We start from the raw sequence: 57,671 nt of genomic DNA, 5'->3' as shown, positions 1-57,671 counted from the left end.
TGGGCGGAGCCCCTTGATGAAAGGGTCTGCGTTCACTCGATTCGACACGCGAAGCGTGGGTAAAGTTTCATAGAGTTACGGCGGCCATAGCGACAGGGAAACGCCCGGTCCCATTCCGAACCCGGAAGCTAAGCCTGTCTGCGCCGATGGTACTGCACTCGACAGGGTGTGGGAGAGTAGGACACCGCCGAACACCCGTTACCGAAAGGGGACCCACTCACTGGGTCCCCTTTCGTGTTTTTTCGTGAAAGGATTTTTCTGTGTCCGACAACAGCGGTGAGCGTCGATCCTTCCGGGGCGGAGGATCCACCCCGCGGTCGGGACGCGACGACAATCAGGACCGGCGCCGGGACGAGAACCGTTCCGGCCGCAGCGACGATCGCCGGCAGAGCTCGTCGTTCGGCGACCGCCGGCGGGGTCCTTCTTCCGGCGACCGCCGGCAGGGTGAGGGCGAGCGCGGACGGTACGGCCGCAGCGGTGAGGGCCGCCCCTCCTATCGAGGAGACGATGCACGTCAGGGCGGAGACCGTCGTCGCGACGACCGGGGTGATCGCCGTCAGGGCGGAGCCGGAGACAACCGTCAGGGCCGAGGTGGCGACCGTCCGAACCGCTACGGCGACGAGCGTCGTGACGATCGGCGCGGTGGCTTCGGCGACCGGCCCCGGGGTGAACGTTCCGAACAGGGTCGTGGCGACCGGGGTCGCGACGACCGCCGGGGCGGCTACGGCGACCGGCCCCGCGGTGAGCGGCCCGAGCACGCCCGTGGCGATCGCGGACGTGACGAGCGTCGGGGTGGTTACGGCGACGAGCGTCGTGACGACCGGCGCGGCGGCTTCGGTGACCGGCCCCGCGGTGAGCGGCCCGAGCACGCCCGTGGTGAGCGCGGACGCGACGACCGCCGCGGAGGCGACGGACGCGACCGCGGACCCCGCGACGATCGTGGTGCCCGCGACAGCCGAGGTCACGGCCCGGATCGACGCGACGGCGGCGCCCGTCGTCGTGGCGGCGAGGGTGGTTTCGGACCCGGCCGCGGTCGCGAAGGCGTGCCCCCGCAGCGTCGCGATGCCCGACCGGACGAGCCGGATCTGCCGGACGATGTCGAAGCCTCGGAGCTGGATCCGACGATCCGTCGCGACCTGCTGAGCCTGGACAAGTCGAACGCGAACACCGTGGCCCGGCACCTGGTGATGGCAGGCAAGCTCATCGACGACGATCCGCGGCTCGCGCTCGCACATGCCCGGGCGGCACGGCAGCGTGCCGGTCGCATCGCCGTGGTCCGCGAGGCCGCGGGCATCACCGCCTACCACGCCGGTGAATGGGCCGAGGCCCTGTCCGAGCTGCGCGCTGCCCGCCGCATGTCGGGCGGTCCCGGCCTGCTGGCGGTGATGGCCGACTGCGAACGCGGACTCGGCCGGCCGGAGCGTGCCATCGAACTCGGCCGCAGCGAGGAAGCCCGTGCCCTGACCGGGGACGAGGCCAGCGAGCTGCGCATCGTCGTGGCCGGTGCCCGCATGGACCTCGGCCAATACGATCAGGCCGTTGTCACCTTGCAGACTCCGGATCTCGACGAGTCCCGGACCGGGACCGCCGCCGCACGCCTGTTCTACGCCTACGCGGACGCGCTGGTGGCAGCCGGCCGCACGAAGGACGGCGTCAAGTGGTTCCTCAACGCGGCCGCCGCCGACCTCGACGGCGAAACCGACGCCGAGGAGCGGGTGGCGGAACTGACCGGCGAGGATCTGTGACCGATCGAGCATCTGCACCCGCGGACGCCCGGACCGCGGCGGGCTCGTCGACGCTGCGGTCGGCGTACGACGTGCTGCTGCTCGATCTCGACGGCACCGTCTACCGCGGCGCCGATCCCGTCCCCGGGGCTGTGGAGGCGCTGACCGGTGGTGACGACCGGCTGTTCTACGTCACCAACAACGCCAGCCGCCGACCCGCTGACGTCGCCGCACACCTGCGCGACCTGGGCTTTTCCGCCGACGAGTCGACGGTGGTGACCAGTTCGCAGTCCGCCGCACGTCTGCTCGCCGAACGTGTCCCCGCCGGTGCCGCGGTCCTCGTCGTGGGGACCGAGGCGCTGTCCGAGGAGATCACCCACGTCGGCCTGAGACCGGTGCGGTCCGCGGACGAGCGGCCGGTCGCCGTCGTGCAGGGGCATTCCCCGGACACCGGCTGGCCGATCCTCGCCGAGGCGACCCTCGCGATCCGGGCCGGCGCGCTGTGGGTGGCGACGAACGTCGACTCCACGCTGCCGACCGAACGGGGCCTGGTGCTGGGCAACGGGTCGATGGTCGCCGCGGTGCGGTCGGCCACCGGCGCGGAACCGGTGGTGGCGGGCAAGCCCGCCGCGCCGCTGCTCGAGCATGCCATCGCCCGCAGCGCCGCGGGCCGTCCGCTCGTCGTCGGTGACCGGCTGGACACCGACATCGAAGGTGCGGTCGCCGTCGGCGCCGATTCGCTGCTGGTGCTCACCGGGGTGAGCACCGTCGCGGAGCTGCTGCGGGCTCCGGCGCGGCAGCGGCCCACCTATGTCGCGGACTCGCTGAGCTGCCTCGACGTTGAGACCGGGGCGTTGCGCGTCGGCGCCGTCGGGGCGTGGACCGCGACCGTCGACGGCCGAGACCTGCGGCTCGAGGCGGCCGGGCCGGTCGACCCGATGGCGGCGCTGCGGACCGTGCTTCCGGTGGCGTGGGCGAACCCGGACTTCGAACGTGTGGTCGGGGTGAACGACGCGGCCCGCTCCTCGATCGAGGCGTGGAGCGCGGGTGCCTGATCCGGTCGTGCCGCGTGTCCGGTGGGTCGGTGATGCACTAGCGTGGTCAGCGATGAGCACGTCGATTCCACGCCCAGGCCAGCATCTCCCCGGCGCCCAGCCGGGTATCGAACCGGACCGGATCCACGCCGAGGTGGACGGGCTGCTGACCCGTGCCCGGGACGCGGCCGCCGGGGACGGCCACGACCGGGCCGTCGCGATCTCGCGCCAGGCCCAGCTGCTCGAGCAGGCCCACGACGTGCTGGTGCAGGCCCTCGCGACCGTGGACAAGGTCTGACGTGGCACGCCGGGCACGGGTCGATGCGGAACTGGTGCGGCGCGGGCTGGCCCGCTCACGCGAACACGCCAGCGAACTGATCGCGGCGGGCCGGGTGCTGATCGCCGGCACCGTTGCCACCAAACCGGCGACCGCCGTCGAGCCGGGCACACCGCTGCTGGTCACCGAGGTCACCGACGAGGTGTCCTGGGCCTCACGCGGGGCACACAAACTGCTCGGGGCGCTGGAGGCGTTCGCGCCGCAGGGGCTGAAGGTCACCGGACGCCGCTGCCTCGACGCGGGCGCATCCACCGGCGGATTCACCGATGTGCTGCTGCACGAGGGTGCCCGGGAGGTCGCCGCGGTGGACGTCGGATACGGCCAGCTCGTGTGGCGGCTGCAGTCCGACGACCGCGTCCACGTGTTCGATCGAACAAACGTGCGTAATATCGACGCCGAGCAGATCGGCGGCCCGGTCGAGCTGGTGGTGGCGGACCTGTCGTTCATCTCGCTGAAGCTGGTGCTGCCGGCGTTCGTGCGCTGCGTCGCCCCGGGAGCCGACCTGTTGCCGATGGTCAAACCGCAGTTCGAGGTGGGGAAGGAACGCGTGGGCAGTGGCGGTGTCGTACGGGATCCGGCGTTGCGGACCGAAGCGGTGCTCGACGTCGCCCGTGAAGCCCAGATCCTCGGTCTGCGCACGATCGGCGCGGTGGCGAGCCCGCTGCCCGGTCCCTCCGGCAACGTCGAGTACTTCCTGTGGTTGCGGGCCGGTGAGCCCGGCCCCGCGGAACTCGAGCCGTCGGTGATCGAACTCGTCGAACGTGCGGTGCAGGAAGGACCCCAGTGACCACAGCAACCGGTGACACGGCCACCTCGCCGCGCCGGGACATCCTGCTCGTGTCGCATTCCGGGCGCGGCGAGATCGCCGAGACCGCGCAACGCGTCGCGGCGATCTTCGGCGAGGCGGGGATCGGGCTGCGGGTCCTCGCGGAGGAAGCCGACAGCACCGGCCTCGGGGCGCTCGCCGCCCCGGACGGGCAGATCCGCATCGTCGAATCCGGACCGGACGCGGCGGTCGGCTGCGAGATGGTGATCGTGCTCGGCGGGGACGGCAGCTTCCTGCGGGCCGCGGAACTGGCGCAGTGCGCGGCGGTCCCGGTGCTCGGCATCAATCTGGGCCGGATCGGGTTCCTCGCCGAAGCCGAGGCCGAGCACCTCGAGGAGGCGCTCGCGCAGGTTGTGCGCCGCGAGTACCGGATCGAGCACCGCATGACGCTCGACGTGATGATCCGGGTGGACGACGAGATCGTCGATCGTGGGTGGGCGCTGAACGAGGCGAGCGTCGAGAACAAGTCGCGGCTCGGGGTGCTGGAAGTGGTGCTCGAGGTCGACGGACGGCCGGTGTCGTCGTTCGGGTGCGACGGTGTTCTCGTCGCCAGCCCGACCGGTTCGACCGCCTACGCGTTCTCGGCCGGCGGACCGATCGTGTGGCCGGAACTCGAAGCGCTGCTGGTGATTCCGAGCAACGCGCACGCCCTGTTCGCGCGCCCGCTGGTGACGAGCCCCGAGTCGCTCATCGCGGTGGAGACGTTGCGCGGCAGCCACGACGGTCTCGTGTTCTGCGACGGTCGCCGCACCCTGGAACTGCCGGCCGGGGGCCGCGTCGAGGTGGTGCGCGGCAAGCATCCGGTTCGCTGGGTGCGTTTGGACTCGGCGCCGTTCGCGGACCGGATGGTCCGCAAGTTCGAACTTCCGGTGAAGGGCTGGCGAGGAAGGAAACTCTGACGTGCTCGCTGAGATTCGGATCGACAACCTGGGTGTCATCTCCGAGGCGAGCGCCCAGTTCCACGACGGTTTCACGGTGCTGACCGGCGAGACGGGCGCGGGCAAGACGATGGTGGTCACCAGCCTGCACCTGCTGTCCGGCTCCCGCGCCGACCCGGCCCGGGTGCGGGTCGGGGCCGAGCGCGCCGTCGTCGAGGGCCGCTTCGCCGTGGACACCGACGAGACCGCGGGCGCGCTGCCCAGTCACGTCGAACGGGAGATCGCCCGGCTGCTCGAGGCGGCCGGAGCCGAACGGGACGAGGACGGCAGCATCATCGCGGTGCGCACGGTCGGCCGGGACGGGCGTTCCCGCGCCCATCTGGGCGGCCGCAGTGTCCCGGTCGGGGTGCTCGCCGAGTTCACCGACCCGCTGTTGACGGTGCACGGCCAGAACGACCAGCTCCGGCTGCTGCGCCCGGACCAGCAGCGCGCCGCCCTCGACCGATTCGCCGGCAAGGCGGTGCTGCCGCTGCTCGCCGCCTATCAGCAGCACCGGAGCAAGTGGCTGGCCGCGCGCGCCGAGCTGCTCGAGCGCACCGAACGGTCGCGGGAACTCGCGCAGGAGGCGGACCGGCTGCAGTTCGGTCTGGACGAGATCGAGCGGGTCGACCCGCAACCCGGCGAGGACGTCCGGATCGTGGCGGAGGTGCGCCGCCTCGGCGACCTGGATTCGCTGCGGGAGGCCGCGGAGGCCGCACACGCCGTCCTGACCGGCGGCGACGCCGGCGACGGGGACGGGGCGGCGGCCGCCCTGGATCTGCTCGGCGAGGCGCGTGCCCGCGTCGAAGGCGCGGACGATCCGGCCCTGCGCGAGCTGGGTCCGCGCCTGGCCGAGGCGATGGCGGTGGTCACCGACGTCGCCGGCGACCTGTCCGGCTACCTCGCCGACCTGCCGTCGGATCCCGGCGCCCTCGACACCCTGCTCAACCGCCAATCCGAACTCAAGGCCCTGACCCGCAAGTACGCCGCCGACACCGACGGGGTGCTCGCCTGGGCCGAGGAGGCCCGCGCCCGGCTGTCCAAGATCGACGTGTCCGCCGACGCGCTGGCCGAACTCGCCGCGACCGTGGAGTCCGCCGCCGCCGCGACCGCCGAGGCCGCGCAGGCCCTGTCCGCGGCCCGGCACAAGGCCGCGGCCCGGCTCGCGAAGGCCGTCAGCAAGGAACTGTCCGGCCTCGCCATGGGCCGGGCGACCCTGGACGTGCAGGTCCGCGACCGGGAAGCCGCCGAGAAGGACGCGGCGCCGCTGACGATCGGCGACCGGGTTCTGCACGCCGGGGAATCGGGGACCGACGAGGTCGAATTCCGGCTCGCCGCGCACAGCGGCGCCCAGTCGCTGCCGTTGGCGCGCAGCGCATCCGGCGGCGAACTGTCCCGGGTGATGCTCGCGCTCGAGGTGGTGCTCGCCGCCTCCGAACGCGGCGCCACCATGGTGTTCGACGAGGTGGACGCCGGGGTCGGGGGCCGGGCCGCGGTCGAGATCGGGCGGCGGCTGGCCCGGCTGTCGCGCACCCACCAGGTCATCGTCGTCACCCACCTGCCGCAGGTCGCGGCGTTCGCCGACACGCACCTGGTCGTCGACAAGGTCGACGACGCCGGCGGGGTGGTCAGCAGCGGGGTGCGCACCCTCGACGAGACCGAACGGGTCGCCGAGCTGGCGCGGATGCTGGCGGGTCTGGACGACACCGAGACCGGGCGCGCGCACGCCGAGGAACTGCTGGCGATGGCCCACGCCGAACGGCAGAGCTGACCCCGCCACCCCCGGAACGTGCCGAGCGGTCCGTAACCGCGGCTCGCGGGTCCGTTCGGCGCGCCTCCGTTACCGTGCCGCGACCCGGGTTCATCATCGATGCCATGAAGATGCCGGCTCTGCTGTCACGCAATAACGAAACGTTGCCCGGAGTGAGCGGCATTGCCCGGGTCGACAAGAACACCGCGAAGCTGCTGCGCCGGGTCGGTCCCGGCGACATCGTCGTCCTCGACGCGGTCGATCTGGACCGCGTCACCGCCGACGCCCTCGTCGAGGCGGGGGTCACGGCCGTGGTCAACGCGTCGCCGTCGATCACCGGCCGTTACCCGAACCTCGGCCCGGAGGTGCTCGTCGCCAGCGGGGTCGCGCTGGTGGACAACACCGGCACCGAGCTGTTCAAGAAGGTCAAGGACGGCGCGAAGATCCGGCTGTACGAGGGCGGGGTCTACGCCGGGGAACGGCTGCTCATCCAGGGGGAGGAGCAGACCGAGGCGGAGATCTCCGATCGCATGATCGAGGCGAAGACCGGACTCGTCGACCATCTCGAAGCCTTCTCCGGCAACACCATCGAATTCATCCGGTCGGAGAGCCCGCTGCTCATCGACGGCGTCGGGGTGCCCGACATCGACGTGGACCTGCAGGACCGGCACGTCGTGGTCGTCGCGGACGGGCCCGATCACGTGCAGGACCTCAAGGACCTCAAGCCGTTCATCAAGGAGTACTCACCGATCCTCATCGGTGTCGGTGCCGGCGCGGACACCCTCACCAAGGCCGGCTACCGGCCCGATCTCATCGTCGGCGATCCCGAGCAGATCGGCACCGAGACCCTCAAGTCCGGCGCCGAGGTGGTGCTGCCCGCCGACCCGGACGGGCACGCCCCCGGCCTCGAACGCATCCAGGACCTCGGGATCGGCGCGATGACGTTCCCGGCGGCCGGCGCCCCGGCCGATCTGGCGCTGCTGCTCGCCGACCACCACGGTGCCGCGCTGATCGTCACCGTCGGCAGCACCGTCTCTCTCGACGAGTTCTTCGACCAGGGACGCCGCGACACCAACCCGTCGGCGTTCATGACCCGCCTGAAGGTCGGGCCGAAACTGGTCGACGCGAAGGCCGTCGCCACCCTCTACCGCAGCCGGGTCTCCGGCGGCGTGATCGCCCTGCTCGTGTTCGCCGCGCTGATCGCCGTGATCGCCGCGCTCATCGTCTCCAACCTCGGCGGTGAGGTCGTCGACTGGGCGGTGCAGCTGTGGGACGACCTCGTCGAGTGGGTGCGGGGGCTGCGCGCGTGATCTCTCTGCGCCAGCACGCCGTGTCCATCGCGGCGATCTTCCTGGCACTGGCGGTGGGGATCGTGCTCGGCTCCGGGCTGCTGTCGAGCAGCCTGGTGTCCGGGCTGCGCGACGACAAGGCCCGGATGCGCGACGAGTTGCAGGCCGAACAGGACCGCAACAGTGTGCTCACCGAGCGGCTCAACGCCGCGGACGGCTTCGACGCCGCGGTCGCCGGGCGGGTCGTGCGCGACACGCTCGCCGGCCGCACGGTGCTGATGGTCGCCGGGCCGGACGCCGACCCGGCCGATCTCGACGCCGTCGTCGCCACCGTGGAGGCCGCCGGGGCGGCCGTCACCGGGAGGGTGTCGCTGACCGAGTCGTTCGTCGACGCGGCCGGTGCGGACCTGCTGCGCACCACCGTCACCAACGTCGTGCCCGCCGGGGTGCAGCTGCAGACCGGCGCCGTGGACCAGGGCAGCCTCGCCGGGGACCTGCTCGGCGCGGTGCTGCTCGTGGACCCGGGCACCGGGCAGCCGCGCAGCACCCCCGAGGAACGGACGCTGGCGCTGACCACGCTGCGCAGCGCCGGCTTCGTGTCCTTCGAGGACGGCACGGTCGAACCGGCCCAGGCGGCGATCGTCGTCACCGGCGACGGCAGCGGCGGGGAAGAGGGCAGCGGCAACCGCGGGGCGCTGCTCGCGCGGTTCGCCGCGATCTTCGACACCCGCGGCGCCGGCACCGTGCTCGCCGGCCGGCCCGGCGCGGCCACCGGCAACGGCCCGCTGGCGGTGGTCCGGGCCGACACGGCGCTGTCGGCGGGCCTGTCCACCGTCGACAACCTCGACCGGGAAGCCGGCCGGATCACCACCGTGCTGGCGTTGCAGGAACAGCTCGCCGGGGGCGCCGGACGCTACGGCACCGGACCCGGCGCGGGTGCTGTCACGGTCGGGTCGGCGGCCCGCTGACCGCGGGCAACCGCCCGGCCGCGGCCCTCGAAATGTGACGTCGGCACGGATGCGTGCGAGTCGTGCACGGTATCGCGCCGGCAGGTGTTACGGTGGGGTTCCGTGGGTCCGCAGGCCCCAGCAGTACCGCCATCAGTCCGAAGTCCTGCACCAGACGTCACGGGAGCTTCTTTGCCACAGTCACGCCACTCGCGTACCGCTACCAAGCACATCTTCGTCAGCGGGGGCGTCGCATCCTCGCTCGGCAAGGGGCTGACCGCATCGAGTCTGGGTGCTCTGCTCACCGCGCGCGGTATGCGCGTGACCATGCAGAAGCTGGACCCGTACCTCAACGTCGACCCCGGCACCATGAACCCGTTCCAGCACGGCGAGGTGTTCGTCACCGAGGACGGCGCCGAAACCGACCTGGACGTCGGGCACTACGAGCGGTTCCTCGACCGCGACCTGTCCGCCGACGCGAACGTCACCACCGGCCAGGTGTACTCGACGGTCATCGCCAAGGAGCGGCGCGGCGAATACCTCGGCGACACCGTGCAGGTGATCCCGCACATCACCGACGAGATCAAGAACCGCATCAAGGCGATGGCGGCCCCCGACGCCGAGGGCAACGTCCCGGACGTGGTGATCACCGAGATCGGCGGCACCGTCGGCGACATCGAATCCCAGCCCTTCCTCGAGGCGGCCCGCCAGGTGCGCCACGACATCGGCCGCGACAACTGCTTCTTCCTGCACGTGAGCCTCGTGCCGTACCTGGGCCCGTCCGGGGAACTGAAGACCAAGCCCACGCAGCATTCGGTGGCGGCGCTGCGCAACATCGGTATCCAGCCCGATGCGCTGATCCTGCGCTGCGACCGGGACGTGCCCGACGCGCTCAAGGCGAAGATCGCCCTGATGTGCGACGTCGACGTCGACGGCTGCATCTCCACCCCGGACGCCCCCTCCATCTACGACATCCCGAAGGTGCTGCACAGCGAGGGCCTCGACGCCTACGTGGTGCGTCAGCTCGGCCTGCCGTTCCGGGACGTGGACTGGACCGTGTGGGGCGACCTGCTCGACCGGGTCCACAACCCCCGCGAAACCGTGAAGGTGGCGCTGGTCGGCAAGTACATCGACCTGCCCGACGCCTACCTGTCGGTCACCGAGGCGCTGCGCGCCGGTGGTTTCGCGCACCGCGCGAAGGTCGAGATCAGCTGGGTCGCCTCGGACGAGTGCGAGACCGAGGCCGGCGCGGAACGTCATCTCGGTGACGTCGACGCCGTGCTGATCCCCGGCGGCTTCGGTATCCGCGGCATCGAGGGCAAGCTCGGCGCGATCCGGTTCGCCCGGACCCGCAAGATCCCGCTGCTCGGCCTGTGCCTGGGCCTGCAGTGCGTCGTGATCGAGGCGGCCCGGTCGGTGGGCATCACCGATGCCTCCAGCACCGAATTCGACCCGGACACCACCCACCCGGTGATCTCCACGATGGCCGACCAGGAACAGATCGTCGCCGGTGAGGCCGACCTGGGCGGCACCATGCGGCTCGGCGCCTACCCCGCGGTGCTCACCAAGGGGTCGGTCGTCGCGAAGGCCTACGGCACCGAGCAGGTCTCCGAACGGCACCGGCACCGCTACGAGGTCAACAACGCCTACCGCGACCGCGTCGCCAAGTCCGGTCTGCAGTTCTCCGGCACCTCCCCGGACGGACGGCTCGTCGAGTTCGTCGAGTACCCCGCCGACGTGCACCCGTACTTCGTTGCGACCCAGGCGCATCCGGAGCTCAAGAGCCGCCCGACCCGCCCGCACCCGCTGTTCTCGGGCCTGATCGCCGCGGCGCTGCGGTACAAGGCCGCCGAACGGCTGCCGGTGGACGTGCACGGCGACGAGAACACCGAGGCTCCCGAGGCCACCGAACCGGCCGCCGCCGAGGTCGACTAGTCCGTGGCGCAGCGACACGAATTCGAGACCCTGTCGTCACGGCGCGTCTACACCGGCGCGATCGTGTCGCTGCGCGTGGACGAGGTGCGGATGCCGGACGGGCACGCCGTGCAGCGGGAAGTCGTCGAACACCACGGGGCCGTCGCGGTCGCCGCGGTCGACGACCGGGACCGCCTCGCGCTGGTGCACCAGTACCGGCATCCGCTCGGCCACCGGCTGTGGGAACTGCCCGCCGGTCTCCTCGACGCCCCCGGTGAATCCCCGCTCGACGCGGCCCGCCGGGAACTGGCCGAGGAGACCGGGTTCGCCGCCCACCGCTGGGACCTGCTCGTCGACATCGCCCTGTCGCCGGGATTCACCGACGAAGCGGTCCGGGTGTTCGCCGCCCGCGACCTGTATCCCGTCGACCGGCCCGATCCCGAACACGAGGAAGCGGACCTCGAACTGCATTTCGTCCCGGTCGACGAGGCCGTGGCGATGGTGCTGCGCGGGGACATCGTCAACGCCACCGCTGTGTCCGGCATCCTCGCGCTGGCCGCGACCCGCAGCGCCGGCCTGCCGCCGCGCTCCCCGGACACCGCATGGCCGGACCGGCCGCAGGCCTTCGCGCGGACCCGCGCCGAGCTCGGGAACTGACCCGGTGCTGTCCCGCCACATCGACGCGTACCTGAACCACCTCACCGTCGAACGCGGCGCCGCAGCGAACACGATCGCCTCCTACCGCCGGGACCTGGCCCGCTACCAGGAGTACCTCACCGACCGCGGCGTCGACGACCTCACCGAGGTCCGCGAGGACCACATCGGCGACTTCGTGATCGTGCTGCAGCGCGGCGACCCGGACCGCAACCGGCCCGCCCTCGCCGCCGGCTCCGCGGCCCGCGCGCTCATCGCGGTCCGCGGGCTGCACCGGTTCACGACCGCCGAGGGGCACACCCCCGTCGACGTGGCGCGGGCCGTGAAACCACCCCCGCCGGGCCGGCGGCTGCCGAAATCGCTGACCGTCGACGAGGTGCTGGCGATCCTCGACGCGACCGGCACCGAATCCGACGGGCCCCGCGGCCTGCGCGACCGGGCGCTGCTCGAACTGCTGTACTCGACCGGCGCCCGCATCTCCGAAGCCGTCGGCCTCGACGTCGACGACATCGACACCGAGGCCCGCTCGGTGCTGCTGCGCGGCAAGGGCGGCCGGCAACGCGTGGTCCCGGTCGGCCGGCCCGCCCTCGCCGCGCTCGACGCCTACCTGGTGCGCGGCCGGCCCGGCCTGTCCCAGGGGCGCACCCCGGCGCTGTTCCTCAACGCCCGCGGCGGCCGCCTGTCCCGGCAGAGCGCCTGGCAGGTCCTGCAGACCGCCGCCGAACGCGCCGGGATCACCGCCGCCGTCTCCCCGCACACCCTGCGGCACTCGTTCGCCACCCACCTGCTCGACGGCGGCGCCGACGTGCGCGTCGTGCAGGAACTGCTCGGTCACGCCTCGGTCACCACCACCCAGATCTACACGCTCGTCACCGTCGGGGCGCTGCGGGAGGTGTGGGCCGGTGCGCATCCGCGGGCCCGCTGAGCACCACGCCCGGGACGCGTGTCCGTCCACGGAACCCGGGGCCGAAGCGGTAGCGTTTGGGCAACAGATCAGTGACGCCGAACAGGGGGAGGACCGGACCGTGGGGACACCACACTCACCCGCAACGGACACGACCTACCCGGCTCCGCCCGCGTCGACCTCGCACGACGCGCGGCCGGTGGCCTCTGCAGCCGACATGGATCTCGGACCGACCGGCCGCCCGCGCCGGCACATCCCGGAACCGCCGCCGCTGGCCGTCCACGGGCCCGCCAAGATCATCGCGATGTGCAACCAGAAGGGCGGGGTCGGCAAGACCACCTCGACCATCAACCTCGGGGCGTCCCTCGCCGAATACGGGCGCCGGGTACTGCTCGTCGACCTGGACCCGCAGGGTGCGCTGTCCGCCGGACTCGGCGTCGCCCACCACGACCTGGACCTGACCGTCCACAACCTGCTCGTCGAACCGCGCGTCGGCGTCGACGAGGTGCTCATGCGCACCCGCGTCGAGGGACTGGACCTGCTGCCCAGCAACATCGACCTGTCCGCCGCCGAGATCCAGCTCGTCTCCGAGGTCGGCCGCGAACAGGCCCTCGGCCGCGCCCTCTACCCGGTGCTCGACCGCTACGACTACGTGCTCGTCGACTGCCAGCCGTCGCTCGGGCTGCTCACCGTCAACGCCCTGGCCTGCGCCGATTCGGTGATCATCCCGATGGAATGCGAGTTCTTCAGCCTGCGCGGGCTGGCCCTGCTCAACGACACCGTCGCCAAGGTCCGCGACCGGCTCAACCCGCGGCTGACCGTGGGTGGCATCGTGGTCACCATGTTCGACGCCCGCACCCTGCACGCGCGGGAGGTGATGTCCCGCGTCGTGGAGGTCTTCGGCGACCTCGTCTACGACAGCGTCGTCAACCGCACCGTCAAGTTCCCCGAGACCAGCGTCGCCGGCGAACCGATCACCACCTGGGCCCCGAAATCCGGTGGCGCCGAGTCCTACCGGGCGCTCGCCCGCGAAGTCATTCACCGCTCCGGCCGCTGATCCGTGCCCGACGACATCCTGCTGCCCGACGCCACCCCCGTCGACGAACCCGACACCGGCGGATTCCGGGTCCGGCTCCGCAACTTCGAGGGCCCCTTCGATCTGCTGCTCAACCTCATCTCGCAACGCCGCCTCGACGTCACCGAGGTCGCGTTGCACGAGGTCACCGACGAATTCATCGCCTACACCCGCACCCTCGGCCCGGAGGCGGGACTCGACCAGACCACCGAATTCCTCGTCGTCGCCGCGACCCTGCTCGACCTGAAGGCCGCGCGGCTGCTGCCGTCCGGGGAGGTCGAGGACCCCGAGGACCTGGCGCTGCTCGAGGCCCGCGACCTGCTGTTCGCGCGGCTGCTGCAATACCGCGCCTACAAGCAGGTCGCGGAACTGTTCGCCGCCCTCGAATCCGCCGCGCTGCGCCGCTACCCGCGGGCGGTGTCCCTCGAGGAACGCTACGAGGGACTGCTGCCGGAGGTCACCCTCGGCGTCGATGCCCACATGTTCGCGGAGATCGCCGCCGCCGCGTTCCGCCCCAAACCCCCACCGACGGTCGGGCTCGATCACCTGCACGTGCCGAAGGTGTCGGTGCCCGAGCAGGCCGCGCGGCTGCTCGAGCTGCTGCGCGCCCGCGGCGCCGGCACCTGGACCGGATTCGGGGAGCTGACCGCCGAATGCGAGAGCGGACTGCAGATCGTCGCCCGGTTCCTCGCGCTGCTCGAGCTGTACCGCGAACGCGCCGTCCAGTTCGACCAGCCGGAACCGCTCGGGGAGCTGCTCATCACCTGGACCGGCGAGAACGACGACGCCGCTGTGAATTTCGACGAGGATTACGGATGACCGAGAACCCCGACACGGATATCACCGCCGAACCGAATCTCGATGCGGGACCGAATCTCGACGCCGAACTGCTCGACATGTCCGACGAGGAACTCGCCGCCGCCCTCGAGGCGCTGCTGCTCGTCGTCGACACCCCCGCCTCGAACGAGCAGCTCGCCGCCGCGATCGGTGTCACCGCCACCCGCGTCGAAACCGCGCTGCTGGAGATGGCTGCGCAGCTGACCGCGCGCGGCTCCGGTATCGACCTGCGCTACGCCGGGGACGGCTGGCGGTTCTACACCCGCCGGGACTACGCGCCGTACGTGGAGAAGCTCCTGCAGGGCGGGGCCCGCACCAAACTGACCCGGGCCGCGCTGGAAACCCTCGCCGTCGTCGCCTACCGGCAGCCGGTGACCCGCAGCCGCGTCAGCGCGGTGCGCGGCGTCAACGTCGACGGGGTGATGCGCACCCTGCTCGCCCGCGACCTGATCGCCGAGGCCGGCACCGACCCGGAGACCGGCGGCACCCTCTACGTCACCACCGAGCTGTTCCTGGAGCGCCTCGGGGTGGCGTCCCTGCAGGATCTGCCGCCCGTCGCGCCGCTGCTCCCGGACGTGGATGTGATCGATGACATCTCCGAGAGCCTCGAGTCGGACCCGCGATTTGCGAGAATGGGAGGGAACTCGCGCACCGAGGACGTCTCGATCGCGGAGTTCGAGCCAGACAACTGACAGGAAAATCTTGAATACACCCGCTCGCCGTGATGGCACACCGGACCGCAAGAAGAACACCTCCCGCTCGGGCAAGACCCCGGCTTCGTCCAGGGCACAGGCCTCGGGCCGGTCGGAGGCCCCGAAGAAGGCGCACCGCAAGGGCAGCACCCCGCAGACCAAGCTGAACAAGCGAGGCCGGCCCGCCGCCCCGAAACCGACCGCCAAGCGTCCCGACCCGATCCCCACCATCAGCAACGCCAAGCCCGCCCGGCACCAGCACAGCTCCGCCGCGCCCACCCAGCTTCCCGCCGGTGAGGGCGTGCGCCTGCAGAAGGTGCTCGCCCAGGCCGGGGTCGCCTCCCGCCGCGCCGCCGAGGAACTCATCGCCGCCGGCCGCGTCGAGGTCGACGGCAACATCGTCACCTCGCAGGGGCTGCGCGTCGACCCCGAGAACACCGTCATCCGCGTCGACGGCATCCGCGTCGTCGTCAAGAAGGACCTCGTGCACCTGGTCCTGAACAAGCCCCGCGGCTGGCAGTCCACCATGTCCGACGACCTGGGCCGCCCCTGCGTCGGCGACATCGTCTCCGAACGCGTCGCCGCCGGTCAGCGCCTGTTCCACGTCGGCCGGCTCGACGCCGACACCGAGGGCCTGCTGCTGCTCACCAACGACGGCGAACTCGCCCACCGGCTGATGCACCCCTCCTTCGAGGTCACCAAGACCTACCTCGCCACCGTCAAGGGCGTGCTCGCCCGCGGCGTCGGCAAGCAGCTGCGCGCCGGTGTCGAACTCGAGGACGGTCCCGCCAAGGTCGACAGCTTCGCGCTGCTCCAGGTCAACGAGGGCCAGTCCCTGGTCCGGCTGGAGCTGCACGAGGGCCGCAAGCACATCGTGCGCCGCCTGCTCGACGCCGTCGGGCACCCGGTGGTGCGGCTCGTACGCACCGACATCGGCCCCGTCGCGCTCGGCGACCAGCGGCCCGGCACCCTCCGCGTCCTCGGCCGCAAGGAAGTCGGCGGCCTGTACCAGGCGGTGGGCCTGTGACCGCGCTGATCGTCGCGATGGACGGGCCCTCCGGCACCGGCAAGTCCACCGTCTCCAAACGGCTCGCCGAGCACTTGGGCGCCGCCTATCTCGACACCGGCGCGATGTACCGGCTCGCGACGCTGCACGCGCTGCGCCGCGGCACCGACCTGATCGACCCGGACGCCATCGCCGCCGCCACCGCCGATCTGCCCTGGTCGATCGGGACCGACCCGACGGTCGAGGACATCCGTCTCGACGGCCAGGACGTGCGCGACGAGATCCGCGGCGCCGAGGTCACCGCCGCCGTGTCCGCCGTGTCCGCGGTGCCGCAGGTGCGGGAGATGCTCGTGGCCGCGCAACGGCAGATCGGCCGCGCCGCCGAGCGCATCGTCGTCGAAGGCCGCGACATCGGCACCGTCGTGTTCCCGGAAGCGGACGTCAAGATCTATCTGACCGCCTCCGCCGAGGCACGCGCGCACCGGCGCAACGCCCAGAACATCGCGGAAGGTCGCGGCGACGACTACGACGCGGTGCTGGCCGCCGTGCAACGCCGCGACCATCTCGACTCCACCCGGGCGGTGTCCCCGCTGCGCGCGGCCGACGACGCCGTGCACGTGGACACGAGCGACATGAACATCGACGAGGTGATCGCCGCGCTGGTCGCGGTGGTCGCCGAACAGACGGGAGCGGCGCTGTGAGCGACGACACGACCATCGAATTCGCCGGCGACGGCACCTGGTCCGAGGAATCCGACTGGGACATCGAGTTCGGGGAGGGCGGCGACCTCGAGGAGTTCGTGCCGGTTCCCACCGTCGCGGTCGTCGGACGCCCCAACGTCGGCAAGTCCACCCTGGTCAACCGCATCATCGGCCGCCGCGAAGCGGTCGTCGAGGACGTGCCGGGCGTGACCCGCGACCGCGTCTCCTACGAGGCCAGCTGGAACGGCCGGCGGTTCATGGTGCAGGACACCGGCGGGTGGGAACCCGACGCCAAGGGACTGCAACAGTCCGTGGCCCGGCAGGCCGAGGTCGCGATGCGCACCGCCGACGCGATCCTCGTGGTCGTCGACGCCACCGTCGGCGCGACCTCCGTCGACGAGGCCGTCGCGAAGGTGCTGCGCCGCTCCAAGACCCCGGTCATCCTCGTCGCCAACAAGGTCGACGACGACCGCGTCGAAGCCGAGGCGGCCGCGTTGTGGTCGCTCGGCCTCGGCGAGCCGCACACCGTCTCGGCCACCCACGGCCGCGGCACCGGTGACCTGCTCGACGTGCTGCTCGAGGCGCTGCCGGAAACCCCGCGGGAAGGCACCGGCGGCGGCGGGCCGCGGCGCGTCGCGCTGGTCGGCAAGCCGAACGTCGGCAAGTCCAGCCTGATCAACAAGCTGTCCGGGGACGAACGGTCCGTCGTGCACGACGTCGCCGGCACCACCGTCGACCCGGTGGACTCGATCGTCGAACTCGGCGGCAAGCCGTGGCGGTTCGTCGACACCGCCGGCCTGCGCAAGCGCGTCAACAGCGCGTCCGGCGCCGAGTTCTACGCGTCGCTGCGCACGCGCGGCGCGATCGACGCCGCCGAAGTCGCGGTGCTGCTGATCGACGCCTCGCAGCCGATCACCGAGCAGGATCAGCGGGTCATCACGATGGTCGTCGAATCCGGTCGCGCCCTGGTGATCGCGTTCAACAAGTGGGACCTCGTCGACGAGGACCGCCGCTACGAACTGGGCCGCGAGATCGAACGGGACCTGCTGCGGGTGCCGTGGGCGGCGCGGGTGAACATCTCCGCCAAGACCGGCCGGGCCGTGCAGAAGCTGGTGCCGGCGATGGAGACGGCGCTCGAGTCGTGGGACAAGCGCATCTCCACGGGTCGGCTCAACACCTGGCTCAAGGAGGTCGTCGCCGCGACGCCGCCGCCGATGCGCGGCGGCCGGTTGCCGCGGGTGCTGTTCGCCACCCAGGCGGCCACCCGGCCCCCGACGTTCGTGCTGTTCACCACCGGGTTCCTCGAGGCCGGCTACCGCCGGTTCCTCGAGCGCCGGTTGCGGGAGGAGTTCGGCTTCGACGGCAGCCCGGTGCGGATCTCGGTGCGGGTGCGGGAAAAGCGCGTCCGCAAGTAGCTCTCCGCGGCCGAAAAGCCTTTCTGACCAGGCGATTGGTGCTTCGGTCCGTCACTGTTGTAATCTCAACGAGCGCTCGACGAGAGCGCGGACGGGCTGTGGCGCAGCTTGGTAGCGCACTTGACTGGGGGTCAAGTGGTCGCAGGTTCAAATCCTGTCAGCCCGACAGGCAGTAGGGGCAGGCCCCGGATTCTTCCGAGAATCCGGGGCCTGACTCGTTTCCGGGCCCCCGGTTTCTCCGAGCGAATGTACCGCTCGTCTCCTTGGATCGACCGAATGTACCGTTCGCTCGGAAAAAGGGGCGGGACGACCCGGAAAGGGCCGGGGGGAGAGAAGCGCGACCGCTGGACGTCGCACCCGGCCTCGTCGATCATGGGGTGATGTCGACCGTGGGCAGCGATGCCGAAGTGTTCGAGCGTTCCCGGGGACGGCTGGAGGCGATCGCCTACCGGCTGCTGGGATCGGCCGGTGACGCCGAGGACGCGGTCCAGGACACGTATCTGCGCTGGCACGCCGTCGACCACGACCACATCGAGAGCCCCGAGGCGTGGCTGACGAAGGTGCTCACCAACATCTGCCTCAACCAGCTCACCTCCGCGCGGGCCCGGCGGGAAACCTATGTCGGACAGTGGCTTCCGGAGCCGCTGCTCGCCGGCGACCGGATGCTCGGCCCCGCCGACAGTACCGAGCAGAAGGACACCGTGTCCATGGCGATGCTCACGCTGCTCGAACGGCTCTCCCCGAACGAACGCGTCGTGTACGTGCTGCGCGAGGCGTTCGGGTTCCCGCACCGCGAGATCGCCGGCATCCTCGGGCTCACCGAATCGAACTGCCAGCAGATCCATCGTCGCGCCCGGCAGCACATCGCCGCCGACCGGGTCCGCGCCGACGTGGACGCGGCCGCTGCCTCGAAGCTCACCGAACAGTTCGTCGCCGCGGCCCTGAGCGGCGACACCCAGCCGCTGGTCGCGATGCTCACCGCCGATGCCGTCAGCGTCGCCGACGGCGGCGGCCGCGTTCCGGCCCGCCGGGGCCCGGTCACCGGTGCGGTCGCGATCGCCAAGTACCTGCGCGGGCTGTTCCACCCGACCGAAGCCAAACGCGCCGTCATCGGCGGCAGCCCGGCGGTGTACGCCGCCGCCGTCAACGGCGGGCCCGCCGTGCTCGTCGAGGTGGACGGCCGCGTGGTCGGGGTCTTCTGCCTCGACGTGACCGACGGGCAGGTCGCCGGCCTGACCATCCAGGTCAATCCCGACAAGCTCGACCGGATCACCCGGAGCTGGGCGGAGACCGGCCCGCACGAGCCGCTCATCGCTCGATGGTGATGCAGATCACACTTCGATCTGTCAGGGATCGTGCCCCTATCCGGTTCAGGAGGTGAACCCCATCGGAAGGAGCACGTCATGAAGCACCGCATCGTCGTCCTCGGAGCCGGATACGCCGGAGCCAACGCCGCCGGCCGCCTCGCCCGGCGGCTCGACCACGACGACGTCGACATCACCCTGGTCAACGCCGACCCCGACTTCGTCGAACGCGTGCGCATGCACCAGCTCGCCAGCGGACAGGACCTGCCGCGGCGAGTACTCGACGACATCGTCGGGCGCCACGGCGTCCGCGTCCTGACCGCGCGCGTCACCGCCCTCGACGTGGACCGCCGCACCGTCGACCTGACCGGCCCCGACGGAGCCGCGACCCTCACCTACGACAGCCTCGTCTACGCCCTCGGCAGCGCGGTCGCCGATCACGGCGTCCCCGGCGCCGCCGAGCATTCCCACAACGTCGCGGGCAAGGGGGCGGCACTGCGCCTGCGGGCACGACTTGCCGACCTGCACCCCGGCGCGCGGGTCCTCGTCGTCGGCGGCGGCCTGACCGCCATCGAAACCGCCACCGAGATCGCCGAATCCCACCGCGACCTCGCCGTCGCACTCGTCGCCCGCGAGCGTGTCGGAGGCTGGCTGAGCGACAAGGCGCAACGCCACCTGCGCGCGGCTCTCGACCGGCTCGGCATCACCGTCCACGAGCGCACCGACGTCACCCGCGTCGACGCACACGAAATCGCCGTCCGCACAGCGGATTCCGGGGCAGAAGACACGATCCCGGCCGACGTGACGGTGTGGACGGCGGGATTCGCGGTCCACCCGATCGCCGCCGCCACCACCCTGACGGTGTCCGACACGGGCCGGATCGTGGTGGACCGCACGATGCGCTCGGTGTCGCATCCGGACGTCTGTGCCATCGGTGACGCAGCGCTCGCCGAGGGGGCCGGGGGCAAGCCCCTGCGCATGTCCTGCGCGTCGGGAATCCCGATGGCGTGGGCGGCCGCGGACGCACTGGCCGCCCGCCTGACCGGCCGCGTGGTCCCCGAAACCACCATCGGCTACACGGTGCAGTGCATCAGCCTGGGCCGGCGCGACGGAATCATCCAGCGGGTGACCCCGGACGACCGAGCGACGTCCACCGCCGTCACCGGCCGGGCCGGAGCCTGGATCAAGGAGTTCGTGTGCGCGGGCGCCGCCTGGAGCGTGGCGCACCCGCTCGTGCTGCCGCGCCACCGTCGCCTCGTTCCTGCCCGCTCGACCGCGGAGATCGCCGCCGGCTGAGGGGATTCCCGCCCGCGAGCCGGTGACGGCGAGAACAATCGGATGACGTCACGAACCGACGCACGTCGATCAGGAGGTCGTTCGATGGGTACCCAGCTCAATCCGTATCTCAGCTTCCGCGACAACGCCAGGCAGGCGATGGAGTTCTACCGAGACGTCTTCGGTGGCGAACTGACCGTGAGCACGTTCGGCGACTTCCACGCCAGTGACCTGCCGGAGGAGCAGGAGAAGGTGATGCACGCGCAGCTGGTCGCCCCCCACGGCCTGGTGCTGATGGGGGCCGACACCCCGAACGCGATGGAACTGAAGGAGGGGAGCAACTTCTCGATCTCCCTCAGCGGAGACGACGAGGGAGAACTGCGCGGCTACTGGGACAAGTTGTCCGACGGCGGCACCGTCGCGATGCCCCTGGCCAAGGCGCCGTGGGGGGACACCTTCGGCATGTGCACGGACCGGTTCGGTATTCCGTGGATGGTGAACATCGCCGGGAACCCCCAGTAGCGCACGCTACTTCACGGGCACCGCGCGAGCGTTATTTCTCGAGTTCCGCGAGCGCGGCGATCACGTACGACTCGATGGCCTCGGTGGTGATCCCGAGGCCACCGAGCAGTTCGGAGGTCGGGCTCTCGGGAGCGAGCAGGGCGAGCAGCAGATGCTCGGTGCCGACGTAGTTGTGACCCAGGCGCAGCGCCTCCCGCACGGTGAGCTCGAGAATCTTCTTCGATGCCCCGTCGTAGGGGATCAGGGTGGGGGGCTCGGTGTCGGGATCGCCGGCGGGCACCGTCGCCTCGGCAGCGGCCCTGATCGCCGCGGCGTCGGCGCCCTGCTCGGCGAGGGCGCGCATCGCGAGGCTGTCGGGGTCCGTGGTCAGACCGAGCAGCAGGTGCGCGGCCCCGATCTCCGTCAGGTGTGCGGCGCGCGCCTCCTCCTGGGACCGCACGATCGCCGTGCGGGCACGCGGGGTGAACCGGGCGAACATGTTCGCATCGGCCTTGGGGGTGAAGCGCTGCTGCGCGGCCTGCTTGGTCACGCCCATGCAACGTCCGATCTCGGTCCAGGAGGCGCCGCTGCGGCGGGCCTGGTCCACGAAGTGGCCGATCAGATGGTCGGCGATCTCGCTCATGTGTTCCGCGGCCAGCACGGCGGCGGTGAGTTGATCCAGGGGCTGATCCGGGTAGCCGGTGCGGATGCCGTCGATGAGGTCGTCCAGTCGAGGTGTCGTCATGCGTCAACGATAGGTTGACGCCACAGACTGGTCAAGGACTCGTTGACGCCAGTCGAATGCCACGACGATCGGGCCGAACCCATCGGATCCCTGCCCCGCGCGCGGCACAATCGTCCAGTGGCCCACCGAAAACCGCCCCTCGATCCCGTCGTTCGTCGCCTCCCGCCACCCCCGCCGCGCGCGGCGCAGCGCACCGGACCCGAGCCCTTCCCGCGGCACCGGCTGCTCCCGCTGAGCGGCCACGCGCCGGAGGACGTCGTCGTCGACGCGCAGGGCCGACTGCTGTGCGGCGTCGACGACGGACGCATCCTGCGCATCGACCCCGAGACCGGCGCCGTGAAGACGCTGGCGACCACCGGTGGCCGGCCGCTCGGCCTCGAGGCCTGCGCCGACGGCACCGTGCTGGTCTGCGACGCCTACCGGGGCCTGCTCCGGCTCGACCCCGAAGCCGGTGTGCTCACCACGGTCGTGGACTCCGTCGGCGGCGAGCCCCTGCGCTTCTGCTCGAACGCCACCGCCGCCCGCGACGGCACCGTCTGGTTCACGCAGTCGAGCACCCGCCACGATCTCGACCGCTACGTCGGCGCCGTGCTCGAGCACCGCGGCAGTGGCCGGGTGCTGCGCCGCGACCCCGACGGCACCCTCCACGTCGTGCTCGACGGCCTGCACTTCCCGAACGGCATCACCCTCACCGAGGACGAGACCGCGGTGCTGTTCGTCGAGACCGACGGATATCGCCTCACCCGCGTCCCGGTCGAGGACCCGCACGTGCCCGAGGTTCTGCTCGACAACCTGCCGGGCATGCCGGACAACGTCTCCCGAGCGCGCGGCGGCCGGCTGTGGATCGCGATGGTCACGCCCCGGAATCGGCTGCTGGACCGTCTCGGGGCCACCCCGCCGTGGCTGCGGAAACTGCTCTGGCGCTTGCCGACCCGGCTGCTGACCATGCCCGGCCGCACCACCTGGGTGCTGTGCGTGGGGGAGGACGGGCGCATCCTGCACGACCTGCAGGCCGACGACGTCGACTTCCACATGGTCACCGGGGTCGCCGAACACGACGGGCGGCTGTATCTGGGCAGCCTGGAGCAACCCGGGATCCTCGTCCTCGACCTGCCCTGACCGCCGCCGCGCGCGGGTCCGGGAGGGGGCCGGCCGAGGATGAATCCGGACGCTACGGAACCGAAGAATAAACCGAATCCGTGGGAGTGCCCCCGTGTTCGATGCCGACCCGTCGGGGGAGACCGACGGGTCAGCCGGTGTTCTTCGTGGCCGTCAGATAGGCCTCCGTGCTGGTCAGCTCCGACAGCTCGTCCGGGAGCGACGGCATCCGAATGCGATAGGCCGCGACGAGGTCCGCGATGCTCGACGTCCGCACGTCCCACGCGTGGGCGCCGAGCCATTGCGCCGGATCGACCCGGGCATCGTCGTAGAACAGCCGTGTCACGTCGAAGTTGCCGAAGAACGACTTGCCTCCGAAGTACTTGTCCCGCACGGCGGCGAACCGCGCGAAACCGTGGCTCGTGCCGAATCCGTCGAGAGCGAGTCGGCTACCGGCAGTGGACAACGCATCGATGCGCTCGAAGAGAGCGTCGTGCGCGGGCCCCGGCAGATACGGCAGCAACCCCTCCGCCGACCACGCGGTCGGGTGCTCCCGGACGAAGCCGGCCTCGGCGAGGGCGGCAGGCCAGTCGTCGCGGAGATCGACCGCGACCGACCGCCGATCCGAAGTCGGTTGCGCGCCCTGCGAATCGAGCACGCCGGACTTGAACTCGAGCACCGACGCCTGGTCGATCTCGAACACGACCGTCCCGGACGGCCACGCGAGGCGGTAGGCGCGGTCGTCGAGTCCGGCGGCCACGATGACCACCTGCCGCACCCCGTCCGCGGTCGCCGTCGTGAAGAAGTCGTCGAAGAACTTCGTGCGCAGACCCATGAAACGCGGGAAGAAGAACGGGAGCTTCTCCAGCGCGGAAGGGTCACTCAGCAAGGCGACGAACTGAGGATCGTTCGCAGCCTCGACGAACCAGCGGGCGAACGGATCGGAGATCAACGCGTCGGGACGTTCGGATTCGAGCGCCCGGAAGGTCGCCACCGCAAGCGCTGTGCGGCCCACGCTGCTCACGATGTCCCAGGTGTCCCTGTCTTCTCGCATCTGTATCACCCCTCGATCCGGGCAGTCCGGGTGTTGCGCGCGGCGCCGGTTCAGAAGTCGTCGAACCGCGGGACCTGCGGTGACATGTCACGGTCGCGATCCGACTGCCCCTGGTCGTGCGAGCGCTGTCGTTCCCTGTCATCGTCGCGGTCGCAGTCGCCCAAGCCCAACTGCAAATCCAACTGTCCGGGATTCTGCTCCCCCAGGCAGGGGTCGCTGGGGTCGCAGTCGCAGGCTTGCCACACGCTCTCGATCGTCCTGTCCGGGACTGCGGTGGCGACAGCGGGCGTTGCGGCGAGGCCGAGGGGAAGTGCCACCGACATCGTGGCTACGGCGGCCCAGCGAAGAATGCGACGTGAATGTGTGGGCGGTGTCGATTTCATTGGTGAAACTCCGATCTGCACTCGGCCATGGACTCGCGCGGCGAGGACCCGTGCAGGCGGCCGTGACCGATACGGTGTGCGGCTCGGGCCCGCGACTGCGGGCCGGGCCGGATCGACCATCGATCCGATTTCGAGAGTTGCAACTTGTATCCACAACAGGCCGAGAGCGATCGGCATTCCCGCTGTCGGCCTGCAAAATTCACTCGTGATGCCTCGCGCGGGTCGGTGAGATTTCGGAGCGTACGGAACACAAGAATTGACAGAATTTCCTGGCGTTACGACGGTCTACTCACCCGACATCGACACAACGACCACGCGGCGCGGTCCGATCCGGCAACCTGGACGGGACGGTCCCGGACGGGGACCGTGGAAGACATCGCACCTCGAGCGCAGGACGGTGACCGCCGTGCCGATCGACAACGACGTCTACGACCGGATCGGTGTGGGTTGGTGGGACGAATCCAACCCGCTCAATCTGCTGCAGGGCAGCCTCACCCCGGCGCGGTACGACTACTTCCGCAGCGTCCTCCGCGAACGCGGCTACGCGACCCTCGACGGGCTGCGGGCCCTCGACATCGGAAGCGGCGGAGGATTCCTCGCCGAACGCTTCGCGAAAGCCGGCTGCGCGGTCGTCGGCATCGACCCTTCCACCGTGTCGCTCGAGACCGCACAGCGGCACGCCGCGGCGAACGGCCTCACCATCGACTACCGCAGGGGAGTGGGCGAACGCCTGCCCGTACCCGACGCGTCGTTCGACCTCGCCTACTGCTGCGACGTCCTCGAACACGTCGACGACCTCGACGCCGTCCTCGCCGAAACCGCACGCGCGCTCGCGCCCGGCGGTCTGTACTTCTTCGACACCATCAACCGCACGTGGCTCGGCAAACTGGTGGTCATCAAGATCATGCAGGAATGGCGATGGACCCGGATGTTCGACACCCCCATCCACGACTGGTCCATGTTCATCACCCCCGCCGAACTGACCGCCGCGCTCGAGCGCCACGGCCTGCGCCCGGCCGAACTCACCGGCCTCGGGCTGCGCACCCTCGACCCCCGCCGCCTCGTCGACATGCACCGCGCGCGGCAGGGACGCATCACCTACGGCGAATTCAGCCGCCGTCTCAACTTCGGGCGCGTGCCCTACACCGGCGCCAACTACATGGGGTACGCCGTCAAGACCGGCGCGCGCGGCTGACCGGGGGAGGGGAGCGGGGCGGACCCCGGCCTCACTTCGAGGATGCGTCCAGTTCGCGGATCAGCGATGTCGGCGCGGTCACCCGGAACGACATGTCCAGCAGTTCGCCGATCTCGTCCCAGTCCACGTCGTCCCGGTCCAGGTCGTAGCCCACCCAGCCCGACGGCCCGAAGTAGGCGGGCAGGTAGGTGTGCGGTTCCTCGAGCAGTGCGAGGCGTTCCTCGGGTTCCGGCTTGATGATCACCGACCGGGGGAAGGGGGTGCCGCTGGGCTTGTCGGAGCCGCCGTAGACCGCGAACGCCGTCTTCGTGTGGAAGAACGGGCGTCCGTGCGAGATCCTCTCGCCGGCACCGGGAAACGCGAGGGCCAGCGACCGGATGCGCGCCAGCAGGGGATCGGCCTCGTCGAACATGATCGGATGCGGCATGCGGGCAGCGTACCCGCGTGCCGGCATGTCCTTCTGTCTCCCAGAGAAAAATTTCGGACCATACGGAACATATAAATATTCCGAACTACACAGTCGATCGGTCCACCGCGATCCCACCTCCACCACGACCGCGGAAACCTCCGGATCGCGTGCCGACGTCGTACTGTCGAGGGCATGCCGGTGCCCGAACCCCTCGCTCGCGATGCCCTCTCAGAGACCTTCGCCGCATTCGAATCGCGACGTCTCCCTCTCGACGGCCGACGCCACGCCGCCGTGGTCGTCGCCATCCTCGACGACGGAGCAGGCAACGGCGTCATGCCCCTCACCCGCCGGCCGACGCGACTGCGCGCCCACCCCGGACAGTTCGCGCTCCCGGGGGGACGCCTCGACCCCGGCGAAACACCGGAAGAAGCGGCCCTGCGCGAACTGCACGAAGAACTCGGACTGCGGGCCGACCACACCCAGATCGTCGGCCGCCTCGACGACTACATCACCCGATCCGGCTACGTCATGTCCCCGTTCGTCGTGTGGTCGGACGTCCCCGTCGCCGACCTGCAGCCCAGCCCCGACGAGGTCGCCGAACTCTTCGCCGTTACCGCCACCGAGATCGACAGCGAACCCCGGTTCGTCCCCATCCCCGAATCCGACAAGCCCGTCATCCAGTGGCCGTTCCGTGGTCACCTGGTCCACGCACCCACCGCCGCCGTCGTGTACCAGTTCCGGGAGGTCGCGCTGCACGGCCGGCACACCCGCATCGACGATCTGGAACAACCGGTCTTCGCCTGGCGCTGACCCGCCGGACCGGACCCGGAACGTGACTATGGGAGGCTGTCGGAACCCGACCGTCACCACGAACACGAGGCAGGTTCGACGATGAACGACGCCGCGACGACCGCCGGCTCCGCACCGGCCGCGTCCGATCGCATCCTCACCGTCCCGAATCTGCTCAGCTTCGTCCGACTCGTCGGCATCCCGCTGTTCCTCTGGCTGATGCTCGTCCCGCACGCCGACGGGTGGGCACTGGCCGTACTGGCCCTCAGCGGCGCCACCGACTGGGCAGACGGCAAACTCGCCCGGCTGCTCGACCAGACCTCGAGGCTCGGTGCCCTGCTCGACCCGCTCGTCGACCGCCTCTACATCGTCACCACACTCGTCGCCCTGGTCGCCCGGGACATCCTCCCGTGGTGGATCGCCGCGATCCTCATCGGGCGCGAACTGGTCCTCGCCCCGACCCTCGCGGTGTACCGCAGACGCGGTCTGCCCCCGCCCGACGTCCTCTACCTCGGCAAAGGCGCGACCTTCCTGCTGATGTGCGCTCTGCCGCTGCTGCTCCTGGCGCTCGCCGTCCCCGCGACCGCCGACATCGCCGAGCCGCTCGGCTGGGCCGCGCTGATCTGGGGAACGGTCCTGTACGTCTGGACCGGCGCCCTCTACCTGTACCGCGCCGTCGAAACCGCGCGCGTCACACCACCGATCGGCGGCCACCGGGAACCCCGATGAACCAGCACTGGGAACAGATCCGCCGCAACCCGACACCGTCGCTGCTCACCGCCCTGCTCGAGGACCACCTCGATCCCGGATACGCCGCGGCCGCCGAGGACCGCACCACGAAACACACCCGGCCCGCCCGCAAGGGCGTCCTCGCCTGGCTCACCGTCGGTGCCCTCCTCACCGGCCTCACCATCGGCATCGCCTACTCGAACACCACCGAACCCGGGCCCGGCTCCGACCGGACGCAGGCGGAGATCCTCGCCGGCGTCCGCGCAGCCTCCGAACGCGTCGACACCCTCACCGCAACCCGCGACGACCTCACCGCCGACATCGACCGGCGCCGCGAGGAACTGTTCACCGACAACGGCGCCGGAACCGACATCCTCGACGAACTCCGGCGCACCGAGGACGCCGCCGCAGCCACCGAGGTCCACGGTCCCGGCGTGACCGTCACGCTCAGCGACCCGGCGGCGAAACCGAACCTGTCGGACTCCGGGCAACGCGGCAACCCCCGCACCGCCGTCCTGCTCGACCGCGACCTGCAAGCGGTGATCAACGCCCTGTGGGCCGGCGGCGCCGAAGCCGTCGCGGTCGACGACGTGCGCATCGGTCCCGGAGTCACCGTCCGGCAGGCGGGCGGGGCCATGCTGGTCGACAACCGGCCGGTGTTCTCCCCGTACGTCGTGTCGGCCATCGGATCGCCGAGCCGCCTGCAGACCGCGTTCGTCGTCAGCGACGCCTACCTGCGGATGTCCGGCGTCCAGCAGTTGTACGGGGTAGGTTTCACCGTCGCCGAGGCCGACGACCTCACCATGCCGGCCGCGGCCGTGCGCGACATCGAATCTGCACTGGAGGGAGATCGTTGAAACAGAACGGGCTCAGGCACGGCCACGCGCTCTACGCGGTACTGGCCCTCGCGATCGGCATCGCCGCGGGGGTGATCTTCAGCCCACAGGTACCCGACGTCATCCAGCCGTACCTTCCGATCGCGGTCGTCGCCGCCCTGGACACCGTGTTCGGCGGCCTGCGCGCGTACCTCGACGACATCTTCGACGCCCAGACCTTCGTCGTGTCCTTCGTGTTCAACGTGCTCGTCGCGGCCCTGATCGTCTGGCTCGGCGACCAACTCGGCGTCGGCACCCAGCTGTCGACCGCCGTCATCGTCGTCCTCGGCATCCGCATCTTCGGCAACGCGTCCGCGTTGCGCCGCCGCCTGTTCGGAGCGTGATCCGTGGCCGAAGGACGACACGAACTGCACGACCCACCGGAATCGGCCCCGCGCCGCGGCCGCCTGCTCTTCCCGGCCCTGGCCGGGCTGCTGATCGTGCTGCTCGGCGTCGCGATCGCCACCCAGGTCCGCAACACCGAATCCGGTGATGCCCTCGACTCGGCCCGCCCGGCCGACCTGCTCGTGCTGCTCGACAACCTGAACCGCACCGAGGCCGAGCTGCGTCAGGAGATCACCGCGCTCGAATCGACGCTGACCAGCCTGGAGCAGAACGGATCGGAGGCCGCTCTCGACGAGGCCCGCGCGCGGCTCTCGGACCTGGCCATCCAGGTCGGCACGGTCCCGGCCACCGGCCCGGGTGTCGTACTGACCGTGACCGATCCGGTGCGCGGCATCGGCTCGGAGGTCGTCCTCGACATGATCCAGGAGTTGCGTGCGGCCGGAGCGGAAGCCATCCAGATCGCCGGGGCCGGCGGCCCGCCCGTCCGGATCGGCGTGGACTCGTGGGTGACCGGTCCCGGCGGTGCCGTGGTCGTCGACGACGTCCCGCTCGTCGCCCCGTACACGGTCACCGCGATCGGGGACGGACCGACCCTCGCGGCCGCGCTGAACATCCCCGGCGGAGTTGTGGACACTGTCGCGCGGACCGGAGGAACATTGGTGATCGAACAGTCTCCGCAGGTCGACGTGTCCGCCTTGCGGCAGGTCGAAGCCCGCCAATACTCTCAGCCCGGAAACTGAATCAGACGTTCGTGACGAATGTCGTCGCCGAAAGGACCCTGTCGTGAGTGAGTTCGAAACCCCCGCCGATCTGCGTTACACGGCGGAACACGAGTGGGTGCAGCGGACGAGCGCGACCACCGCGCGGATCGGTATCACCGCGTACGCGCAGTCGCAGCTCGGCGACGTCGTGTTCGTGCAGTTGCCGGAGACCGGGACCGAGGTGACCGCCGGTGAATCCTTCGGCGAGGTCGAATCGACGAAGAGCGTCTCGGACGTGTACGCGCCGATCAGCGCGAAAGTGGTTGCGGTCAACACGGATCTGGAGGCGAACCCCGAGCTGGTGAACTCGGCTCCCTACGGCGAAGGGTGGCTCGTCGACGTCGAGGTCGGTAGCGAGGGTGAGCTGGACGCGGCGCTCGGCGAGACGCTGGACGCCGACGCCTACCGCGCTCTCATCGAAAACTGACGGTTCCCGTGCGCGACAACCGCGTCCGCCTACGCCGAGGAGCCGGCTCAGGGTACGGTCGTGTCAGGCGTGTGCCGTTGTCGGGGGCGCGGGTCCGTAGTCGAAAGTGATCGTGGCTGAACGAAACAACGACCGGTCGGGGTGGTTTGCCCGATCGGTCGAACGGATAAGGAGTAACGGTGAGCGAGAACGGCAACGCGGGATACGAGGAAACCCCTGCGGAAACCACTTCGGTGTTTCGCGCCGACTTCCTGAGTGAACTGGAAACCGCCGGCTCGGGGGCGGCGACCTCGGAGGCTCCGGTCTCGGGTGTCGAGGGACTGCCCGCCGGGTCGGCACTGCTTGTCGTCAAGCGTGGACCCAACGCGGGATCGCGTTTCCTGCTGGACCAGCCGACGACGTCCGCGGGACGGCACCCGGACAGCGACATATTCCTCGACGACGTGACCGTCAGCCGTCGGCACGCCGAGTTCCGTCAGGACGAGGGTGAGTTCCAGGTCGTCGACGTGGGAAGCCTCAACGGCACCTACGTCAACCGCGAGCCGGTCGATTCGGCGGTGCTGGCGAACGGCGACGAGGTGCAGATCGGAAAGTTCCGGCTGGTGTTCCTCACCGGTCCGCGAGGAAACCAGGGCGCAGGTAGCTGATGACCGCTGCTGCCCGCCAAACGGCACCGGGCGGAATGTCGATCGGGTCGGTTCTCGATCGGCTCCGCCCGGAGTTTCCGGACGTGACGATCTCGAAGATCAGGTTTCTCGAGGCCGAGGGGCTCATCAGCCCGGAACGCACGCCCTCGGGATATCGACGTTTCTCGATCGAGGACTGCGAGCGACTGCGGTATGTGCTGACCGCGCAGCGGGATCAGTACCTGCCTCTGAAGGTGATCAAGGAACAGCTCGAGGCGATCGACCGAGGTGCCGCAACGGTGGGCGCAGTGGAGTCCCGCCCGAAGCGTCCACGGCCGTTGGCCGTGGCGCCGGGCGAGGTCTCGCCCGAGGTGCTGCGCACCGACCGTGAAGTCCGCATGAGCCGCGACGATCTGTGCGAGCGCGCCGGAATCGACGTGGGCTTCCTGACCGAGCTGGTTCGTGCCGGGCTGATCGTGCCGGGCGCGGCGGGATTCTTCGACGGGGACGCGGTGCTGCTCGCCCGAACCGCCAAGGCCATGTCGGAGTTCGGGCTCGAGGTGCGGCACCTGCGGGCGTTCAAGCTCGCGGCGGACCGGGAAGCGAGCCTGGTCGCGCAGATCGCGGGTCCGATCGCCAAGGGGCGCGACGCGGGAGCGCGGGCGCGAGCCGAGGAGATGGTCCGGGAGTTGGCGGCGCTGTCACTGACGCTGCACACGTGCCTGGTGAAGGCAGCGGTTCACGGCGCACTCGACCGCTGAACCGTTCGTGCACGCCGGCGGTGATCGCGGTGAGAACCCCGACGACCGCCGGCACCTGACGCGCCTGCCGGATCGCACTAGAATTCAGGCAGGATTGCCACGCGGGGTTCGTCCCCGGACGGCCAGCGGGATGGAGGCACCGGCATGAGCGAGATGCGGATAGTGGGCATTCGGGTCGAACAGCCGCAGAACCAGCCGGTCCTGCTGTTGCGAGAGGCCGACGGCGACAGGTATCTGCCGATCTGGATCGGTCAGATGGAGGCGACTGCGATCGCGCTCGAACAGCAGGGCGTCGAACCGGCGCGTCCGCTGACGCACGATCTGATCAAGAACCTTCTGGAAGCATTCGGGCATGTCCTACAGGAGATCCGGATCGTGGACCTGCAGGAGGGGACCTTCTACGCCGACATGATTTTCCAGGGTGGCATGCGCGTGTCGTGCCGCCCTTCGGACGCGGTCGCTGTAGCGTTGCGCGTCGGTGTACCGGTCTTCGTCGAGGAACCGGTGCTGGCGGAGGCCGGTCTCGTCATGCCCGACGAACGGGAGGACGAGGTCGAGAAGTTCAAGGAATTTCTCGAGTCCGTGTCGCCCGACGACTTCAAGGCGACGGACGGCTGAATCGGACGTCATCGGCTGTTCTACCGTGCCTCGATCCCTCCGGGTCGGGGCACGCGGTACGACTCGAAGGTTTTACGACCGGTCGGCGTGTTGCTGCCCTACGCTCGAGACAGAGCGTACGCTGAGTGAATCCGCAATTCGGATCTGCTCGACGGGCCTTGACTAGCACGCGACGATCGGATGGGTGGGGGGGAATCCGCCCGTCCGTTGTTACGGGGCGACGGGTGGGCACGTAAGAGGGAGTCAACACAGTGCGAGATCGGCCGCAGGGACAGGGGCACGGCGATATCGACGAAGGGAACCGCTCGACCTCGATGTCGTCGACGCAACAAACGGACGACATCCAGCCGGGTCTGTTCCCGGACGACTCGGTTCCCGACGAACTCGTCGGTTATCGCGTTCCCATCGCATGCCAGATCGCCGGAATAAGTTACCGCCAGCTCGACTACTGGGCTCGAACGAACCTCGTCGTGCCGTCGATCCGTGGCGCAGCCGGTTCCGGAAGCCAGCGACTGTACTCGTTCAAGGACATCCTGGTCCTCAAGATCGTCAAGCGGTTGCTGGACACGGGCATCTCGCTGCAGAACATCCGCGTCGCGGTCGATCACCTGCGTGAGCGCGGGGTGCGGGACCTGGCGAAGATCACGCTGTTCTCCGACGGCACCACCGTGTACGAATGCACGTCGCCTGAGGAAGTCGTCGATTTACTGCAGGGCGGACAGGGCGTGTTCGGTATCGCGGTCAGCGGTGCGATGCGCGAGCTGACCGGCAGCATCGCGGACTTCCCGGCCGAGCGCGCCGACGGAGGTGCCGCCGAGCAGCGACCCGAGGACGAGCTCGCGTCCCGTCGCCGCAACCGCATCAATCGCCGCATCGGCTAGAGCCGGGGATTTTAGACGTTCATCACACCGCGAAGGCGTCCGTGACCGCGATTGCGGCGATCGCCGTGGACTAGAATCGCCAATGCGTCGCCGCCGCACGGGAGAGTTCCGGATCCGATCCGGGCACCGAAGGAGCAGCACCTCCCCGTCAATCTCTCAGGTACCGAGGACCGTGCGGGCTCCGACGCCTCTGGAAAGCGGTGGGAGCACCCACCCGCCCACGGGGAAAGGGACCGGACGTCCGGTCACCGAATCTCTCAGGCGCTCGCCCGCCGAGCTCGCGACAGAGGGGGAGGGAAGCACGCCGTGCGACCGTGCGCGGACGTGGACCTCCGATCACCCGGGAATCGCACATGACAGATGCCGTCACCTCCACGTTCGCCGACCGTCACGTCGGCCCCGATCAGGCGGCACTGCGCCGCATCCTCGACGTCGTCGGCGTCGACGCACTCGCAGACCTCGCGGCGAAGGCACTGCCGGCCGCGATCCTGGACCCGGCCACCGGAGGGATCGCCGACGGGCTGGACGTGCTGGACGCGCCGCTGTCCGAGCACGAGGTGCTGGCCGCGCTGACCGAGCTCGCAGCGCAGAACACCGTGTCGACCTCGATGATCGGTCAGGGCTACTACGGCACCCTCACGCCGCCGGTGCTGCTGCGCAACATCATCGAGAACCCGGCGTGGTACACGGCGTACACCCCGTACCAGCCGGAGATCAGCCAGGGCCGGCTCGAAGCCCTGCTCAACTTCCAGACGATGGTCTCCGACCTCACCGGCATGGAGGTCGCGAACTCGTCGATGCTCGACGAAGGCACCGCCGCCGCTGAGGCGATGACCCTGCTCCGCCGCGCCAACCGCAAGTCGAAGAGCCCCCGCGTGCTCGTCGACTCCGATCTCTTCACCCAGACCGCGGCCGTCCTCGCCACCCGCGCCGAGCCGCTGGGCATCGAGATCGTCACCGCGAATCTCGTCGACGACGGACTGCCGGAGGGCGACTTCTTCGGGGTCATCCTCCAGATCCCCGGCGCATCCGGACGGGTGTTCGACGCCGCCCCGATCATCGCCGCCGCACACGACCGCGGTGCACTCGTGGCGGTGGGCGCCGACCTGCTGGCCCTGACGTTGATCACCCCGCCTGGCGAGCAGGGCGCGGACGCCTGCTTCGGCACCACCCAGCGCTTCGGTGTGCCCATGGGCTTCGGTGGCCCGCACGCCGGCTACCTCGCCGTGAACACGGCGCACACCCGCAACCTTCCGGGCCGCCTGGTCGGCCTGTCCGTCGATGCGGACGGAGATCCCGCCTACCGGCTGGCCCTGCAGACCCGTGAACAGCACATCCGCCGCGAGAAGGCGACGAGCAACATCTGCACCGCGCAGGTTCTGCTGGCGGTCCTGGCCGCGATGTACGCCTCGTACCACGGCGCAGACGGCCTGACCGCGATCGCCCGCCGGGTCGCGGCGCACGCCGAAACCCTCGCCGCCGCGCTGCGCGCCGCCGGCATCGAGATCGTGCACGCCGGGTTCTTCGACACCGTTCTGGCGCGGGTTCCCGGTCGCGCCGCACAGATCGTCACGAACGCTCGCGAGGCGGGCATCAACCTGCGTCTCGTCGACGACGACCACGTCGGCATCTCCTGCGACGAAGCGACCACCAGCGCGCACATCGGCACGGTGCTCGACGCCTTCGGCGCCCCGGACACCGCGCAGAGCGAGGGATCGGCGATCCCGGCCGCACTGGCCCGCACCAGCGCATTCCTGCAGCACGAGTCGTTCACGAAGTACCGCACCGAAACCGCGATGATGCGGTACCTGCGGCGACTGTCCGACAAGGACCTGGCGCTCGACCGGACGATGATCCCGCTCGGCTCGTGCACGATGAAGCTCAACGCCGCCGCCGAGATGGAAGCGATCACCTGGCCGGAGTTCGCCGACCTGCACCCGTTCGCACCCGCGGAGCAGACCGCCGGGATCCGCCGGCTGATCGCGGACCTCGAGGGCTGGCTCGCCGCGATCACCGGTTACGACCGCGTCAGCCTCCAGCCCAACGCCGGCAGCCAGGGCGAATACGCCGGTCTGCTCGCGATCCGGCACTACCACCTCGACCGGGGCGACGACCATCGCGACACGTGCCTCATCCCGTCGAGCGCCCACGGCACCAACGCGGCCTCCGCGGTGATGGCCGGGATGCGGGTCGAGGTCGTTGCGTGCCGTCCGAACGGCGACGTCGATCTCGACGATCTGCGCGCGAAGATCGCCGATCATGCCGAGCGCCTGGCCGCGATCATGATCACCTACCCGTCGACCCACGGTGTGTACGAGCACGAGATCGCCGAGATCTGCGGGGCCGTCCACGACGCGGGCGGTCAGGTGTACATCGACGGGGCGAACCTCAACGCGCTCGTCGGTCTTGCGCGGCCGGGCAAGTTCGGTGGCGACGTGAGCCATCTGAACCTGCACAAGACGTTCTGCATTCCGCACGGCGGCGGCGGGCCGGGCGTGGGACCGATCGGTGTCCGCGAGCACCTCGCGCCCTACCTGCCGGGTCATCCGGAGGCACCCGAGCTCGGGGGCGCCGGACCCGTGTCGGCCGCGCCCTACGGTTCGGCGTCGATCCTGCCGATCACGTGGGCGTACATCAAGCTGATGGGTGCGCAGGGCCTGCGCCGTGCGTCGCTGACAGCCATTGCGTCCGCCAACTACATCGCCCGCCGTCTCGACGAGTACTTCCCGGTGCTGTACACCGGAGAGAACGGCATGGTCGCACACGAGTGCATCCTCGATCTGCGCCAGATCACCAAGGACACCGGCGTCACCGTCGACGATGTCGCGAAGCGGTTGGCGGACTACGGGTTCCACGCGCCCACCATGAGTTTCCCGGTCGCGGGAACGTTGATGGTGGAGCCGACCGAGAGCGAGGATCTGGCCGAACTCGACGCCTTCGTCGACGCGATGATCTCCATCCGCAAGGAGATCGACCGCGTCGGGGCAGGGGAGTGGCCGGTCGACGACAACCCGCTGCGGGGTGCTCCGCACACGGCGGAATGCCTGGTCGGGGAGTGGAACCACCCGTACACGCGGGAGATCGCGGTGTTCCCGCTGGGGAAGTCGCGTGCGAAGGTGTGGCCGTCCGTCCGGCGCATCGACGGGGCACACGGGGACCGTAACCTCGTCTGTTCCTGCCCACCGCTCGAGGCGTACGCCGACTGATCGTCCGATTCGGGGTGCCGGTGAGACCGGCACCCCGAACTTCGATCGAACAATATTCTGCACAGGACGGAACAAATTAAAAAACCGAACACTACCTCACCCAGCACACCGCACGACACCTATTACCTCACGTCCCGCATCAATCACCCATCCACGACCGGACGTGCGAGCATGGGGGCGTGGCGACGCGAGCAGACTCCGAACGGTTGCGGGATCTGGCACGGCTGCGCCGGGTCCGGGACCGCATCGACCGCGAGTACGCCCGGCCGCTGGACGTGGAACAGCTCGCGCGGGACGTGCACATGTCGGCGGGCCATCTGAGCCGGCAGTTCCGTCTGGCCTACGGCGAACCGCCGTACACCTACCTGATGACGCGTCGGATCGAGCGGGCGATGGCGCTGTTGCGACGTGGCGATCTGAGCGTCACCGAGGTGTGTTTCGAGGTCGGGTGTTCGTCCCTCGGGACATTCAGCACGCGATTCACCGAGCTGGTGGGGGTGTCTCCGAGCGTGTACCGCGCGCAGGCGCGCTCGGACGCCGAGATGCCTTCGTGCGTCACGAAACAGGTGACGAGACCGATCAGGATTCGAGAAGCGTCGGCCGCGTCCCGAATCTAGCGTGGTTGCCATGAACCTCACCATCCACAACGCGTTTCTTCCGCACGACGACCGTGACGCCGCCCTCGCGTTCTATCGGGACCTGCTCGGTTTCGAGGTGCGCAAGGAGGTCGGCTACAACGACATGTACTGGATCACTCTCGGGCATCCCGCCCAGCCCGAGACGTCGCTCGTCCTGAATCCGCCCGCCGCGGATCCCGGAATCACCGACGAGGAGCGGCGCGTGATCAGCGAAATGATGGCCAAGGGCACGTTTGCGATGCTCACGCTGGCGACACCCGACCTGGACGCGACCTTCGCGGCGCTCGAAGCCGGTGGTGCGGAGATCGTCCAGGAGCCCATCGAGCAGCCCTACGGGATCCGGGACTGCGCGGTGCGCGACCCCGCGGGAAACATGATCCGCATCAACGAGGTGCGATGACGAGGCCCCGGACGGCAGAGCCGCCGGCGTGGGTGTGTTCTCTCGGGGGAAGCAGCAGCAGGGGAATGCGCGGATCGGGCGCCGGGACAGGTGAATCCGTCCGGGGTTGTCACACCGATCGGCGATACTGCTCCGGCGGGTAACCGGGGTGAGAGCGAACAGAACGGAACGGGGAGATGCGATGGGCACGAGGACCGAGACGGCGACGAGGACGGTGCCCACCGGGGGGCGACACCCGGCCGACAGTCACGACCTGATCCGGGTGCACGGTGCTCGCGAGAACAACCTCCAGAACGTCGATGTCGAGATTCCCAAGCGACGGCTGACGGTCTTCACCGGGGTGTCGGGATCCGGGAAGAGCTCGCTGGTGTTCGCGACGATCGCAGCCGAGTCACAGCGCATGATCAACGAAACGTACAGCGCGTTCGTGCAGGGATTCATGCCGACGCTCGCTCGTCCGGACGTGGATGTGCTCGAGGGCCTGACCACGGCGATCATCGTCGATCAGGAGCGGATGGGCGCGAATCCGCGGTCGACGGTCGGCACCGCAACCGACGCCAACACGCTGTTGCGCATCCTGTTCAGCCGGCTGGGCAAGCCGCACATCGGTTCGCCGCAGGCGTTCTCGTTCAACGTGGCGTCGCTCAGCGGCGCCGGGGCGGTGATGGTCGAGAAGGGCGGCCGGACCGTGAAGGAACGCCGCAGCTTCAGCATCACCGGCGGCATGTGCCCGCGCTGCGAGGGCATGGGCAAGGTCTCCGATTTCGATCTCACCGCGCTGTTCGACGACAGCAAGTCCCTCAACGAGGGTGCGCTGACGATCCCCGGGTACAGCATGGACGGCTGGTACGGCCGGATCTACCGCGGATGCGGATTCTTCGACCCCGACAAGCCGATCTCGAAGTTCACGAAGAAGCAGCTGAACGATCTGCTGTACAAGGAGCCGACGAAGGTCAAGGTCGACGGCATCAACATCACGTTCGAGGGCCTGATCCCGAAGATCCAGAAGTCGTTTCTGTCCAAGGACCGGGAGGCGATGCAGCCGCACATCCGGGCATTCGTGGACCGGGCCGTCACCTTCCAGACGTGTCCCGACTGTGAGGGCACCCGTCTCTCGGCGGAGGCCCGGTCGTCGAAGATCGGCGGCATCAGCATCGCCGACGCCTGCGCGATGCAGATCAGCGACCTCGCCGAATGGGTGCGGGGGCTGGACGAGCCGTCGGTCGCCCCGCTGCTGAAATCGCTGAGCCGGACCCTCGATTCGTTCGTCGACATCGGACTCGGCTATCTGAGCCTCGACCGGCCTGCCGGCACCCTGTCCGGTGGCGAGGCACAGCGCACCAAGCTGATCCGGCATCTCGGGTCGTCGCTCACCGACGTGACCTATGTATTCGACGAGCCGACGATCGGCCTGCACCCGCACGACATCGCGCGGATGAACGAACTGCTGTTGCAGTTGCGCGACAAGGGAAACACGGTGCTCGTCGTCGAGCACAAGCCCGAGGCGATCGCCATCGCCGATCATGTGGTCGACCTCGGCCCGCGCGCCGGGGCCGACGGTGGCGAGATCGTGTTCGAGGGCACGGTCGAGGGGCTGCGGTCGAGCGGGACGCTGACCGGTAAGCATCTGGACGACCGTGCGGCACTGAAGACTTCGGTGCGGACGCCGTCGGGGGCACTCGAGATCCGTGGGGCGGACACCCACAATCTGCAGGACGTCGACGTCGACATTCCGCTCGGGGTGCTCGTCGTCGTGACGGGTGTGGCGGGGTCGGGGAAGAGTTCGCTGATCCACGGGTCGGTCGCGGGCAGGGACGGTGTCGTCGCGATCGATCAGGGGGCGATCAAGGGCTCACGGCGCAGCAATCCGGCGACGTACACGGGTCTGCTGGAACCGATCCGCAAGGCGTTCGCGAAGGCGAACGGGGTCAAACCCGCTCTGTTCAGCGCGAATTCGGAGGGTGCGTGCCCGAACTGCAACGGTGCGGGCGTCGTGTACTCGGACCTGGCGATGATGGCCGGGGTGGCGACGCCGTGCGAGGTGTGCGAGGGCAAGCGATTCCAGGCCGAGGTGCTCGAATACCGGTTCGGCGGTAGGGACATCGACGAGGTCCTCAACATGTCGGTGGCCGAGGCCGAGGAGTTCTTCGGGTCGGGCGAGGCGAAGATCCCGGCGGCGCACCGGATCCTCGCGCGCCTCGCCGACGTGGGGCTCGGCTACATCAAGATCGGGCAGCCGCTCACGACGCTGTCCGGCGGCGAGCGGCAACGTCTCAAGCTGGCCGTCCAGATGGGCGAGAGCGGCGACGTGTACATCCTCGACGAACCGACGACGGGCCTGCATCTCGCCGACGTCGAGAACCTGCTGGCGCTGCTGGACCGGCTCGTGGATGCGGGGAAGTCGGTGATCGTCATCGAGCACCATCAGGCCGTGATGGCGCACGCCGACTGGATCATCGATCTCGGACCCGGTGCCGGCCACGACGGTGGCCGGGTCGTCTACGAGGGCACCCCGGCGGATCTGGTCGCCGCGCGCTCGACGCTGACGGGGGAGCACCTCGCGCAGTACGTCGGGGCCTGACCGCAGGGTCCGGGCACGCAGGGGTCCGGATTCGATCAGGGTTCGGTGACGAGTTCGAGGATCGTGATCTCGGGGGGTGCGGCGACGCGGACGGGTGGCCCCCACGCGCCGGCGCCGCGCGAGGTGTAGAGGGTGGTGTCGTCGAACCGGTCGAGTCCGGTGACGCTCGGGTTGGCCAGGGGCACGAACAGGCCGAGCGGCCACATCTGGCCGCCGTGGGTGTGGCCGGACAGTTGCAGGTCGACGCCGAGTTCGGCGGCGTCGAGTACCTGGCGGGGCTGGTGCGCGGCGAGCAGCACGAACCGGTTCGGGTCGCGGCCGTCGAGGGCCGCCGCGAGGTCGGCTTCGTGCGGGGCAGGGGCCGTCCAGTCGTACACCCCGGCGATGTCGATGCTGTCGGCGCCGCGGGTGAGGGTGACGTGTTCGTTGCGCAGTGTCTGCACGCCCAGGGTTTCCCAGTGGTCGAGCCAGGCCAGGGCGTCGTCGGAGTAGTACTCGTGGTTGCCGCTGACCCCGAACACCCCGAGTGGTGCGTCCAGGTCCCGGAGGGGTTCGAGGTCGGCGGCGACGCGCGCGATGGTGCCGTCGCTGAGGTCGCCGCCGAGCACGATCAGGTCGGGGTTCTCGCCGGCGACGAGGTCGACGACCTTGCGGGTGAAGTCCGCGCCGCGCGCCGGGCCGACGTGCAGGTCGGTGACGAGGGCGACGCGCAGCCCGTCGAATTCGGCGGGCAGGCGCTGGAGCGGTACCCGCACGTGCGCGATGCGGGGGTGGGAGGCTTCGACGGTTCCGTATGCGACGGCGGTGACCGAGGTGAGGGCGGCGACGGCGGTGGCGATGCGCAGGGTGCGGCGTCGGGAGGGGGCGGTGGGTCGTTCGGTGCGTCGCAGGGACCAGGACAGCCGGTTCGCGAGGCGGGTCAGGCCGATCACGACGGCCCAGAGCGTCAGGTACAGCAGGACGGCGAGCCAGGTCCAGCCGAGGTAGCCGAGGGGGCGTGCCCAGGCGGGGTCGAGGGTGGTGCCGACGAGGGAGGCGGTGAGGGTGAGGGCGGCTCCGGCGACGAGGACGGTGGTGGCGGCGATGGCGGCCGGCCCGCGCAGTTCGGGGGCGCGGACGTAGCGGCGGTGCAGCCAGAAGGTGAGGAGGGCGAGGAAGGTTCCTACGACGAGTAGCCGGATCACGGTGTCAGGACATCAGCTTTCGGAGGGTGTCGGACAGGGTGGTGCCGTTGTCCGGGTCGACGGTGACGAAGGTGCCGCCGGTGTCGTCGGCGAGGGTTTCGAGGTCGGTGCCGGTGGTGGCGGTGCTCGCGGTCGTGGTGGTGTCGGTCGTGGTGGTATCGAGGAGGACGATGTCGATGCGGATGTCCCGGTCGCGGGCCTGGGTTTCGGCGACGAGGTCGAGGAGTTCTTCGCGGGCGGTGTCGTCGGTTGCCGTGTCGTCGATTCCGGTGGTGACGATGAGCAGCGAGTTGGGGCGGCCGGGGCGGTACCCGTTGGCGGCGTCGCGGTAGGCCTCGGTGATCGCGTCGTAGGTGAGCGGCGATCCGGTGTCGGGATCGGACAGCGCGGCGGTGAGCGCCGCGCGCCGGTCGGCGATGAGGGCACCGAGGTCGACGGCGGCCGGATCGGTGGTGTCGTCGCTGTTCGGGGAGAACCGCAGTCCGATCTCGGAGTTGTCGGGTGAGCGGTCCAGGACGGCGGCGAGGGTGGTGGTGACGGTGCCGAGCGGGTCGGATGCGCCGGTGTCGATCAGGAGGACGGTCGTGCGGGTGGGGACCGGGTTGAGCCGGGTGCGCAGGAGGGCGTCGACGGTGGCGGCGTCGGGGGTGGCGAGTGCGGGGCCGAGCGGTTCGAACGGCAGCGGGGCGCCGGTGGGGGTGGGTTGTCCGTCGACGCGGAATCCGGCGTCGGCGAGGACGCGGGCCTGCTCGGGTTGCCGGACGTAGTCGACGAATTCGGCGGCGGCGCGGGAGAGGGTTTCGTCGACCCAGGGGGCGTCGACGATGGCGGCGGGGTAGTCGGCGGTCGGGGCGGGGCCGGCGGGCCGGTAGGTGGTGATGCCGGCGAGGGTGTGGTTCTTCAGCGCCGTGTACAGGTGTTGTTCGACGACGGGGACGGCGTGCACGGCGCCGGTGGCGGTGGGTGCGGTGGCGACGGCGGTGAGCGCGTCGGCGGTGGTGGGGCCGGCGGCGGCGCCGAGCGGGTTGGCGCCGAGCGCGAGTGCGGTGACGGCGGCGACGGCGGGCCGGGACTCGGCCCGGTCGAGGGTGAGGGCACCGGTGCCGGTGCCGGTCACGGCGGCGGCGACGGCCTCGAGGGCGGCGGTGGTCGCGTCGGTGTCGGCGCCGGTGGGGAGGGCGAGGCGCAGGGCACCCCACCTGGGCAGTCCAAGGGTGTCGAGTGCGTCGGGCCGGGCCTGCAGGTCGGGCAGTCGATCCCAGTCGATCCCGGCGGTGGTGAGGGCTTGCGCGAGTTCCGGGGGGACGGCGAGGACGAGGGGGGAGGCGGCGAGGGATTTGGGTTGTCCGGCGACGGCGTCCGCGGCGCGGGTGGTGGCGCGGGTGTCGGCGGGGACCCACAGGGCGGGTTCGGGTCCGAGGGCGGGGTCCCAGCCGCCGGTGGCGAGGGCCGCGGCGGCGGGGGTGCCGGGGGTGGCGGTGACCCGGGCGGTGATGCAGTGGTCGCGGATGACGCGGCGGGTGTCGGCGGTCCACTGTTCGGCCAGGGTGGTGAGGGCGGGGGTGATCGCGGGGTCGGCGCTGACCTGGAGGACGGCGTCGCCTTCGACGCAGGTCTGGGCGGCCTGGATGCCCTGGTCGTCGATGTGGTCGCGGAGCCGGAACCAGCCGATGGTGGCGAGGACGAGCAGCACGATGGTGACGACGGCGATGATCGGGCCTTTGCTGATGCCTCGGACGCCGCCGGAACTGCGATGTCGACTCACGTGTTCGTCCGCCTCGTTTCTTCTCTTTCCGGGCTCCCGCAGTGTACGGAAAACGGGGCGGGGCCCCGGTCCGGGTCGGACGGGGCCCCGCGTCGTGTGCTGCGGATCAGGCGTACTTGGCCTTGTACTCGCGGCGGCGGCGGTGCAGGATCGGCTCGGTGTAGCCGCTGGGCTGCTTGGTGCCTTCGAGGATCAGTTCCTTGGCGGCCTGGAAGGCGATGCTGTCGTCGAAGTTCGGGGCCATCGGGCGGTAGGCGGCGTCGCCGGCGTTCTGCCGGTCGACGACGGGAGCCATCCGCTCGAGGGCGGCGACGACGTCCTCGGCGCTGACGACGTCGTGGCGGATCCAGTTGGCGAGCAGCTGGCTGGAGATGCGCAGGGTGGCGCGGTCCTCCATGAGCGCGACGTCGTGGATATCGGGGACCTTGGAGCAGCCGACGCCCTGGTCGATCCAGCGCACCACGTAGCCGAGGATGGACTGGCAGTTGTTGTCGAGTTCCTCGCGCTTCTCGGCGTCGGACCAGTCGGTGTTCTCGGCGAGCGGGATGGTGAGGATGTCGTCGACGGTGGCGCGGGTCTTGCCCGCGAGCTCGTCCTGGACGGCGAAGACGTCGACCTCGTGGTAGTGGGTGGCGTGCAGGGTGGCGCCGGTGGGCGAGGGCACCCAGGCGGTGTTGGCGCCGGCCTTGGGCTGGCCGATCTTCTGCACGAGCATGTCGTGCATGAGGTCGGTCATGGCCCACATGCCCTTGCCGATCTGCGCCTTGCCCTGCAGTCCGCAGGCGAGGCCGGTGTCGACGTTCCAGTCCTCGTAGGCGAGGATCCACTTCTGCTGCTTCATGGCGGCCTTGCGGACCACGGCGCCGGCTTCCATGGAGGTGTGGATCTCGTCGCCGGTGCGGTCGAGGAAGCCGGTGTTGATGAACGCGACGCGCTCGGAGGCGGCCTCGATGCAGGCGGCGAGGTTGACGGTGGTGCGTCGTTCCTCGTCCATGATGCCGACCTTGAGGGTGTTGCGGGGCAGGCCGAGGACGTCCTCGACGCGGCCGAACAGCTCGGTGGTGAAGGCGGATTCGTCGGGGCCGTGCTGCTTGGGCTTGACGATGTAGATCGAGCCGGTGCGGCTGTTGCCGAGCGGGCCGTGGGCCTCGTCGGTGTGCAGGCCGTGGATGGCGCACAGGGTGGTGATCAGGGCGTCGAGGATGCCTTCGGGGACCTCGTTGCCCTCGCTGTCGAGGACGGCGGGGTTGGTCATGAGGTGACCGACGTTGCGGACGAACAGCAGGGAGCGGCCGTGCAGTTCGAGGTCGCTGCCGTCGAGTGCGGTGTAGACACGGTTGGCGTTGAGGGTGCGGGTGAGGGTCTTGTCGCCCTTGGTGAACGATTCGGACAGGTCGCCGCGGTTGAGGCCGAGCCAGTTGCGGTAGCCGACGACCTTGTCGTCGGCGTCGACGGCGGCGACGGAGTCCTCGAAGTCCATGATGGTGGTGACGGCCGATTCGAGGACGAGATCCTTGATGCCGGCGGTGTCGGTGCTGCCGATCGGGGAGGCCGGGTCGATCTGGATGTCGATGTGCAGGCCGTTGTTGCGCAGCAGGACCGAGGTGGGGGCGGCGGGGTCGCCGAGGTAGCCGACGAGCTTCTCGGGCTGGGCGAGGGTGGTGACGGTGCCGTCGGCGAGGGTGACCTTCAGCGCGCCGTCCTCGATGCGGTAGGCGGTGGTGCCGGTGTGGGAGCCGGTCGCCAGGGGTGCGGCCTTGTCGAGGAAGTCGCGGGCCCAGGCGATGACCTTGTCGCCGCGGACCTTGTTGTAGCCGGTGCCCTTTTCGGCGCCGCCTTCCTCGGAGATGGCGTCGGTGCCGTACAGCGCGTCGTACAGCGAGCCCCAGCGGGCGTTGGCGGCGTTGAGCGCGAAGCGGGCGTTGAGGACCGGCACGACCAGCTGCGGGCCGGCGGTGGTGGCGATCTCGGAGTCGATGTTGGCGGTGGTCACCTCGAACGGGGCGGGCACCGGCACGAGGTAGCCGATCTCCTGCAGGAACGCCTTGTAGGCGGCCGGGTCGTGGGGCTGTCCGGCGCGGTCGCGGTGCCAGGTGTCGATCTTGCCCTGGAGGTCGTCGCGGATGGCGAGCAGTTCCCGGTTGCGGGGCGCGAGGTCGTGGATGACCTTGTCGGCGCCGGCCCAGAACGCGTCCGCGTCGACACCGGACCCGGGGATGGCCTCGTTGTTGACGAAGTCGTAGAGCACCTTGGCGACCTGGAGTCCGCCGACCTGAACGCGTTCTGTCATTGCCTCACTCTTTCCGGTAACTGTGCACCCGGTGCGGTCGGGCCGACCGGTGCCGCACGAAAAACACCAACATGTTACCCGCCGGTAGTTATCTGCGTGTCGGTGAGACACGCCGCCAGCGCGGTGCATCGATTCAGCAGCTCCTGGCGCAGGGCTGCGGCGCGGGTGGTGAGCGCCGACTGCTCGCGGACGTACTGTGCGCGTCCGGCGGCAGTCTCGATCGTGATGGGCGAGTAGCCGTATTCGCTCAGATCATACGGGCTGGCCCTCATGTCCAGTTCGCGTGCCGCCCGGGCGTGCCGGAAGCAGTCCAGGAGCAGGTCCGACTCGACCAGCGGGGACAGTTTGTAGCACCACTTGTACAGGTCCATGCCGGCGTGCAGGCAGCCGGGTTGTTCCCGGTCGATCTGGGTCTGCCGGGTCAGGGTCTCGGCGTTGCGCGGGGCCGCCTCGGGGGTGAAGAACCGGAACGCGTCGTAATGGGTGCAGCGCAACTGCAATGATTCCACCACCGCGTCGGTGCCGTCGTGCCCGAGCCGCAGCGGCACCGCGTTGTGCCGCACCCCGGCGTCGTCCGTGCGGTACACCATCGCCCACTCGTGCAGCCCGAAGCAGCCGAGCTGCGGCGGCCGGGACGCGGTGGCCGCGAGCAGATCCCGCACGAACTCGACCGTGCCGAGCCGGTCGAGCGCCGCGCGCCGGGACACCGTGACCCCGGGCTGCCCGTCGACGACGACGCGTTCGTAGGCGGGATGGTCGCGGTACTCGCGGGTGGCGTCGCCGAGCAGCACCACCCCGAAACCGGGATGCCAACGCCGCAGCTGGTTGGGCCGGTGGTTGTAGTAGGTGAACAGGAAGTCGTGCACCGGATGGGCCTGCCGGGCCGCGCGCCGGCGCAGGTGCCCGGCGAGCAGCTCGTCGGCGGCGGCGCGGTGCCGGTCGCGGCGGGCGGTCCAGTCGGGTTCGGACCGCACCGCCGCGGCCGTGCCGGGGGTTCCGGTGCGGGTGTGGGGGGTCATCGGCGGCTCACGGAGTGCGGTTCCCCGGGGCGGGGTCGGCGATGCGGTGGGTGGCGTCGCGCACGGTTCCGACGAATTCCTCGACGAGGTCCTCGAGGGCGACGATGCCGACGACGGTGCCGGTGGCGTCGACCACCCCGCCCAGGTGGGAGCTGGTGCGGCGCAGCAGCGCGAGGGCGTCGTCGAGTGCGCTGGTGAGCGCGACCTGCGGCAGTTCCCGCACCTCCGCGGGCGGGATCACCGTGTCGGGTCCGGCGTTCTCGTCGCGCACCAGCTCCAGCACGTCCTTGATGTGCAGGTAGCCGGTGACCTTCCCGGTCGGGTCGAGGGTCGGGTAGCGGGAGAAGCCGGTGTCGATGACGGCCTGTTCGAGCACCCCGAGGGTGGTGCCGCCGGCGGTGATCGGCACGGTCCGTACCCGGTCGATGGGGATCATCACCTCGGTGACGGTGCGGCCGCTGGTTTCCAGGGCCTGGGTGAGGCGGCGGTGTTCCTCCTCGTCGAGCAGCCCTTCGGAGCGGGATTCGCCGATCATCTCCGACAGTTCGATGGCGGTGACGGTGACCTCGAGTTCGTCCTTCGGTTCGACCCGCATCAGCCGCAGGGACAGGTTGGCGCACAGGTTGTAGAACGCGATGAGCGGCTTGGCCAGGCGCATGAACAGCAGGTGCACCGGGACGAGGAGCATCGCGGTGCGTTCCGGTCCGGCGATCGCGATGTTCTTGGGCACCATCTCGCCGAGCAGGATGTGCAGGATCACCACGAGCGCGAGCGCGACGGTGAACGCGAGGGGATGCAGCAGCGAGTCCGGCAGGCCGGCCGCGTGCAGCGGCGCCTCGATCAGGTGCGCGATCGCCGGTTCGCCGACGCGGCCGAGCAGGATCGAGCAGATGGTGATGCCCAGCTGGGATCCGGCGAGCATCAGCGACAGGTGTTCCCCGGCGTCGATGACGGTCGCGGCGCGTTTCTTGCCCTGGGCGACGAGCGATTCGAGCCGGTCGCGGCGGGCGGTGATGAGCGCGAATTCGGCGCCGACGAAGAAGGCGTTGCCGGCGAGGAGCACCACGGTGAGCAGGACACCGAGCAGGTCGTTCATCGCTGCTCTCCGTTCGTGTGCGCGACCGGGTCGGTGTGGTCCGCGGCGCCACCGTCGGTGTCGTGCGTCTCGGGGGCCGCGTCGGGGTCGGTGTCCGCGGGGACCGGGGTCAGCAGGATCCGGTCGATGCGGTGTCCGTCCATCGCCAGGATCCTGGCGAGCCAGCGTTCGGTGTGGTCGCCGGGACGCGCCGGGAGCAGCATCTCGTCGCCGGTGTCGGGGATGCGGCCGAGTTCGTCGAGGATCAGGCCGCCGATGGTTTCGTAGTCGCCGTCGGGGGCGTGGTAGCCGGTGAGGCCGGCGATCTCGTCGATGCGCAGCAGCCCGGAGCAGGACCAGCCGTCGTCGAGTTGCCGGGCGTCGGGTTCGGGTTCGTCGTGTTCGTCGCGGACGTCGCCGACGATCTCCTCGATGAGGTCCTCCATGGTGATGATGCCGGCGGTGCCGCCGTATTCGTCGACGACGAGCGCGACCTGCATGCCGTCGGCGCGGACGCGTTCCATCACCTCGTCGCCGTCGAGGGTCGACGGCACGATCGGCACCTGCCGGGCGAGGGTGCGCAGCGGGGTGTGGGCGCGGCGCGGACCCGGAACGGTGAAGGCGTGTTTGACGTGCACGACCCCGAGGGTGGCGTCGAGGTCGCCGTCGACGACGGGGAACCGCGAGTAGCCGGTGCGGTCGGACAGGTCGATCAGGTCCAGCACGGTGTCGTGCTGGTCGAGGCATTCGATGGTCACCCGCGGGGTCATCAGGTCCTCGGCGGTGCGGTCGCCGAACCGTAGGGAGCGGTCGACGAGCAACGCGGTGCGTTCGTCCAGGGCACCGCTTTCCGCGGAGGCGCGGACCAGGGAGCCGAGTTCCTGCGGGGACCGCGCCGAGCGCAGTTCCTCGGCGGGTTCGATGCCGAGCCGCCGCACCACCCAGTTCGCGGAGCCGTTCAGGCCGTGGATGGCCCACTTGAATACGAGCGAGAACGCGACCTGCAGTCCCGCGGTGGCGCGGGCGGTGCCGAGCGGGTGGGCGATGGCCAGGTTCTTCGGCACCAACTCCCCGAAGATCATCGAGAAGGAGGTGGCGAGGATCAGGGCGAGGGCGAGGGAGATGCCGGAGGCGGTGGATTCGCTCAGGCCCACGGCCTGCAACAGCGGGTTCAGGAACCGCGCCAGCACCGGTTCGGCGAGGTAGCCGGTGATCAGGGTGGTGATGGTGATGCCCAGCTGGGCGCCGGACAGCTGGAACGAGAGGGTGCGGTGGGCGTGCTGCACCTGGCGGGCGCGGCGGTCACCGTCCCGGGCGTGGGCGTCGACGGTGCTGCGTTCGAGCGCGGTCAGGGAGAATTCGGCGGCCACGAACAGGGCCGTGCCGACGGTCAGCGCAACGAAGCCGACCAGGGAAAGTATGGACAGCAGAACGGACATCAGGGCCGCTCCTGCCGGGTTTCGGTTCCGCCGGGTCTGTCACCCGGCTCGCTAGAGGAGCCCTCCGAACCGGCGGAATCGGAGTCCGCGTCGGCCGTGACGACCGGGGATAGTGCCGTGCTGGTGATAGTGGGTGCCGTGGGCACCTGGTTCCTCTCGTCGGGCTCGGCCGCGCGGTCGCCGCGCGCCGAGCGTGGTCGGATGGGGCACCATTCTACTGGGCGATGTCCGGATCGGTCGCGTCGTGCGGGTGCGCGGCGGTGTCGGGGGTGTGGTGCGCCTGGTCGCGGGACAGGGCGACGGTGGTGGCGAGCATGACGACGACGGACGCGACGACCAGCGCCAGGCCGGGGCCGTCGACCCGCAGCCGTTCCCCGAGCACGGTCATGCCGAGGAACGCCGCGGCGAGGGGTTCGCCGATGGTCAGGGCGGGCAGGGATGCGCCGAGCGCCCCGGCCTGGAAGGCGAGTTGCTGCAGGTAGCCGCCGGTGAGACCGGCGGTGACCAGCGCCCAGGTCTGCCAGGAGCCGGCGACCGTGCCGAGGCCGTGTTCGAACAGGTCGGTGACGTGTTTGGTGAACACGACGGCGACGCCGAAGAGGATGCCGCCGGCCGACCCGAGAAGCAGCGCCCGGGTGGGGGCGCCGACCGGGAGCGCGGCGGCGCCGACGGTCGCGGCCGCGACCGCCAGGACCGTGCCGAGCGGCAGCGCCCAGTGCCGGGCGGCCGCGTCGAGCGCGCCTTCGGTGGGGTTGCCGACGACGAGGAACACCGCCAGGGACACGCACAGGGCGGCGGCGAGCAGCCAGGTGCTGCGGCCGATGCGGCGGCCGCCGGCGAGCGCGGACATCGGCAGCGCGAACAGCAGCGAGGTCACGAGCAGGGGTTGGACGAGCAGGATCGCGCCGAGCGCCAGCGCGGCGACCTGCAGCAGGTAGCCGCCGCCGTCGCCGAGGATGCCGGCCCACCAGCGGGGGCTGCGCAGCAGCCCGCCCAGCAGGGACCGGTCGCCGGGGACGGCGGCGGCGGAGCGCTGCTGGGCGACGCTGGCGGCGGCGAACAGCACCGCGGCGGCGAGGGCGCACGCCGCCGAGGCCGCCGCGGTGCCGGTCATGTGCGGGTCAGGCGTCGACTTCGCTGCGGTCGCCGCTCCAGAGGGTGTGGAACTTGCCGGGCCGGTCGGTGCGCTCGTAGGTGTGGGCACCGAAGAAGTCGCGCTGGCCCTGGGTGAGGGCGGCGGGCAGGCGTTCGGCGCGCAGGCCGTCGTAGTAGGACAGGGACGAGGCGAACGCCGGGATCGGGATGCCGAGCTGGGTGGCGGTGACCACGACGCGGCGCCAGCTGTCGATGCCCGCCTCGATGGCGTCCCGGAAGTAGGGGGCCAGGATCAGGCTGGGCAGGGCCGGGTCGGCGTCGTAGGCCTCCTTGATGCGGTTGAGGAACTGGGCGCGGATGATGCAGCCGCCGCGCCAGATGGTGGCCAGTGCCGCGCGGTCGACGTTCCAGCCGTATTCGGCGCTGCCGGCGGCGATCTGGTCGAAGCCCTGGGCGTAGGCGACGATCTTCGAGGCGTACAGGGCGGCGCGGATGTCCTCGGTGAACTGCGCGGCGTCGGTGGGGGCGGCGCCGAGGGTGCCGGCGGCCAGGCCGCGGGCGGCGGCCCGCTGGTCGCGGGAGCCGGACAGGGCGCGGGCGAAGACGGCCTCGGCGATGCCGGTGACCGGGACGCCGAGGTCGAGGGCGGCCTTGACGGTCCAGCGTCCGGTGCCCTTCTGTTCGGCGGCGTCGACGATGACGTCGACGAGGGGTTTGCCGGTGGCGGCGTCGGTCTGGCGGAGCACGTCGGCGGTGATCTCGATGAGGTAGGACTCGAGGGTGCCGGTGTTCCAGTCGGCGAAGACGTCGGCGATCTGTCCGGCGTCGTAGCCGAGCGCGTCGCGCAGCAGGTGGTAGGCCTCGCCGATGAGCTGCATGTCGGCGTATTCGATGCCGTTGTGGACCATCTTGACGAAGTGTCCGGCGCCGTCGGGGCCGATGTGGGTGCAGCAGGGGGTGCCGTCGACCTGGGCGGCGATCTTCTCGAGCAGCGGGCCGACGGCGGCATAGGATTCGGCGGGGCCGCCGGGCATGATGGACGGGCCGTTGAGGGCTCCTTCCTCGCCGCCGGAGATGCCGGCGCCGACGAAGTGCAGGCCGCGGGCGCGCAGTTCGGCTTCGCGGCGGATGGTGTCGGTGTAGAGGGCGTTGCCGCCGTCGATGATGATGTCGCCGGGTTCCATGGCGTCCGCGAGCTCGCCGATGACCGCGTCGGTGGCGTCGCCGGCCTTGACCATGATCAGGACGCGTCGGGGCTTCTCCAGCGCGGTGACGAACTCCTCGACGGTCTCGGTGCGCACGAAGTCGCCGTCGCCGCCGTGCTCGGCGAGCAGCGCGTCGGTCTTGGCGATGCTGCGGTTGTGCAGGGCGACGGTGTACCCGTTGCGGGCGAAGTTGCGGGCGATGTTCGATCCCATGACGGCCAGGCCGGTGACGCCGATCTGGGCGCGGGGCGTTGCGGGGGTTGCGGAGTCTTCGACGGTCATGGATACAGCTTCCCCTGTCACCTGCCGGTGCGGAGATCGGGGTCGCGCGTTTCCGAATGTGACCTACGTCACTATCGGCGGGGGGGTCACCAGGAACGCAGCAGGCGTTCGACCTCGACGAGCCAGGGCACCGCGACCGCGAGGGTGGGGATCACGAGGATCGCGGCGGCGGCGATGTAGGCGACGGCGGCGGTGCGGGTGTCGCCGCCCGGTCCGGCGAGCCGCTGGACGCGCAGCAGCGTGGAGGGACCGCCGACGGCCATCGCGCCGTTCGGGGTGCGGGATTCGGCGCAGGTGACGAGGGCGCGGGCCAGCGGGACGGGCCCGGTGGCGCGGACGGCCGAGTCGTCGGCGAGCATCTCGATGAGCAGCTGCACCGAGCCGAGCGCCGAGCCGGAACGCACCCAGCGGGGGAACGCCTCGTAGACGGCGGTGAAGGCCTCGAGGACGAGGTCGTGCCGGGCCCGCAGGTGGGAGTGCTCGTGGCTGAGCACGGCGCGCAGTTCGGTGTCGTCGAGGTGATCGAGGGTGCCTTCGCTGAGCACCACCCGGTGCCGCAACCCGGGCAGGCAGTAGGCGATGGGGTCGGCGCTGTCGAGGATGCGCACGTGCGGGAGCTGGCGGATCGCGGCGCCGCTTTCGCGGCGGTCGAGCAGGTCGACGAGGGTGCGGTGCCGGGAGCGGCGGCGGCGGGTGCGCACCGCCACCCGCAGCGTGGAGTACATCAGCCGGGCGCCGATGAGCACGGTCGCGGTGAACACGAGCACGTAGGTGAGCCACAGCGGCAGCCCGAGCACGTCGATCTCGCGGAGCGGTTCGGTGGTGGGCCGCCCGTCCTCGCCGGGGACGAGTAGCAGCGCCGCGATGGCGAGGCCGGAGCTGAACGCGGACAGGACCGCGGCGAGCGCGACCGCCTGCCACAGCACCAGGGCGGCGCGGGGCGTGCGGTACGGCCAGGTCGCTCTGCTCAGCAGCGCCGGGACGGGGCCGGCGAGGAACAGCGCGAGGATGCCGAAGACCAGCGCGGTGGTCGCGTTCATGGCATCCAGTGTGTCAGCTCGTGCGGCCGTCGTGCTCGGGGGTCGTGGACGTGTCGGCTTCCTTGGCTTCGAGGGCGGCCAGCGCTTCGCGCAGAGCTGCGGCTTCGTCGGCGCCGACGCGGCCGACGAAGTGGACGAGTGCGGCGGTGCGGCCGCGGCTGTCGGCTTGGTCGAGGGCGTCGACCATGAGTCCGGCGACGAGTTCTTCCCGGCCGTGCACCGGCAGGTAGCGGTGGGCACGGTCGTCGCGCTGCTGGATGACCAGATTCTTCTTCGCGAGTCGTTGCAGGACGGTCATGACCGTGGTGTACGCGAGGGACCGTCGACTGGACAGGGCCTCGTGGACCTGCCGCACCGTCTGGGGTTCGGTGGAAGCCCAGAGGTGGTCCATCACTGCTCGCTCGAGTTCGCCGAGTGCTGCCATGCAACGATTCTACGGACTCTCTCCGACGCTGTGCGTACTACCCCTAGTCGTAGGGTCTTTGGTCCTGGTCGCCCGGCGTGTCGCGGCCCTTCACCCCGGGCCGGTCCGCGCCGCCGACGGTGCCGTAGACGTGCCGCGCGCCGATCGGCACGATCAACGGCCGCCCGGACACCGGGTCGTCGATGACGGCGGCGTCGAGGCCGAACACCTCGCGCAGCAACTCGACGGAGATCACCTCGGCGGGGGCGCCGGCGGCGACGATGCGCCCGGCCTTCATCACGACGAGGTGATCGCTGTAGCGCACCGCGAGGTTCAGATCGTGCAGCACCATCACCACGGTGCGGCCCAGTTCGCTGTGCAGCCGGTCGACGAGGTCGAGCACCTCCACCGAGTGCGCGAGGTCGAGGTAGGTGGTGGGTTCGTCCAGCAGCAGGATGTCGGTGCCCTGCGCCAGCGCCATCGAGATCCAGGCGCGTTGCCGCTGCCCGCCGGACAGTTCGTCGACGGGCCGGTCGGCGAGGTCGGCGATGCCGGTCTGTTCCAGCGCGACCCCGACCTCCTGCTCGTCGTCGGAGGACCACTGCCGCAGCCAGGACTGGTGCGGGTGCCGGCCGCGGGAGACCAGGTCGGCGACGGTCAGGCCCTCGGGGGCGACGGGGGCCTGCGGCAGCATGCCGAGCACCCGGGCGACCTCGCGGGTGCGCATCGAGGTGATGACCTGGCCGTCGAGCAGCACGCTGCCGGCGCGGGGCCGCAGCAACCGGCTCAGCGCCCGCAGCAGCGTGGACTTGCCGCAGCCGTTGGGACCGATGACGGTGGTGACGACGCCGGTGGGCACGATCAGGTCGAGATCGTCGACGATGAGCCGGTCGCCGTAGCCGAGGGACAGGTGCTCGGCGATGAGCCGCGGGTCGGCGGTGGCCGCCGCGCCGGGGTCGGTCGGGGCGAACGTCGTGGTGTCGGTCACGCGGAAACCTTCCGGTTGGAGCGCACGAGGAGGTAGAGCAGGAACGGGCCGCCGAGGGCGGAGGTGACCAGCCCGACGGGCAGGGCGACCGGCAGGACGGTGCGGGCGATGATGTCGGAGCCGACGACGAGCACCGCCCCGGTGAGGGCCGAGGCGACGATCGGGGGGCCGTCGGCGCGCACGAGACGCACCGCGAGCTGGGGGGCGGCCAGGGCGACGAAGCCGATGGGTCCGGCCGCGGCGGTGGCGATACCGGCCAGGCCGCACGCGGCGGCGAGCAGCAGGCCCTGCTGGGTCTGCAGCCGGATGCCGAGGGAGCGGGCGGTGTCGTCGCCGAGGCGCAGGGCAGCGACGGTGAACCCGGCGATCAGCGTCCAGGTGCCGATCACCGCCAGGGCGATGCCGGCCGGCACCACCTGGCTCCAGGCGGCGCCGTTGAGGGAGCCGGTGAGCCAGACCTGGGCGCGGGCGACGTCGTTGATGTCGGCGGAGACGAGCATCCAGTTGGTCAGCGCGATGAGCATGGCGTTGGCGCCGATGCCGATGAGCACCAGCCGGAAGCCCTCGACGCCGTTGCGCCAGGCCAGCAGGTAGATCACGAACGCGGTGAGCAGGCCGCCGAGCAGCGCGGCCAGCGGCAGGCCCAGACCGGCGAGGAGCCCGACGATCGAGCCGCCGCCGGTCACCACGATCAGGGCGACGGCCGCGGCGCCGGCACCGGCGGTGATGCCGAGGATGTCGGGGCTGGCCAGCGGGTTGCGCGAGAGCGACTGGGTGATCGCGCCGGCCACCGCGAGGGCCGCGCCGACGACGACGGCGCCGATGCCGCGGGGCAGCCGCAGATCCAGCACGATGAACCGGTCCAGGCGTGCGCCGCCGCCGGCGAGCACGTCGAGCACCTGCGGCACCGACAGCGGGTAGTCGCCGCGGCCGAGGCTCACGCACAGCAGCAGGAAGGCGGCGACGGCGAGCGCCGCACACACCAGCAGGTGCCGGCCGCGCCACACCAGCGACACGGGACCGATCCGCAGGGCCGGGCGGGACGGGATCGCGGCGGAGACCTGCACCAGGCGGCGGGGGCGCCGCTCCGGGGCCTCCAGGGTGGTCGAGTCGGTCACAGGGACACCAGCTTCCGTCGGCGGACCAGGGCGATGAAGAACGGTGCGCCGATCAGGGCGAGCACGATACCGACCTGCAGCTCGCCGGGGCGCACGACGATACGGCCGATCACGTCGGCGAGCAGCAGCAGGATTCCGCCGAGCAGGCCCGCGTAGGGCACCAGCCAGCGGTAATCGGGTCCGGTGATGGCGCGGGCGATGTGCGGGACGATCAGCCCGATGAACGCGATCGGGCCGCACGCGGCGGTGGCGGCGCCGGTGAGCAGGGTGATCGCGACGATGCCGACGGTGCGGCTGACCGCGACGTTGGTGCCGAGCGAGCGGGCCACGTCCTCGCCGAGGCCGAGCACGTTGAGGCCGGGGGTACTCGCGAGGGCGATGACCACGCCGGCGGCCAGGAACGGCAGCACCTGCCACAGCACGTCGGTGCCGCGGCCGGCGACCGAGCCGACCACCCAGAAGCGGAACCCGTCGAGGGTGGTCTGGTCGAGCAGCACCACCGTGTTGGTCATGGCCTGCAGGAAGAACGCGACGGCGGCCCCGGCCAGCGCCAGGCTCAGCGGGCTGGCCTTGCCGCCGCCGATGGACGCGAACCCGAAGACGGTGACCGCGGCGAGCAGGGCGCCGGCGAACGCGAACCACAGGTACTGCGACGGGGTGGTCATCCCGAACAGGTAGATCGAGAGCACCACGAGGAACGCGGCGCCGGCGTTGATGCCGAGCAGGCCGGGGTCGGCGAGCGGGTTGCGGGTGTGCCCCTGGATGAGGGCACCGGCGATGCCGAGGGCGATCCCGACGACCAGACCGAGCACGGTGCGGGGGATGCGCAGGCTGTGCACGATCAGGTCGGTCTCGGAGCCGTCGTTGACGGTCAGCGCGTGCAGGACCTCGGCGAAGGTCATCGGGCGGGCGCCGATGGAGATGCTGGCCAGCAACACGAAACCGAGCAGCACGATCAGCGCGGCCAGACCGAGCAGGCGGCGGCGCCGCAGCCCGGCGACGCTGCTGTCCGGGGGGAGCGGGGCGAAGCCGTCGGCGGCGGCGATCTTGTCGGTGACCACCTCGGTGTCGCGGCGCAGCAGCGCGCGCCGGGTGCCGACCGGGGCGCCGGTGGCGGCGTCGCGGGTGACCAGGCCGGTCCACTGCTTGCCGAGGCTGCTGCCGGTGTGGCCCTCGCGGCGGCCGTTGTTCCACAGCCAGAATCCGGCGGCGGCGGCGACGGCGGCGAACCCGAAGACGATGCGGTCGGTCTGGCCGCCGCCGTTCGCGTCGGCGAGGGTGTCGACGAGCAGCGCGCCGATCACCAGCGGCACGGCGAGCAGGGCGGCGTCGAGCGCGGTGGCGGTCACGCGCCGCGCGGGGCTCGCCGGGGGGCCCGGATCGGGCAGGACCGGTGAGTCTCCCGGGTGTCGGATCGTGGTCACGGGCGGGGTGCTCCTCGGGATCGGTGCCTGCCGGGGACGCGGACGAGGTCCGCGGAGAGACGTACGGAGAGTTAGGTTACGGAATCCTATCTATCCCGTCTCCTGGGGAGTTGCGCAACCACCCCACACATGCCAAGGTTAGGCTCACCTAATCAAGCCGTGGGGTATGGAACCGCGGTGCTGCTTGCCGATCAGGAGGTGTGTGGGTGTCGACTCTGCTGCTGACCCGTCCCGAGGTCCCGGAAATCTGTGCGGTCCCGGGGTCCGCGTTCGACGACACGCGCACCCGGCTGCGCGCGCTGGCGCCGGACGCCCCCCGCGTCTACGCCGTCGCCCGCGTCGACGAGGAACCCCGCCGCCGTTGGTGGCGCCTGGCCGGCGAGGACCGGGCCCAGCGTGTCGACCTGCTCTACCGCCGCGTGCTCGACGACGTCGAGGATCCGCGCATCGCCGTCGAGCAGGTCGCCGGGGCGCTGATCCACGTGGTCGTCGGGCGGGTGCTGGCACCGGTCGTCCTCGACGGGCGCGCCTGGGATCCCGGCCTGGAGAACCTGTGGATCCACCAGGACAGCGACGGCGGCATCGACTGGGCCGGCGTCGCCGACGACACCCTGCGGGTGCTGCCCGGCGATCCCGCCGAGGGCACCCGCGGCGTGGTGGTGCTGCCGTGCGAACAGGCCCTCGCGATCTGGACGGCGCACCGCGCCGTGACCGCCCTGTCCACGGTGCACCGGACCCTGCAGGGCTGCGCGCCGCTCGACGGCGCCCGGTTCTGGGCGCTGGTCGGCCGGGCGGTCGTCACCGGCGCCGCGCAGCTGCCGATGCTCGCCGCGTCGTCGCGGCGGGTCTCCGCGCGCCGCGGCCAGCAGCTGCTCGACGCGTTCGTTTCCGCAGGGTTTCCCGTCCGAGGCCTTGCCTGATTAGGGCAGCCTTCCCTACAATCATCGTCGTCACCTACTGTCGGACCGCGCCGGAGTCCTGAGGGCTGCAGAGACTCCCGGTCCTTCCCACGGCGGGCCCCGCATCACCGCGGGGCCCGCCGGATCCTTTTCCGGGCCCGCACCGCCCGCGCGTCCCGGCGGCGGCGCGCCCCGGCGGGCGCCTACCATCCGACAGGACAGGGCGGTAACGCCCGGACAGCCGAGACGACGGAGACTTCATGACCAAGCAACTCAGCCCCGATCCCGCCGCCACCACCGACGCCAACAACGTCGGCTTCGGTACCGCGCTCGGGCTCGAATTCGTCGAAACCGGCCCGGATCGGGTGGTGGCGCGCTGGACGGTGACCCCGAGCCACCACCAGCCCTACGGCATCGTGCACGGCGGGGTGTACTGCGCGGTCATCGAAACGGTCGCGAGCATCGCCGGTGCCCTGTGGTTCGGCGACCGCGGCAACGTCGTCGGTGTCAACAACAACACCGACTTCCTGCGCGCCACCCGCGAGGGCGTGCTCACCGCGACCGGCACCCCGCTGCAGCGTGGCCGCACCCAGCAGCTGTGGCAGGTCGCGATCACCGACGAGCAGGACCGCACGGTCGCGCACGGGCAGGTGCGCCTGGCCAACATCACCGACGCCGACCGCATCGGCCACTAGAGCTATCGGCCACTAGAACTACGGTCCGCCGGCTCGGGCACCCGGTGCCGCCGCGATCAGGTCCGCGGCCGTGACACCGGGAACGTACTGCATCGTGATCCACAAACGCCCGTGCTCGCGCCCGCGG

At 70.6% G+C, this 57,671-nt stretch carries 54 protein-coding genes, 1 tRNA gene, 1 rRNA gene and 1 riboswitch; of the genes, 40 read left to right on the top strand and 16 right to left on the bottom strand.

Going from position 1 to position 57,671, the window contains the following annotated elements:
- Window positions 1–76: 76 nt before the first annotated feature.
- The 22 genes from rrf to ACWDUD_RS22875 all read left to right on the top strand — a co-directional run bounded on the left by rrf (window position 77) and on the right by ACWDUD_RS22875 (window position 21,123).
- Window positions 77–193: ribosomal RNA gene (gene rrf, locus ACWDUD_RS22980) — 5S ribosomal RNA — on the top strand.
- 67 nt (window positions 194–260) lie between these two features.
- Window positions 261–1,745: a hypothetical protein gene (locus ACWDUD_RS22975; RefSeq protein ID WP_450110786.1), complete on the top strand. Its 1,485-nt coding sequence runs from the start codon at window positions 261–263 to the stop codon at window positions 1,743–1,745.
- Window positions 1,742–2,779, top strand: coding sequence for an HAD-IIA family hydrolase (locus ACWDUD_RS22970; RefSeq protein ID WP_450110785.1), 1,038 nt, complete (start codon window positions 1,742–1,744; stop codon window positions 2,777–2,779). The genes ACWDUD_RS22975 and ACWDUD_RS22970 overlap by 4 nt, the downstream gene beginning before the upstream one ends.
- A 52-nt stretch (window positions 2,780–2,831) precedes the next feature.
- Window positions 2,832–3,056 carry a hypothetical protein gene (locus ACWDUD_RS22965; RefSeq protein WP_197251822.1) on the top strand — a complete coding sequence of 75 codons (225 nt, stop codon included), beginning with the start codon at window positions 2,832–2,834 and terminating at the stop codon, window positions 3,054–3,056.
- 1 nt (window position 3,057) lies between these two features.
- Window positions 3,058–3,882: a TlyA family RNA methyltransferase gene (locus ACWDUD_RS22960; RefSeq protein ID WP_450110784.1), complete on the top strand. Its 825-nt coding sequence runs from the start codon at window positions 3,058–3,060 to the stop codon at window positions 3,880–3,882.
- A complete protein-coding gene (locus ACWDUD_RS22955; protein WP_450110783.1) occupies window positions 3,879–4,820 on the top strand; it encodes an NAD kinase in 942 nt (313 codons plus the stop codon). Before ACWDUD_RS22960 ends, ACWDUD_RS22955 begins: the two co-directional genes overlap by 4 nt.
- A gap of 1 nt (window position 4,821) precedes the next feature.
- On the top strand, window positions 4,822–6,609 hold the full coding sequence (gene recN / locus ACWDUD_RS22950; RefSeq protein WP_450110782.1) for a DNA repair protein RecN: 1,788 nt from the start codon (window positions 4,822–4,824) through the stop codon (window positions 6,607–6,609).
- Between the two features lie 104 nt (window positions 6,610–6,713).
- The gene (steA, locus tag ACWDUD_RS22945; protein WP_197251819.1) at window positions 6,714–7,898 is read left to right on the top strand and encodes a putative cytokinetic ring protein SteA; all 1,185 of its coding nucleotides are present in this window, start codon (window positions 6,714–6,716) and stop codon (window positions 7,896–7,898) included.
- Window positions 7,895–8,845, top strand: a complete 951-nt coding sequence (locus tag ACWDUD_RS22940) for a copper transporter (protein ID WP_197251818.1) — start codon at window positions 7,895–7,897, stop codon at window positions 8,843–8,845. Before steA ends, ACWDUD_RS22940 begins: the two co-directional genes overlap by 4 nt.
- A gap of 171 nt (window positions 8,846–9,016) precedes the next feature.
- Window positions 9,017–10,759, top strand: a complete 1,743-nt coding sequence (locus ACWDUD_RS22935) for a CTP synthase (protein WP_450110781.1) — start codon at window positions 9,017–9,019, stop codon at window positions 10,757–10,759.
- Window positions 10,760–10,762: 3 nt separating this feature from the next.
- The gene (locus ACWDUD_RS22930; RefSeq protein WP_248676330.1) at window positions 10,763–11,395 is read left to right on the top strand and encodes an NUDIX domain-containing protein; all 633 of its coding nucleotides are present in this window, start codon (window positions 10,763–10,765) and stop codon (window positions 11,393–11,395) included.
- A gap of 4 nt (window positions 11,396–11,399) precedes the next feature.
- On the top strand, window positions 11,400–12,317 hold the full coding sequence (gene xerD, locus ACWDUD_RS22925) for a site-specific tyrosine recombinase XerD (protein WP_197250246.1): 918 nt from the start codon (window positions 11,400–11,402) through the stop codon (window positions 12,315–12,317).
- A gap of 100 nt (window positions 12,318–12,417) precedes the next feature.
- On the top strand, window positions 12,418–13,353 hold the full coding sequence (locus tag ACWDUD_RS22920; protein WP_420753761.1) for a ParA family protein: 936 nt from the start codon (window positions 12,418–12,420) through the stop codon (window positions 13,351–13,353).
- A gap of 3 nt (window positions 13,354–13,356) precedes the next feature.
- Window positions 13,357–14,190 carry a segregation and condensation protein A gene (locus tag ACWDUD_RS22915; RefSeq protein WP_450110780.1) on the top strand — a complete coding sequence of 278 codons (834 nt, stop codon included), beginning with the start codon at window positions 13,357–13,359 and terminating at the stop codon, window positions 14,188–14,190.
- The gene (gene scpB / locus ACWDUD_RS22910) at window positions 14,187–14,900 is read left to right on the top strand and encodes an SMC-Scp complex subunit ScpB (protein ID WP_450110779.1); all 714 of its coding nucleotides are present in this window, start codon (window positions 14,187–14,189) and stop codon (window positions 14,898–14,900) included. Before ACWDUD_RS22915 ends, scpB begins: the two co-directional genes overlap by 4 nt.
- Before the next feature lie 10 nt (window positions 14,901–14,910).
- Window positions 14,911–15,927: a pseudouridine synthase gene (locus ACWDUD_RS22905; RefSeq protein WP_450110778.1), complete on the top strand. Its 1,017-nt coding sequence runs from the start codon at window positions 14,911–14,913 to the stop codon at window positions 15,925–15,927.
- A gap of 17 nt (window positions 15,928–15,944) precedes the next feature.
- Complete coding sequence (gene cmk / locus ACWDUD_RS22900; protein WP_450110788.1) at window positions 15,945–16,607, top strand: (d)CMP kinase; 663 nt, start codon at window positions 15,945–15,947, stop codon at window positions 16,605–16,607.
- Window positions 16,604–18,022, top strand: a complete 1,419-nt coding sequence (der, locus tag ACWDUD_RS22895; protein ID WP_450110777.1) for a ribosome biogenesis GTPase Der — start codon at window positions 16,604–16,606, stop codon at window positions 18,020–18,022. The genes cmk and der overlap by 4 nt, the downstream gene beginning before the upstream one ends.
- A 92-nt stretch (window positions 18,023–18,114) precedes the next feature.
- Window positions 18,115–18,188, top strand: a tRNA-Pro gene (locus tag ACWDUD_RS22890).
- A gap of 214 nt (window positions 18,189–18,402) precedes the next feature.
- Window positions 18,403–19,347 (top strand): RNA polymerase sigma-70 factor, encoded by a 945-nt coding sequence (locus ACWDUD_RS22885; RefSeq protein WP_450110776.1) that lies wholly within the window; start codon window positions 18,403–18,405, stop codon window positions 19,345–19,347.
- A 78-nt stretch (window positions 19,348–19,425) separates the two neighbouring features.
- Window positions 19,426–20,622: an NAD(P)/FAD-dependent oxidoreductase gene (locus ACWDUD_RS22880; RefSeq protein ID WP_450110775.1), complete on the top strand. Its 1,197-nt coding sequence runs from the start codon at window positions 19,426–19,428 to the stop codon at window positions 20,620–20,622.
- A gap of 84 nt (window positions 20,623–20,706) precedes the next feature.
- Window positions 20,707–21,123: a VOC family protein gene (locus ACWDUD_RS22875; RefSeq protein WP_450110774.1), complete on the top strand. Its 417-nt coding sequence runs from the start codon at window positions 20,707–20,709 to the stop codon at window positions 21,121–21,123.
- Between the two features lie 31 nt (window positions 21,124–21,154).
- On the opposite strand, the gene ACWDUD_RS22870 is transcribed toward ACWDUD_RS22875, so the two are convergent.
- Window positions 21,155–21,847, bottom strand: coding sequence for a Clp protease N-terminal domain-containing protein (locus ACWDUD_RS22870; protein WP_450110773.1), 693 nt, complete (start codon window positions 21,845–21,847; stop codon window positions 21,155–21,157).
- A gap of 117 nt (window positions 21,848–21,964) precedes the next feature.
- Here ACWDUD_RS22870 and ACWDUD_RS22865 point away from each other — a divergent pair, with 117 nt between their 5' ends.
- Window positions 21,965–22,966: an SMP-30/gluconolactonase/LRE family protein gene (locus tag ACWDUD_RS22865; protein WP_450110772.1), complete on the top strand. Its 1,002-nt coding sequence runs from the start codon at window positions 21,965–21,967 to the stop codon at window positions 22,964–22,966.
- A gap of 130 nt (window positions 22,967–23,096) precedes the next feature.
- Here ACWDUD_RS22865 and ACWDUD_RS22860 read toward each other — a convergent pair whose 3' ends face one another.
- Entirely contained in the window at window positions 23,097–23,999 is a 903-nt protein-coding gene (locus ACWDUD_RS22860; protein WP_450110771.1) for a class I SAM-dependent methyltransferase, read from the bottom strand.
- A 789-nt stretch (window positions 24,000–24,788) separates the two neighbouring features.
- Between ACWDUD_RS22860 and ubiG the strand changes: the two genes are divergently transcribed.
- A complete protein-coding gene (ubiG, locus tag ACWDUD_RS22855) occupies window positions 24,789–25,577 on the top strand; it encodes a bifunctional 2-polyprenyl-6-hydroxyphenol methylase/3-demethylubiquinol 3-O-methyltransferase UbiG (RefSeq protein ID WP_450110770.1) in 789 nt (262 codons plus the stop codon).
- A 31-nt stretch (window positions 25,578–25,608) separates the two neighbouring features.
- Here the strand turns inward: ubiG and ACWDUD_RS22850 are convergent, their stop codons facing one another.
- Window positions 25,609–26,004, bottom strand: a complete 396-nt coding sequence (locus tag ACWDUD_RS22850; protein WP_450110769.1) for an MmcQ/YjbR family DNA-binding protein — start codon at window positions 26,002–26,004, stop codon at window positions 25,609–25,611.
- A gap of 174 nt (window positions 26,005–26,178) precedes the next feature.
- Here ACWDUD_RS22850 and ACWDUD_RS22845 point away from each other — a divergent pair, with 174 nt between their 5' ends.
- From ACWDUD_RS22845 to ACWDUD_RS22780, 14 genes are all read left to right on the top strand, one after another.
- Window positions 26,179–26,796, top strand: a complete 618-nt coding sequence (locus tag ACWDUD_RS22845) for an NUDIX hydrolase (protein WP_450110768.1) — start codon at window positions 26,179–26,181, stop codon at window positions 26,794–26,796.
- 81 nt (window positions 26,797–26,877) lie between these two features.
- Entirely contained in the window at window positions 26,878–27,504 is a 627-nt protein-coding gene (locus tag ACWDUD_RS22840; protein ID WP_450110767.1) for a CDP-alcohol phosphatidyltransferase family protein, read from the top strand.
- Entirely contained in the window at window positions 27,501–28,361 is an 861-nt protein-coding gene (locus ACWDUD_RS22835) for a DUF881 domain-containing protein (RefSeq protein ID WP_450110766.1), read from the top strand. Before ACWDUD_RS22840 ends, ACWDUD_RS22835 begins: the two co-directional genes overlap by 4 nt.
- Window positions 28,358–28,723 carry a small basic family protein gene (locus ACWDUD_RS22830; RefSeq protein ID WP_197250429.1) on the top strand — a complete coding sequence of 122 codons (366 nt, stop codon included), beginning with the start codon at window positions 28,358–28,360 and terminating at the stop codon, window positions 28,721–28,723. Before ACWDUD_RS22835 ends, ACWDUD_RS22830 begins: the two co-directional genes overlap by 4 nt.
- 3 nt (window positions 28,724–28,726) lie before the next feature.
- A complete protein-coding gene (locus ACWDUD_RS22825; protein WP_450110765.1) occupies window positions 28,727–29,464 on the top strand; it encodes a DUF881 domain-containing protein in 738 nt (245 codons plus the stop codon).
- Window positions 29,465–29,507: 43 nt separating this feature from the next.
- Window positions 29,508–29,912, top strand: a complete 405-nt coding sequence (gene gcvH, locus ACWDUD_RS22820; protein ID WP_450110764.1) for a glycine cleavage system protein GcvH — start codon at window positions 29,508–29,510, stop codon at window positions 29,910–29,912.
- Between the two features lie 179 nt (window positions 29,913–30,091).
- On the top strand, window positions 30,092–30,559 hold the full coding sequence (gene garA / locus ACWDUD_RS22815) for a glycogen accumulation regulator GarA (protein WP_197250432.1): 468 nt from the start codon (window positions 30,092–30,094) through the stop codon (window positions 30,557–30,559).
- Window positions 30,559–31,299 carry a transcriptional regulator FtsR gene (gene ftsR, locus ACWDUD_RS22810; RefSeq protein ID WP_197250433.1) on the top strand — a complete coding sequence of 247 codons (741 nt, stop codon included), beginning with the start codon at window positions 30,559–30,561 and terminating at the stop codon, window positions 31,297–31,299. Before garA ends, ftsR begins: the two co-directional genes overlap by 1 nt.
- 144 nt (window positions 31,300–31,443) lie before the next feature.
- Window positions 31,444–31,917, top strand: coding sequence for a bifunctional nuclease family protein (locus ACWDUD_RS22805; RefSeq protein ID WP_197250434.1), 474 nt, complete (start codon window positions 31,444–31,446; stop codon window positions 31,915–31,917).
- A 314-nt stretch (window positions 31,918–32,231) separates the two neighbouring features.
- Window positions 32,232–32,798 carry a MerR family transcriptional regulator gene (locus tag ACWDUD_RS22800; RefSeq protein WP_231609861.1) on the top strand — a complete coding sequence of 189 codons (567 nt, stop codon included), beginning with the start codon at window positions 32,232–32,234 and terminating at the stop codon, window positions 32,796–32,798.
- A gap of 88 nt (window positions 32,799–32,886) precedes the next feature.
- Window positions 32,887–32,981, top strand: a riboswitch (glycine riboswitch).
- 170 nt (window positions 32,982–33,151) lie between these two features.
- Complete coding sequence (gene gcvP / locus ACWDUD_RS22795; protein WP_450110763.1) at window positions 33,152–36,004, top strand: aminomethyl-transferring glycine dehydrogenase; 2,853 nt, start codon at window positions 33,152–33,154, stop codon at window positions 36,002–36,004.
- 179 nt (window positions 36,005–36,183) lie between these two features.
- The gene (locus ACWDUD_RS22790; protein ID WP_197250437.1) at window positions 36,184–36,621 is read left to right on the top strand and encodes a helix-turn-helix transcriptional regulator; all 438 of its coding nucleotides are present in this window, start codon (window positions 36,184–36,186) and stop codon (window positions 36,619–36,621) included.
- A 10-nt stretch (window positions 36,622–36,631) separates the two neighbouring features.
- The gene (locus ACWDUD_RS22785; RefSeq protein ID WP_197250438.1) at window positions 36,632–37,042 is read left to right on the top strand and encodes a VOC family protein; all 411 of its coding nucleotides are present in this window, start codon (window positions 36,632–36,634) and stop codon (window positions 37,040–37,042) included.
- A 181-nt stretch (window positions 37,043–37,223) separates the two neighbouring features.
- Window positions 37,224–39,623 carry an ATP-binding cassette domain-containing protein gene (locus tag ACWDUD_RS22780; RefSeq protein ID WP_450110762.1) on the top strand — a complete coding sequence of 800 codons (2,400 nt, stop codon included), beginning with the start codon at window positions 37,224–37,226 and terminating at the stop codon, window positions 39,621–39,623.
- A gap of 35 nt (window positions 39,624–39,658) precedes the next feature.
- On the opposite strand, the gene ACWDUD_RS22775 is transcribed toward ACWDUD_RS22780, so the two are convergent.
- From ACWDUD_RS22775 to ACWDUD_RS22715, 13 genes are all read right to left on the bottom strand, one after another.
- Window positions 39,659–40,807 (bottom strand): metallophosphoesterase, encoded by a 1,149-nt coding sequence (locus ACWDUD_RS22775; RefSeq protein ID WP_450110761.1) that lies wholly within the window; start codon window positions 40,805–40,807, stop codon window positions 39,659–39,661.
- Between the two features lie 4 nt (window positions 40,808–40,811).
- Window positions 40,812–42,572 carry a substrate-binding domain-containing protein gene (locus ACWDUD_RS22770; RefSeq protein ID WP_450110760.1) on the bottom strand — a complete coding sequence of 587 codons (1,761 nt, stop codon included), beginning with the start codon at window positions 42,570–42,572 and terminating at the stop codon, window positions 40,812–40,814.
- Between the two features lie 106 nt (window positions 42,573–42,678).
- Window positions 42,679–44,862 carry a malate synthase G gene (locus ACWDUD_RS22765; protein ID WP_450110759.1) on the bottom strand — a complete coding sequence of 728 codons (2,184 nt, stop codon included), beginning with the start codon at window positions 44,860–44,862 and terminating at the stop codon, window positions 42,679–42,681.
- A gap of 74 nt (window positions 44,863–44,936) precedes the next feature.
- The gene (locus tag ACWDUD_RS22760; RefSeq protein WP_450110758.1) at window positions 44,937–45,881 is read right to left on the bottom strand and encodes a 3-methyladenine DNA glycosylase; all 945 of its coding nucleotides are present in this window, start codon (window positions 45,879–45,881) and stop codon (window positions 44,937–44,939) included.
- Between the two features lie 7 nt (window positions 45,882–45,888).
- Window positions 45,889–46,977, bottom strand: a complete 1,089-nt coding sequence (locus ACWDUD_RS22755) for a hemolysin family protein (protein ID WP_450110757.1) — start codon at window positions 46,975–46,977, stop codon at window positions 45,889–45,891.
- Complete coding sequence (locus ACWDUD_RS22750; protein WP_450110756.1) at window positions 46,974–48,395, bottom strand: hemolysin family protein; 1,422 nt, start codon at window positions 48,393–48,395, stop codon at window positions 46,974–46,976. Before ACWDUD_RS22750 ends, ACWDUD_RS22755 begins: the two co-directional genes overlap by 4 nt.
- A gap of 214 nt (window positions 48,396–48,609) precedes the next feature.
- Window positions 48,610–49,509 (bottom strand): DMT family transporter, encoded by a 900-nt coding sequence (locus tag ACWDUD_RS22745; protein ID WP_450110755.1) that lies wholly within the window; start codon window positions 49,507–49,509, stop codon window positions 48,610–48,612.
- A 7-nt stretch (window positions 49,510–49,516) separates the two neighbouring features.
- The gene (gene gndA, locus ACWDUD_RS22740) at window positions 49,517–50,977 is read right to left on the bottom strand and encodes an NADP-dependent phosphogluconate dehydrogenase (protein ID WP_197252636.1); all 1,461 of its coding nucleotides are present in this window, start codon (window positions 50,975–50,977) and stop codon (window positions 49,517–49,519) included.
- 86 nt (window positions 50,978–51,063) lie between these two features.
- The gene (locus tag ACWDUD_RS22735; RefSeq protein WP_197252635.1) at window positions 51,064–52,017 is read right to left on the bottom strand and encodes a M56 family metallopeptidase; all 954 of its coding nucleotides are present in this window, start codon (window positions 52,015–52,017) and stop codon (window positions 51,064–51,066) included.
- Between the two features lie 13 nt (window positions 52,018–52,030).
- On the bottom strand, window positions 52,031–52,441 hold the full coding sequence (locus tag ACWDUD_RS22730) for a BlaI/MecI/CopY family transcriptional regulator (protein WP_197252634.1): 411 nt from the start codon (window positions 52,439–52,441) through the stop codon (window positions 52,031–52,033).
- Between the two features lie 43 nt (window positions 52,442–52,484).
- Window positions 52,485–53,408 carry an ABC transporter ATP-binding protein gene (locus ACWDUD_RS22725; RefSeq protein ID WP_450110754.1) on the bottom strand — a complete coding sequence of 308 codons (924 nt, stop codon included), beginning with the start codon at window positions 53,406–53,408 and terminating at the stop codon, window positions 52,485–52,487.
- Entirely contained in the window at window positions 53,405–54,508 is a 1,104-nt protein-coding gene (locus ACWDUD_RS22720; protein WP_450110787.1) for a FecCD family ABC transporter permease, read from the bottom strand. Before ACWDUD_RS22720 ends, ACWDUD_RS22725 begins: the two co-directional genes overlap by 4 nt.
- 14 nt (window positions 54,509–54,522) lie before the next feature.
- Window positions 54,523–55,950, bottom strand: coding sequence for a FecCD family ABC transporter permease (locus tag ACWDUD_RS22715; protein ID WP_450110753.1), 1,428 nt, complete (start codon window positions 55,948–55,950; stop codon window positions 54,523–54,525).
- A 206-nt stretch (window positions 55,951–56,156) separates the two neighbouring features.
- On the opposite strand from ACWDUD_RS22715, the gene ACWDUD_RS22710 reads away from it, so the two are divergent.
- Both ACWDUD_RS22710 and ACWDUD_RS22705 read left to right on the top strand, forming a co-directional pair.
- Entirely contained in the window at window positions 56,157–56,870 is a 714-nt protein-coding gene (locus ACWDUD_RS22710) for a hypothetical protein (RefSeq protein WP_450110752.1), read from the top strand.
- A gap of 239 nt (window positions 56,871–57,109) precedes the next feature.
- Window positions 57,110–57,544: a PaaI family thioesterase gene (locus tag ACWDUD_RS22705; protein ID WP_450110751.1), complete on the top strand. Its 435-nt coding sequence runs from the start codon at window positions 57,110–57,112 to the stop codon at window positions 57,542–57,544.
- The last annotated feature ends 127 nt before the right edge of the window (window positions 57,545–57,671 follow it).

This window comes from Rhodococcus sp. NPDC003382 (genome assembly GCF_053589135.1).
Note: the sequence above shows the minus strand (reverse complement) of the source record. Positions and strands in the feature narration are given on the sequence as shown.

Excerpts from the sequence above, each read along its gene's own strand:
- ACWDUD_RS22745 (WP_450110755.1), bottom strand. The coding sequence starts at position 49,509 with ATGACCGGCACCGCGGCGGCCTCGGCGGCGTGCGCCCTCGCCGCCGCG.
- ACWDUD_RS22840 (WP_450110767.1), top strand. The coding sequence starts at position 26,878 with ATGAACGACGCCGCGACGACCGCCGGCTCCGCACCGGCCGCGTCCGAT.
- ACWDUD_RS22750 (WP_450110756.1), bottom strand. The coding sequence starts at position 48,395 with ATGTCCGTTCTGCTGTCCATACTTTCCCTGGTCGGCTTCGTTGCGCTG.
- ACWDUD_RS22880 (WP_450110775.1), top strand. The coding sequence starts at position 19,426 with ATGAAGCACCGCATCGTCGTCCTCGGAGCCGGATACGCCGGAGCCAAC.
- ACWDUD_RS22755 (WP_450110757.1), bottom strand. The coding sequence starts at position 46,977 with ATGAACGACCTGCTCGGTGTCCTGCTCACCGTGGTGCTCCTCGCCGGC.
- ACWDUD_RS22965 (WP_197251822.1), top strand. The coding sequence starts at position 2,832 with ATGAGCACGTCGATTCCACGCCCAGGCCAGCATCTCCCCGGCGCCCAG.
- ACWDUD_RS22850 (WP_450110769.1), bottom strand. The coding sequence starts at position 26,004 with ATGCCGCATCCGATCATGTTCGACGAGGCCGATCCCCTGCTGGCGCGC.
- ACWDUD_RS22885 (WP_450110776.1), top strand. The coding sequence starts at position 18,403 with ATGTCGACCGTGGGCAGCGATGCCGAAGTGTTCGAGCGTTCCCGGGGA.
- ACWDUD_RS22860 (WP_450110771.1), bottom strand. The coding sequence starts at position 23,999 with ATGCGAGAAGACAGGGACACCTGGGACATCGTGAGCAGCGTGGGCCGC.
- ACWDUD_RS22805 (WP_197250434.1), top strand. The coding sequence starts at position 31,444 with ATGAGCGAGATGCGGATAGTGGGCATTCGGGTCGAACAGCCGCAGAAC.
- ACWDUD_RS22735 (WP_197252635.1), bottom strand. The coding sequence starts at position 52,017 with ATGAACGCGACCACCGCGCTGGTCTTCGGCATCCTCGCGCTGTTCCTC.
- ACWDUD_RS22705 (WP_450110751.1), top strand. The coding sequence starts at position 57,110 with ATGACCAAGCAACTCAGCCCCGATCCCGCCGCCACCACCGACGCCAAC.
- ACWDUD_RS22845 (WP_450110768.1), top strand. The coding sequence starts at position 26,179 with ATGCCGGTGCCCGAACCCCTCGCTCGCGATGCCCTCTCAGAGACCTTC.
- steA (WP_197251819.1), top strand. The coding sequence starts at position 6,714 with ATGAAGATGCCGGCTCTGCTGTCACGCAATAACGAAACGTTGCCCGGA.
- ACWDUD_RS22760 (WP_450110758.1), bottom strand. The coding sequence starts at position 45,881 with ATGACCCCCCACACCCGCACCGGAACCCCCGGCACGGCCGCGGCGGTG.
- gcvP (WP_450110763.1), top strand. The coding sequence starts at position 33,152 with ATGACAGATGCCGTCACCTCCACGTTCGCCGACCGTCACGTCGGCCCC.
- ftsR (WP_197250433.1), top strand. The coding sequence starts at position 30,559 with ATGACCGCTGCTGCCCGCCAAACGGCACCGGGCGGAATGTCGATCGGG.
- gndA (WP_197252636.1), bottom strand. The coding sequence starts at position 50,977 with ATGACCGTCGAAGACTCCGCAACCCCCGCAACGCCCCGCGCCCAGATC.
- cmk (WP_450110788.1), top strand. The coding sequence starts at position 15,945 with ATGGACGGGCCCTCCGGCACCGGCAAGTCCACCGTCTCCAAACGGCTC.
- ACWDUD_RS22800 (WP_231609861.1), top strand. The coding sequence starts at position 32,232 with ATGTCGTCGACGCAACAAACGGACGACATCCAGCCGGGTCTGTTCCCG.
- scpB (WP_450110779.1), top strand. The coding sequence starts at position 14,187 with ATGACCGAGAACCCCGACACGGATATCACCGCCGAACCGAATCTCGAT.
- ACWDUD_RS22780 (WP_450110762.1), top strand. The coding sequence starts at position 37,224 with ATGGGCACGAGGACCGAGACGGCGACGAGGACGGTGCCCACCGGGGGG.
- ACWDUD_RS22730 (WP_197252634.1), bottom strand. The coding sequence starts at position 52,441 with ATGGCAGCACTCGGCGAACTCGAGCGAGCAGTGATGGACCACCTCTGG.
- ACWDUD_RS22875 (WP_450110774.1), top strand. The coding sequence starts at position 20,707 with ATGGGTACCCAGCTCAATCCGTATCTCAGCTTCCGCGACAACGCCAGG.
- ACWDUD_RS22785 (WP_197250438.1), top strand. The coding sequence starts at position 36,632 with ATGAACCTCACCATCCACAACGCGTTTCTTCCGCACGACGACCGTGAC.
- ACWDUD_RS22870 (WP_450110773.1), bottom strand. The coding sequence starts at position 21,847 with ATGACGACACCTCGACTGGACGACCTCATCGACGGCATCCGCACCGGC.
- ACWDUD_RS22765 (WP_450110759.1), bottom strand. The coding sequence starts at position 44,862 with ATGACAGAACGCGTTCAGGTCGGCGGACTCCAGGTCGCCAAGGTGCTC.
- ACWDUD_RS22835 (WP_450110766.1), top strand. The coding sequence starts at position 27,501 with ATGAACCAGCACTGGGAACAGATCCGCCGCAACCCGACACCGTCGCTG.